Annotated in this window: 48 protein-coding genes and 1 pseudogene (2 of these 49 only partly in view); 28 read left to right on the top strand and 21 right to left on the bottom strand. The window is 54.7% G+C overall.

Going from position 1 to position 57,671, the window contains the following annotated elements; all coding sequences use genetic code 11:
• The 4 genes from GGR95_RS12900 to GGR95_RS12885 form a co-directional block, all read left to right on the top strand.
• Positions 1 to 176, top strand: partial view of a transporter substrate-binding domain-containing protein gene (locus GGR95_RS12900; protein WP_184566475.1) — the 3' end only. 607 nt of this gene lie to the left of the window's left edge; 176 of the gene's 783 nt are visible here — the last part of the coding sequence; its start codon lies beyond the left edge, outside the window; it ends in the stop codon at positions 174 to 176.
• A 125-nt stretch (positions 177 to 301) separates the two neighbouring features.
• Positions 302 to 949, top strand: a complete 648-nt coding sequence (locus tag GGR95_RS12895; RefSeq protein WP_184566472.1) for an ABC transporter permease subunit — start codon at positions 302 to 304, stop codon at positions 947 to 949.
• Positions 950 to 965: 16 nt separating this feature from the next.
• Positions 966 to 1,622 carry an amino acid ABC transporter permease gene (locus GGR95_RS12890; protein ID WP_184566470.1) on the top strand — a complete coding sequence of 219 codons (657 nt, stop codon included), beginning with the start codon at positions 966 to 968 and terminating at the stop codon, positions 1,620 to 1,622.
• A 17-nt stretch (positions 1,623 to 1,639) separates the two neighbouring features.
• Positions 1,640 to 2,413, top strand: a complete 774-nt coding sequence (locus GGR95_RS12885) for an amino acid ABC transporter ATP-binding protein (RefSeq protein ID WP_184566468.1) — start codon at positions 1,640 to 1,642, stop codon at positions 2,411 to 2,413.
• Positions 2,414 to 2,430: 17 nt separating this feature from the next.
• On the opposite strand, the gene GGR95_RS12880 is transcribed toward GGR95_RS12885, so the two are convergent.
• Positions 2,431 to 3,396: a LysR family transcriptional regulator gene (locus GGR95_RS12880; RefSeq protein WP_184566466.1), complete on the bottom strand. Its 966-nt coding sequence runs from the start codon at positions 3,394 to 3,396 to the stop codon at positions 2,431 to 2,433.
• A 125-nt stretch (positions 3,397 to 3,521) separates the two neighbouring features.
• Here GGR95_RS12880 and GGR95_RS12875 point away from each other — a divergent pair, with 125 nt between their 5' ends.
• The 8 genes and pseudogenes from GGR95_RS12875 to GGR95_RS12835 all read left to right on the top strand — a co-directional run bounded on the left by GGR95_RS12875 (position 3,522) and on the right by GGR95_RS12835 (position 17,614).
• Positions 3,522 to 4,859, top strand: coding sequence for an aminotransferase family protein (locus tag GGR95_RS12875; protein ID WP_184566464.1), 1,338 nt, complete (start codon positions 3,522 to 3,524; stop codon positions 4,857 to 4,859).
• 56 nt (positions 4,860 to 4,915) lie between these two features.
• A complete protein-coding gene (locus GGR95_RS12870; RefSeq protein ID WP_184566462.1) occupies positions 4,916 to 6,067 on the top strand; it encodes an amidohydrolase in 1,152 nt (383 codons plus the stop codon).
• Positions 6,057 to 7,193, top strand: coding sequence for an alanine racemase (alr, locus tag GGR95_RS12865; protein WP_184566460.1), 1,137 nt, complete (start codon positions 6,057 to 6,059; stop codon positions 7,191 to 7,193). Before GGR95_RS12870 ends, alr begins: the two co-directional genes overlap by 11 nt.
• A 171-nt stretch (positions 7,194 to 7,364) precedes the next feature.
• Positions 7,365 to 11,099, top strand: coding sequence for a DUF4132 domain-containing protein (locus tag GGR95_RS12860; protein WP_184566459.1), 3,735 nt, complete (start codon positions 7,365 to 7,367; stop codon positions 11,097 to 11,099).
• Complete coding sequence (locus GGR95_RS12855) at positions 11,099 to 12,202, top strand: ATP-binding protein (RefSeq protein ID WP_184566458.1); 1,104 nt, start codon at positions 11,099 to 11,101, stop codon at positions 12,200 to 12,202. Before GGR95_RS12860 ends, GGR95_RS12855 begins: the two co-directional genes overlap by 1 nt.
• A gap of 23 nt (positions 12,203 to 12,225) precedes the next feature.
• Positions 12,226 to 14,568, top strand: a pseudogene (locus GGR95_RS18925) (DUF5682 family protein).
• Positions 14,565 to 15,683, top strand: a complete 1,119-nt coding sequence (locus tag GGR95_RS12840) for a VWA domain-containing protein (protein WP_184566455.1) — start codon at positions 14,565 to 14,567, stop codon at positions 15,681 to 15,683. Before GGR95_RS18925 ends, GGR95_RS12840 begins: the two are co-directional and overlap by 4 nt.
• The gene (locus GGR95_RS12835) at positions 15,680 to 17,614 is read left to right on the top strand and encodes an SWIM zinc finger family protein (RefSeq protein ID WP_184566454.1); all 1,935 of its coding nucleotides are present in this window, start codon (positions 15,680 to 15,682) and stop codon (positions 17,612 to 17,614) included. Before GGR95_RS12840 ends, GGR95_RS12835 begins: the two co-directional genes overlap by 4 nt.
• Positions 17,615 to 17,637: 23 nt before the next feature.
• Here the strand turns inward: GGR95_RS12835 and GGR95_RS12830 are convergent, their stop codons facing one another.
• The 6 genes from GGR95_RS12830 to GGR95_RS12805 form a co-directional block, all read right to left on the bottom strand.
• Positions 17,638 to 18,384, bottom strand: coding sequence for an SDR family NAD(P)-dependent oxidoreductase (locus GGR95_RS12830; RefSeq protein WP_184566452.1), 747 nt, complete (start codon positions 18,382 to 18,384; stop codon positions 17,638 to 17,640).
• A 3-nt stretch (positions 18,385 to 18,387) separates the two neighbouring features.
• Positions 18,388 to 20,019, bottom strand: a complete 1,632-nt coding sequence (locus GGR95_RS12825; protein WP_184566449.1) for an ABC transporter ATP-binding protein — start codon at positions 20,017 to 20,019, stop codon at positions 18,388 to 18,390.
• The gene (locus GGR95_RS12820; protein ID WP_184566448.1) at positions 20,016 to 20,855 is read right to left on the bottom strand and encodes an ABC transporter permease; all 840 of its coding nucleotides are present in this window, start codon (positions 20,853 to 20,855) and stop codon (positions 20,016 to 20,018) included. The genes GGR95_RS12825 and GGR95_RS12820 overlap by 4 nt, the downstream gene beginning before the upstream one ends.
• The gene (locus tag GGR95_RS12815; RefSeq protein WP_184566446.1) at positions 20,852 to 21,823 is read right to left on the bottom strand and encodes an ABC transporter permease subunit; all 972 of its coding nucleotides are present in this window, start codon (positions 21,821 to 21,823) and stop codon (positions 20,852 to 20,854) included. Before GGR95_RS12815 ends, GGR95_RS12820 begins: the two co-directional genes overlap by 4 nt.
• A 77-nt stretch (positions 21,824 to 21,900) precedes the next feature.
• Positions 21,901 to 23,469, bottom strand: a complete 1,569-nt coding sequence (locus GGR95_RS12810) for an ABC transporter substrate-binding protein (protein WP_184566444.1) — start codon at positions 23,467 to 23,469, stop codon at positions 21,901 to 21,903.
• Between the two features lie 115 nt (positions 23,470 to 23,584).
• Entirely contained in the window at positions 23,585 to 24,244 is a 660-nt protein-coding gene (locus GGR95_RS12805) for a GntR family transcriptional regulator (RefSeq protein ID WP_184566442.1), read from the bottom strand.
• 124 nt (positions 24,245 to 24,368) lie between these two features.
• Here GGR95_RS12805 and GGR95_RS12800 point away from each other — a divergent pair, with 124 nt between their 5' ends.
• Genes GGR95_RS12800 through GGR95_RS12770 form a run of 7 tightly spaced genes read left to right on the top strand, consistent with a single transcriptional unit; the run spans position 24,369 to position 32,118 of the window.
• Positions 24,369 to 25,397: a histone deacetylase family protein gene (locus GGR95_RS12800; protein WP_184566440.1), complete on the top strand. Its 1,029-nt coding sequence runs from the start codon at positions 24,369 to 24,371 to the stop codon at positions 25,395 to 25,397.
• Positions 25,394 to 26,956, top strand: a complete 1,563-nt coding sequence (locus GGR95_RS12795; RefSeq protein WP_184566438.1) for an acetolactate synthase large subunit — start codon at positions 25,394 to 25,396, stop codon at positions 26,954 to 26,956. Before GGR95_RS12800 ends, GGR95_RS12795 begins: the two co-directional genes overlap by 4 nt.
• A gap of 18 nt (positions 26,957 to 26,974) precedes the next feature.
• Complete coding sequence (locus GGR95_RS12790; RefSeq protein ID WP_184566436.1) at positions 26,975 to 28,264, top strand: ArgE/DapE family deacylase; 1,290 nt, start codon at positions 26,975 to 26,977, stop codon at positions 28,262 to 28,264.
• A 41-nt stretch (positions 28,265 to 28,305) separates the two neighbouring features.
• Positions 28,306 to 29,373, top strand: a complete 1,068-nt coding sequence (locus GGR95_RS12785) for a phosphotransferase (RefSeq protein ID WP_246423372.1) — start codon at positions 28,306 to 28,308, stop codon at positions 29,371 to 29,373.
• A gap of 6 nt (positions 29,374 to 29,379) precedes the next feature.
• Positions 29,380 to 30,696, top strand: a complete 1,317-nt coding sequence (locus tag GGR95_RS12780) for an aspartate aminotransferase family protein (RefSeq protein ID WP_184566432.1) — start codon at positions 29,380 to 29,382, stop codon at positions 30,694 to 30,696.
• Between the two features lie 4 nt (positions 30,697 to 30,700).
• Positions 30,701 to 31,594, top strand: coding sequence for a DMT family transporter (locus GGR95_RS12775; protein ID WP_184566430.1), 894 nt, complete (start codon positions 30,701 to 30,703; stop codon positions 31,592 to 31,594).
• Positions 31,595 to 31,605: 11 nt separating this feature from the next.
• Complete coding sequence (locus GGR95_RS12770; RefSeq protein WP_184566428.1) at positions 31,606 to 32,118, top strand: GNAT family N-acetyltransferase; 513 nt, start codon at positions 31,606 to 31,608, stop codon at positions 32,116 to 32,118.
• Positions 32,119 to 32,136: 18 nt separating this feature from the next.
• Here GGR95_RS12770 and GGR95_RS12765 read toward each other — a convergent pair whose 3' ends face one another.
• Positions 32,137 to 32,805 carry a TetR/AcrR family transcriptional regulator gene (locus tag GGR95_RS12765; RefSeq protein WP_184566426.1) on the bottom strand — a complete coding sequence of 223 codons (669 nt, stop codon included), beginning with the start codon at positions 32,803 to 32,805 and terminating at the stop codon, positions 32,137 to 32,139.
• 187 nt (positions 32,806 to 32,992) lie between these two features.
• Between GGR95_RS12765 and GGR95_RS12760 the strand changes: the two genes are divergently transcribed.
• A complete protein-coding gene (locus GGR95_RS12760; protein ID WP_184566423.1) occupies positions 32,993 to 34,147 on the top strand; it encodes an efflux RND transporter periplasmic adaptor subunit in 1,155 nt (384 codons plus the stop codon).
• Positions 34,148 to 34,168: 21 nt separating this feature from the next.
• Entirely contained in the window at positions 34,169 to 37,273 is a 3,105-nt protein-coding gene (locus GGR95_RS12755; RefSeq protein ID WP_184566421.1) for an efflux RND transporter permease subunit, read from the top strand.
• A 72-nt stretch (positions 37,274 to 37,345) separates the two neighbouring features.
• Here GGR95_RS12755 and GGR95_RS12750 read toward each other — a convergent pair whose 3' ends face one another.
• Complete coding sequence (locus tag GGR95_RS12750; RefSeq protein ID WP_184566419.1) at positions 37,346 to 38,035, bottom strand: histidine utilization transcriptional repressor HutC; 690 nt, start codon at positions 38,033 to 38,035, stop codon at positions 37,346 to 37,348.
• Between the two features lie 456 nt (positions 38,036 to 38,491).
• Between GGR95_RS12750 and GGR95_RS12745 the strand changes: the two genes are divergently transcribed.
• The 7 genes from GGR95_RS12745 to GGR95_RS12715 all read left to right on the top strand — a co-directional run bounded on the left by GGR95_RS12745 (position 38,492) and on the right by GGR95_RS12715 (position 45,530).
• Positions 38,492 to 40,195 carry a class I adenylate-forming enzyme family protein gene (locus tag GGR95_RS12745; RefSeq protein WP_184566417.1) on the top strand — a complete coding sequence of 568 codons (1,704 nt, stop codon included), beginning with the start codon at positions 38,492 to 38,494 and terminating at the stop codon, positions 40,193 to 40,195.
• Positions 40,192 to 41,481, top strand: a complete 1,290-nt coding sequence (locus tag GGR95_RS12740) for a 3-hydroxyacyl-CoA dehydrogenase (protein ID WP_184566415.1) — start codon at positions 40,192 to 40,194, stop codon at positions 41,479 to 41,481. The genes GGR95_RS12745 and GGR95_RS12740 overlap by 4 nt, the downstream gene beginning before the upstream one ends.
• A complete protein-coding gene (locus GGR95_RS12735; protein ID WP_184566414.1) occupies positions 41,478 to 42,257 on the top strand; it encodes an enoyl-CoA hydratase-related protein in 780 nt (259 codons plus the stop codon). The genes GGR95_RS12740 and GGR95_RS12735 overlap by 4 nt, the downstream gene beginning before the upstream one ends.
• 61 nt (positions 42,258 to 42,318) lie before the next feature.
• The gene (locus tag GGR95_RS12730; protein WP_184566494.1) at positions 42,319 to 43,605 is read left to right on the top strand and encodes an acyl-CoA dehydrogenase family protein; all 1,287 of its coding nucleotides are present in this window, start codon (positions 42,319 to 42,321) and stop codon (positions 43,603 to 43,605) included.
• Positions 43,602 to 44,372, top strand: coding sequence for an SDR family NAD(P)-dependent oxidoreductase (locus GGR95_RS12725; protein ID WP_184566411.1), 771 nt, complete (start codon positions 43,602 to 43,604; stop codon positions 44,370 to 44,372). The genes GGR95_RS12730 and GGR95_RS12725 overlap by 4 nt, the downstream gene beginning before the upstream one ends.
• A 3-nt stretch (positions 44,373 to 44,375) precedes the next feature.
• Complete coding sequence (locus GGR95_RS12720; protein ID WP_184566409.1) at positions 44,376 to 45,149, top strand: SDR family oxidoreductase; 774 nt, start codon at positions 44,376 to 44,378, stop codon at positions 45,147 to 45,149.
• A 9-nt stretch (positions 45,150 to 45,158) separates the two neighbouring features.
• The gene (locus GGR95_RS12715; RefSeq protein ID WP_184566407.1) at positions 45,159 to 45,530 is read left to right on the top strand and encodes a VOC family protein; all 372 of its coding nucleotides are present in this window, start codon (positions 45,159 to 45,161) and stop codon (positions 45,528 to 45,530) included.
• A gap of 51 nt (positions 45,531 to 45,581) precedes the next feature.
• Here GGR95_RS12715 and GGR95_RS12710 read toward each other — a convergent pair whose 3' ends face one another.
• The 12 genes from GGR95_RS12710 to GGR95_RS12655 all read right to left on the bottom strand — a co-directional run.
• Positions 45,582 to 46,448, bottom strand: coding sequence for an acyl-CoA thioesterase (locus GGR95_RS12710; protein ID WP_184566405.1), 867 nt, complete (start codon positions 46,446 to 46,448; stop codon positions 45,582 to 45,584).
• A gap of 10 nt (positions 46,449 to 46,458) precedes the next feature.
• Complete coding sequence (locus GGR95_RS12705; RefSeq protein WP_184566403.1) at positions 46,459 to 48,411, bottom strand: acetoacetate--CoA ligase; 1,953 nt, start codon at positions 48,409 to 48,411, stop codon at positions 46,459 to 46,461.
• Complete coding sequence (locus GGR95_RS12700; RefSeq protein WP_246423371.1) at positions 48,408 to 49,613, bottom strand: serine hydrolase domain-containing protein; 1,206 nt, start codon at positions 49,611 to 49,613, stop codon at positions 48,408 to 48,410. The genes GGR95_RS12705 and GGR95_RS12700 overlap by 4 nt, the downstream gene beginning before the upstream one ends.
• On the bottom strand, positions 49,613 to 50,296 hold the full coding sequence (locus GGR95_RS12695) for an ABC transporter ATP-binding protein (RefSeq protein ID WP_221384902.1): 684 nt from the start codon (positions 50,294 to 50,296) through the stop codon (positions 49,613 to 49,615). Before GGR95_RS12695 ends, GGR95_RS12700 begins: the two co-directional genes overlap by 1 nt.
• 14 nt (positions 50,297 to 50,310) lie before the next feature.
• Positions 50,311 to 51,072: an ABC transporter ATP-binding protein gene (locus GGR95_RS12690; protein ID WP_184566399.1), complete on the bottom strand. Its 762-nt coding sequence runs from the start codon at positions 51,070 to 51,072 to the stop codon at positions 50,311 to 50,313.
• Positions 51,069 to 52,364 (bottom strand): branched-chain amino acid ABC transporter permease, encoded by a 1,296-nt coding sequence (locus GGR95_RS12685; RefSeq protein WP_184566397.1) that lies wholly within the window; start codon positions 52,362 to 52,364, stop codon positions 51,069 to 51,071. The genes GGR95_RS12690 and GGR95_RS12685 overlap by 4 nt, the downstream gene beginning before the upstream one ends.
• Positions 52,361 to 53,317 carry a branched-chain amino acid ABC transporter permease gene (locus tag GGR95_RS12680; RefSeq protein ID WP_184566395.1) on the bottom strand — a complete coding sequence of 319 codons (957 nt, stop codon included), beginning with the start codon at positions 53,315 to 53,317 and terminating at the stop codon, positions 52,361 to 52,363. Before GGR95_RS12680 ends, GGR95_RS12685 begins: the two co-directional genes overlap by 4 nt.
• 78 nt (positions 53,318 to 53,395) lie before the next feature.
• Positions 53,396 to 54,640, bottom strand: a complete 1,245-nt coding sequence (locus GGR95_RS12675; RefSeq protein WP_184566393.1) for a branched-chain amino acid ABC transporter substrate-binding protein — start codon at positions 54,638 to 54,640, stop codon at positions 53,396 to 53,398.
• A 431-nt stretch (positions 54,641 to 55,071) separates the two neighbouring features.
• The gene (locus tag GGR95_RS12670; protein ID WP_184566391.1) at positions 55,072 to 55,866 is read right to left on the bottom strand and encodes an IclR family transcriptional regulator; all 795 of its coding nucleotides are present in this window, start codon (positions 55,864 to 55,866) and stop codon (positions 55,072 to 55,074) included.
• A gap of 2 nt (positions 55,867 to 55,868) precedes the next feature.
• Positions 55,869 to 56,897 (bottom strand): phosphotransferase family protein, encoded by a 1,029-nt coding sequence (locus GGR95_RS12665; protein WP_184566390.1) that lies wholly within the window; start codon positions 56,895 to 56,897, stop codon positions 55,869 to 55,871.
• A gap of 10 nt (positions 56,898 to 56,907) precedes the next feature.
• Entirely contained in the window at positions 56,908 to 57,558 is a 651-nt protein-coding gene (locus tag GGR95_RS12660; RefSeq protein WP_184566389.1) for a histidine phosphatase family protein, read from the bottom strand.
• A 1-nt stretch (position 57,559) separates the two neighbouring features.
• Positions 57,560 to 57,671: the 3' portion of an NAD(P)H-dependent flavin oxidoreductase gene (locus GGR95_RS12655; RefSeq protein WP_184566388.1), read on the bottom strand. It continues 881 nt past the right edge of the window; 112 of the gene's 993 nt are visible here — the last part of the coding sequence; its start codon lies beyond the right edge, outside the window; the stop codon is at positions 57,560 to 57,562.

The following is a 57,671-nucleotide window of genomic DNA, read 5'->3' as shown; positions in this document are numbered from 1 at the left end:
GTCAGGAATACACTATTCTCGACGATATCGAGACCGAAGAATTCGGCGCAGGCATCGCGATCCGCGAAGGTAATCCGGAATTGGCAGCTGCGATGCAAACCGCGCTGGACGAGATGATGGCCGATGGCACTTACCTAGCGATCGCAAACGAATGGGTCGGCGGCGACATCCGCTAACACTTTATATAATTGCCCCGCCGCTCGCCTGAGTTTAGTCAGGTAGGCGGGGCAGTTTCTGCTTTTTAGGCAGATGGCTATGCGCACCACAGACGACCCCCTCACATGCAGGAGCAGACCCGAACGTGGATTTTGAATTGATGCAGAAGGTCTTTCCATTTTTCTTGGAAGCGGCCTGGATTACGGTTTTACTCTCGGTTCTCACAACGATCCTCGGTTTGATATTAGGCATTATTGGTGCATCAGCGCGCCTGTCTCGCTTTGCCCTTCTGCGGTTTTTGGGTGCGGCCTATGTCAGCGTATTTCGCGGCACACCTGCATTGATCCAACTTTTCATCCTCTATTTTGGCGGCCCTCAAATCGGCATTCAGTTGGACGCGTTTGAGGCGGGTGTCATCGGGCTTGGCATCAACGCGGGTGCCTATATGACCGAAACCATGCGTGGTGCCATTATTGCCATCGACAAAGGCCAAATCGAGGCCGCCCGCACCGTCGGTATGAGCCGAGGTTTAACCATGCGCTATGTGGTTTTGCCGCAAGCGATGCGTTTGATGATCCGGCCTTTGGGGGTCAACATCAACGCAATGATCAAGGCGACCGCCCTTGTGGCGGCGATTTCTGTGGTAGAGTTGACCTATACCGCGCAGCGTTTCATTGGATCGACTTACAAGCCGTTCGAGATGTTTTTGATCGCGGGCCTTCTTTACATGATCATCATTTATATCACCGGCCAAGCGGTTGCTTGGCTCGACCGCAAAGCGCGCATTACTTAACCCAAGGGAGGTTTCTATGGGACTGGATTTCACAGTTATTCCACAATACATGGATATCATACTCTGGGGCGCGCTCTGGACGATACTGATCACACTTGGCGCAGCAGTGGTCAGCTTTGTTGGCGGTATTGTTCTGGCGGTCATCGCGCTTTATGGCCCTACCCCCGTACGCCTTCCGTTTCGGATATTCTCATTTCTGTTCATGGGCACACCCCTGCTGTTGCAACTGTTCTTGATCTATTTCGGGCTGGTTCAGATTGGCATCGACGTGCCCGCTTTTATGGCTGGCATCATCGGCCTTGGCCTACACTTCGCCGTCTATAATTCCGAATTATTCCAGACGGGTATACTTGCCGTGGACACAGGCCAGATCGAAGCGGCCCGCACGCTGGGCCTCAGCCGGATGCAAGCACTGCGCAAAGTTGTTGTGCCGCAGGCCATCCGCGATGTGATCCCCCCCATCGGCAATAACATGATCGCCCTGCTCAAAGACAGCGCTTTGGTGTCGGTCATCGGGGTGTCCGAACTGACGCTATCGGCGCAACGCGCAATCGGCAGTACCTATCGGCCCTTTGAATTCTACGTCCTCGTGGCAGTCATTTATTATATTATCAACATCTTCATGGAAGCCGCCCAGCGACGTATCGAGCGCCGCGTGCAGGCGTCCCGATGAAAGACGGAGGCGATCACATGACCGATCAGAAACCATTTGTAGACATCCGGCACGCCAAGAAAAGCTATGGCACGCTAGAGGTTCTGAAAGATATCAATCTTCAGGTTCAAAAGGGCCAGATCGTCGCAATCATCGGCCCTTCCGGCTCTGGTAAAAGCACGCTTTTACGCGCAATCAATGATCTTGATCCGCTGACAGGCGGCGAAGTCTGGTTGGAAGACAAGCAGATCAACAAAAAATTACCACACCGCCAGTATGAGGCGCATATCAATCAAGTGCGCCAAGAAATCGGCATGGTATTTCAACACTTCAATCTGTTTCCGCATTTGAGGGTTCGTGAAAACGTGACACTGGCCCCCAAAATGCTCAAAGGGATCACAGACGCCGAAGCCGACAAACTGGCTGAAGAGCAGCTGGATAAAGTGGGTATGCTAGAGCGGATCGATCATTACCCATCGCAACTCTCTGGCGGGCAAAAGCAACGTGTCGCTATTGCGCGTGCGCTGGCGATGAACCCCAAAGTGATGTTGTTTGACGAGGCGACATCCGCCCTCGACCCCGAGTTGGTCGAAGAGGTAAACCTCGTTATGAAAAAGCTGGCCGAAGAACATATGACGATGATCATCGTCACCCATGAGATGAGCTTTGCAGAAAGTGTCTGCGACAGGGTTTTGTTTATGGATCAAGGTGTTGTTGTTGAGGAAGGCCCGCCAGAAGTGATCTTTCGCAATCCCACAAGCGACCGAACAAAAGAATTTCTGCGCAAACACTTGGCGGGCCAGCACCCTTAACAACAGCCCTGCCCGCATCACCGATAGGTGCGGGCCGCCATTGGAGTTGTCTCGATTGCGTCGAGTAAAGCTTTGAGCAAGAATTCTTCGGCGCGGTTTTTGTTTGCACGGTCATTCCACACCAAGAAAACATCAATCTCTGGCAAGCCGTCAAAAGGTGGCACCTGCCACAGCAGACCGCCTTTTACGTCACGCGACGCGACATGCATGGGCAACGGACCAATACCCAACCCAGCAACAACCATGCGGCGTACTTCCTCCAGATGACTGGACATGCCTGTCACCTTTTGCTCCAAAGCAGCTTGGGCACGCATCAAGGTCACGGGCTTCAACACATCTTCCAGATGATCCGTCTCAAAGCTGACTGATCCATGCCCCGCCACATCCTCCAGCTTCAGGTCATCACGCCCGAATAGCGGATGAGGCGGGCCGCAAAAAAGGCCAAAGAATTCGCGGTACACACGGCGGTACTCGATGCTGGGTATTTGTGTTCCCACAAGGCAGATCGCAAAAGAGGCGCGTTTTGCCACAACCGAGGCAATGGCCTTGCTGCTGGATTCAACCTCGATAGACATTGTCACTTTGGGATGGGCCGCATGGAAATCCGCAAGCACCCGATCAATCAACTTGCACGACACATGGCTGGCCACCGAAATTTGCACATGACCGCGCACATCATCGGTCATTTCTCGCATCAAAGTTGACAGGCGCAGCACAGAACCATGAATTTCCAGCGCCTCGTGATACAAAATGCGCCCCGCGTCAGTCAGAGTGAACTGCCCCGGGGACCGTATGATCAGTTTGCGCCCTATACTACTTTCCAGCCGCTTTAATGCTGTTGAAACAGTAGGTTGCTTCAACCTGAGCTTGCTGGCGGCGTCCGTCACTGATCGGCTTTCTGCCAGTACAACAAACGTCCGTAGTAGGTTCCAATCCAATTCCCGTGCAATGCGTTCGGGTTCGTGCAGTGGAGCTTCGCGCATTATTGAAAATTCCTATATTTGGAATTGAGGGTATTTATTTGAATAATACTAGCGGTTCTTTCATAGTTTTAACAAGGCGTAGCAACGCATTCTACATGTCGCACGCTTCCCGTTCAGGAGCGCAGATGAGCAATCTTTTCTATCAGTCAGGCGCCAAAAGGCCCGTATTGGACCACGCGCAGGGCGTCTACATGTGGGATCAGCAAGGCAACCGATATCTGGACGGATCGTCAGGTGCGATGGTCTGCAACATCGGCCACTCCAACCCGAATGTACTGGCCGCGATGCGACGTCAAATGGAGAAATCCACATTCGGGTACCGCCTGCATTTTGAGACAGAAGCGTCAGAGGCGCTCGCGAACAAGCTGGCGGAGTTAACACCCGAAGGTCTGAACAAAGTATTTTTTGTCTCTGGCGGATCGGAAGCGGTGGAAAGCGCCATGAAGCTGGCCCGCCAATATGCGATTGCCACGGATAAACCCACCCGTTGGAAGGTCATCTCACGCAGTCCCAGTTATCATGGTTGCACATTAGGGGCCTTGGCGGTCACGGGCTATTCCAGCCTGACGGCACCCTTTGCGCCGATGATGCAAGAGATGCCTAAAATTCCGGCACCCCGCGCCTATCTGGACGGGCTTGATCCGAATGATCCTAAAACCGGCATCCATTATGCAGATATGCTAGAGGCGCAAATTCTACGCGAAGGCCCTGAAACAGTGCTGGCATTTATCATAGAGCCCATCGGCGGGGCTTCAACCGGCGCGCTGGTGCCCCCCGTGGGCTATATGGACCGTATCCGCCAGATTTGTGATCAATACGGCGTGGTGTTGATCGCTGATGAGGTGATGACTGGTGCGGGACGTACGGGCACGTTTCTAGGGTGTGAGCATTGGGGCTTGCGTCCAGACATTGTGGTAATGTCCAAAGGGCTTGGCGCGGGATATGTGCCGCTGGGCGCAGTAATTGCCGATGATAAAATCGTGGATGCGGTGATGGACAAAGGCGGGTTTGCGCATGGTTTCACCTATGCAGGCAATCCGTTGGCCTGCGCCGCAGGTTTGGCAGTGTTAGACGAGATCGCATCGCAAAACCTATGTGCCAATGCGACGTCTACTGGCGACAAACTTATCGCGCGGTTGCACGGCCTTATGCAAAAGCACGACGTCATCGGTGATGTGCGCGGCAAGGGTTTGCTAACAGCATTTGAATTCATGGCGGATCGCAGCACCAAAGCCCCCCTGCCCCCGCACCTGAATGCGCATCAGCTCTTTGTCGATCTGGCCTATGCCCGTGGGCTGATCGTCTATTCGCGTCGCACCCGTGACGGCATTGCCGGAGATCACATTCTGGTCTGTCCGCCGCTCATCATCGATGACACACATATTGATGAAATCATTACCGGGCTGGATGCAACGCTGACCGAATTCATGACCCATATTCACCCCAAAATCAATGCGGGCTAATCCCCGAAAACCCGCCCGCCTTTACCTTTGCGACCCTTACAAAAAGAACAAACCACATGCGCCCTTTGTCCAATGAACACATCAGCTATCTGCAAAACCTACGGCACGATCTGCACCGCCAGCCTGAAATTTCGGGACAAGAAGAGCAAACTGCCGCGCGGATTGTGCGCGAGCTTGTCCTAGCGGGTGCGGATCAGATTTGGGAAAATTTGGGCGGGCACGGCGTTGCTGCGGCGTTTCAGGGCGCAAGTGCCGGACCAACTGTATTGATCAGGTGCGAGTTGGACGGTCTGCCCATCGCCGAGGACTCCACCTTGCCCTACCGATCACAGATTGGCGGCACAGGACATCTATGTGGCCATGACGGGCATATGTGCATGGTGATGGGGGTGGCGCTGGCAAAACGGCCTGCCTCTGGTCGCGTCATCTTGCTGTTTCAACCTGCCGAGGAAACCGGATTTGGCGCGCAGGCGGTCATCGATGATCCACGCTGGCCGGAAATCCGCCCAGATTACGCCTTTGCTTACCATAACGTGCCGGGCCGCCCCATGGGCGAGATCGGGTTGCGTGACGGGCCTGCCAATTGTGCGTCACGGGGTATGCAAATTCTGCTGCATGGCAAAAGCTCACACGCCGCAGCACCAGAAGACGGCCTATCGCCAGCCACTGCCATGGCCCAGCTGATGCAGCGCCTGCCCGCGCTGGGATCAGGTACGATATCCGATGTAGATTTCGGCCTAAGCACCCTGACGCATGCGCGGCTTGGTGAGGCAACTTTTGGCATTGCGCCCGGTGAAGGAGAGCTTCGCGTTACGCTGCGCAGCATGACGGATGCACGAATGATGCACCTTATCAACGAGGCGCAAAAATTGATCGAGACCGTTGCCGGGCCCCTAAAAGTTGATGTGCAATGGCATGATGTATTCACAACAGTAATGAATGATCCTCAAGCAACCGATATCGCCCGCAAAGCGGCCCATACGGATGGGATGCCTGTCTTTGAAATGGATCACCCCATGCGTTGGTCTGAGGATTTTGGCCGCTTCGGCCAAGACGGCGCACAAGCAACCATGCTGTTTTTGGGGTCGGGCGAAAATCAACCCCAATTGCACAACCCCGATTACGATTTCCCCGATGAATTGCTGCCTATTGGCACGGTGCTATTCCTGACCATCATTGACCAAATCCTCTCTGCCGATGCTGGATAATTTCCTGACAAACGACATTGTGCATGCGTCTTGGTGTGAGGTTTTCCCAGAACGTATTGCGCAGAACCTGCGTCTTGCACGTGGCCTGTTGCCAGAGGGTGCGCAGTTTTTGGCTGTGTTAAAGGCGGATGCCTACGGGCATGGCATAAGCCGCGTTGTTCCTATCATCATGGAACAAGGGGTCAACTATGTTGGCATCACTTCTAATTCCGAAGCCAAGGCTGTGCGTGCTGCGGGTTTCACTGGAACGGTGATGCGGGTCCGCACGGCCACAAGCCAAGAAATAGAAGGCGCGATGCCCGAGCAAGTGCAAGAGCAAGTGAGCACGCTTTTTACAGCGCAAATGATCGCGGGGGCTGCGCGCAGCGGTGCCAAAATCGCGGGGGTGCATTTATCGCTGAACGCACGGGGTATGTCGCGGGACGGGCTAGAGATCGCGACGCAGGAGGGTCGTGAAACCTGCATGGAAATACTTGATCTGATCGGACCACACATCGTGGGTATTACCTCTCACTTTCCATCAAATACTCCGGTTGATCTGCTTGAAAGTGACCGACAGTTCCAAGACGATGTGGATTGGGTTTTTGCCCATAGCAGATTGCAGCGCACCGATATCCAAGTACATGCAGGCAGCTCGCTGAGCCTTGTGTCCGACCACAAGGTAACCACGGATATCTTTCGCTGCGGTGCAATTCTATACGGTATTTTAAAGCAGGAATTGGGATTTCGATCTACGATGGAGTTGAAGTCACGTGTCACCAACATAACATCTTATCCCAAGGGCAGCACCACAGGGTATGACCGTGCGATAATACTGCAAAGCGATAGACAATTGGCCAATGTGTCTATTGGCTATTCAAACGGGATCAGTCGCGTTTTTTTTGGCGATAGTACCGTTTTGATCCATGGGCAGAGGGTGCCGATCTTGGGTAAAATTTCCATGAACACGATCACCGTTGATGTCACCGAGATACCTGACATCGCAGTGGGGGATGAGGCCGTTATTTTTGGCCGACAGGGCGGCGCGTGCATTGATGGACCGATCATGGAACGTCAGGCAGATACCATAATGGCTGACCTATTTGCCGACTGGGGACTGCGCAATCAGCGCATCTACATTGAATAGGGAATGTTGGCCCAGAAAACACTGCTCTCAGACACCTGAAATTCTAGGTTGCTGAGAACATAACTCAACCCAGACGTGAAGCTTCAGGTCAACAGCCCCAATTGCTTGACTAGGGGTAATCATATTCTCAAACTATGTGATGAGGTCACATAAGCGCGAGGAACGCAGACAATGACGGACAGCGGAAAATCGGGCGGCTGGATCAAGCGGTTAATGGGCAAAGCAAGCTCGGTAATGGGCTCCCCAGCTCATCCAGAACTAACAAAGCACTTCTCTTGGCTGGACCAAGTAGAAAAGGGACTAACCGCCAAAGTTGTGAGCTTTATCCTGACCCAAGAAAACGCAACGGTGATTGCCTCTCTTGAAGCGCTCAGCGCCCAAATCAGTCAGGCACGGCCCGAGCTGGGTTACGACTCCCGAAAAATCGAAAGCTGGAGTTACTTTAAACCCAATTTCATCATCAATCAGGCCAACGACTTGGGGCAAAGGGAACGCTTTATCCGCATCATAACGTTGACTGATTTTGCACATACAAGTTTTCACGAAATATCCAGCGACGCTGTGGGAAATGATGTGCAAAGTTTGCTGCATTGCTTCAGTGATTTCTCATACGGCATAAACAACACATCTGCGCGATTTTCACTGGACGACCTAGTTGCGCTCATTTGCAAATTAGGCGGCCGCCCCGCTGATCTTATAGATCATATTACTCTGGGCAATTATTCAAATCTCCCCAAGCATTTTGGCACGGGGGATGCGCTGGAGAAAGTCCACGAGTATGTTTACAATCTGGATGCACCCGAGGTCATAGAGGGCATCAAACGCCAATCCAATAACGATCGCGTGGCAGCCGTAAAAGCCCTGACATGGCGCAAGATCGCCTCGCGGCCCGCCTATCTGGATTTTCTGCTCGAGATTTTCACCACTGGCGCGACCAGCCTGCGCGACGCTTCCCGCGCAGCGCTGCTGACTCATGATCATGATATTGTCACGCAAAAGGTCATCCCACTTGTCTCGGCTGGCAAAATTGCAGTACGGACTGCCGCCATCCAAATCTTGGGCGACATCGGCACAAAACCTGCCCTTGATGCCCTGCAAGAGCGCCGCGAAGTTGAAAAAACGCAAAACCTGCAAATGCTCTTGGACCAAATTATTGGCAGCGACGGTAACTCTGAAGAAGCCAAAGTCGATGGTGGATATAAAGCCGTAAACGACACCGTCATTACTCTGCCCGATCGGATCATCCTATCACAGGAAGCAGGCGCGCCTTTCGACAAAGATGATCTGGCAACCTTGCAAGAAATCGACGCCCGCCTAGAGAAATCCGCCTTAGAGCGCTTTGAAATAGGAAAAGCCAACGGCTACAAACCCAAGCGCCCTCAAAAGGTCACTACCGGAGCCGATATTTTTGCGCTGTTCACGGGCAAGAAAGAGTTACGCACCCGTCACAATCGTTCGGAGCATGACCAAACGAAGTTTGTCACGTTAGCATATATCCCGCAATCGTATCACGCGTGGATCATACAGGCCTTCGGGCGACTGCCAGTCGCGCAAGCTTTGGATCTGTCAGTTGCGGCAACAGGCTCCCTTTATTTCCTGACCTCTCAGTGGTACAGAGACGATCCTACTTCAGAATGGATATTGGAAGCGCTACGCGCTGGGAAATTCGACTTGCGGGACGTGCTGGAGACCGCTGAAAAGCACAAACTGAGCATCCGACATACTTTCCACGACAATGAATCCGAAAACGCGTCACCGGGTGATTTCACCCGCAGCTGGATGGTTTCAACAACCCAACATGGCATCAGCGCTGCGGCCAGTTTGTCAGAATCCTATGAACCAGAAACATATTGGCCCCTGATTGCCGAACATCTGGATGTCATCGCAGATGCTCTGCCCCCAACCACATTGGCGGCACAGCAAAACTCTGGCGCTTTGGCCCTGATCGGGCTGCTGCCTGCCCTGCCCGCACATCTCGTGCCTCAAATCCTCTTTGTCGCCATCGGAGAAAGCCGCACAGCACGCGAACGGGCCAGAGCGTTGCTGGCTGATGTGCCTGACCTTGACGATACAATCGCGACGACTCTCACGGATAAACGTCAGGCCGTCCGCGCGAATGCGGCTGCGTTTTTAGCCCAGCGAGGCGCAAAAGCCACCCTGCCCCAGCTGATCAAACGCTTGAAAGTCGAAAAGTCCGAAACTGCTCGTGCGGCTATGATTTCTGCAGTGGCTGATCTGGGTGGAGATACCGGCCCCTACCTCAGCCAAAAAGCTCTTGTGGCCGAGGCGGAAAAGCTGGTTGCGAAACTATCCGCAGACAAAATCGATTGGCTGCCAGTGGATCAGGCCCCTGCCCTACATTGGAAAGATGGGAAAAAGGTAGAACCCGTGATCCTTGACGCGTGGTTGCGTCTGGCGGTGAAAATCAAATCCCTCGAAGACGGCGCGTTGTTTGATCTGTACTTGTCGCAGATAAAACCGGAAGACGCAGAAAAGCTGGCTGTATGGGTGCTGACCTCGTGGATCGGATATGACACCCAGCGCCCCTCGAAAAGTGAGTTGATCGCAGAGGTCACCCCAACCGCGCAGCAGTATAAATCCCAATACACCCACTACAAAGACACCCCTTTGGATGAGATCGTCGCGATGCTCATCCGCTACCGGATGCAAAGCTATCCCAATTCAGGCAGCGCTTCCAAAGGCATTTTGGCGCTGACCTACTCCGCTACGCCCAGCCTGATGGCCCGCGTCATTGCAGCCTATCTCAAGGAACACGGCAAACGGGTGGCACAGGCAAAAACATTGGTTGAGGTGTTGGCAGGGGCTGGCACGCCCGAGGCCATTCAGGTGCTTGTGGCCACTTCCACACGTTTTAAACAACGCAGTGTGCGCGAATTCGCTGAAACCTGCGTCACCCGTCTGGCCGAAGAACGCGGCTGGACAGCAGATGAACTGGCCGATCGCTCGATCCCCTCTGGCGGGTTGGAAGAAGGCGGCGTGATGGAGTTGGAGGTTGGAGAAGAGCTGAAAACCTACACGGTACGGCTTGCTCCTGATATGACCGTGCGGATCGTCAGCCCGACGGGCAAAGAGGTAAAATCCCTCCCCGCTGGCACAGACGCCGCCACCAAAGAGGCAAAAGCCTTGCTCTCCGCGCTGAAGAAAACTGTCAAAACCGTCACCGCGCAACAGCAAACGCGCCTTTATGAGGCAATGATGGCGGAGCGCATTTGGAAACGGGATGACTGGCAATCAGACCTGAACGCCCATCCCATCATGTCCCGCCTGACCGACCGTGTCGTCTGGCGTGCGCTGGCCGAAGATCACACGACTCTTACCACTTTCCGCCCAACCCCCGAAGGGGACCTGTTTGACGTTGAAGGCGATGATGCGGACATTTCTGCCGCCAAATATATCGATATTGCCCATTCTGCCACAATGCCTGCTGCGCAGCGCGAAAGCTGGCAAACCCATATGACCGATTTTGAAATTACCCCGCTGTTCGCGCAATTCAGCCGTCCGGTTCTTGAACTCACCGCCACTCAACGCGGCGAGACAAAAATAACAGACCGCGAAGGTTGGTTGATGGAGGCGCTCAAGCTGCGGTCCGCCACATCCAAACTGGGCTATGATCGCGGGCCCGTTGAAGATGGGGCTGGTTTTTCCGAGTATTCAAAAACCTTCCGCAGTGCAGGCCTCAACGCCACGCTACATTTCACAGGCAGTTATGTGCCAGAAGACAACATTCCCGTCGCTATCATGCACATGACGTTTAACAAAGGTCACCGCAGCCTCAAACTGGGTGATGTGCCGCCTCTGTTGCTGTCCGAATGTTGGAACGACATGCATGATATTGCTAAATCAGGTGCCTTCGACCCTGAGTGGCAGAAGAAAGGCCTCTATTAATGACCTCCCCTCCCCAAGACATGCTGCGCCGTACCGCCGAGGCAGATTTTGCCGATCAACTGACCCTATTGGCGCAAGACAGCGGCCCGCGCCCTGCGGGCTGGCAGCTGACGCCCCAAGCTGTGCGCCGCTTTATCATCGGGGATGAAGCTTTGGGCATCGCGCCCAAATTTGTCGGGGACGATCCGCTGGTAGATCGCTGTATCGTGTCATTGATGGGGCGACAGGGTTTGATGCTGGTCGGGGAACCGGGCACCGCGAAATCCCTGCTGTCCGAATTGCTGGCCGCCGCCATTTCAGGGCGCTCCACCAACGTCGTGCAAGGCAGCGCAGGTATCATCGAAGACCACCTGCGTTACGGATGGAATTATGCGCTATTACTGGCCGAAGGCCCCTCGCCACGGGCAATGGTGCCATCGCCCGTTTTGCAAGGGATGCAAGCGGGGCAGATTGTCCGCATCGAAGAACTGACCCGCTGTGCCCCCGAAGTACAAGACGTGCTGATATCGCTCATGTCCGAAAAAACCATCACCGTGCCTGAACTGGGCAGCGATGTTGAATACCGCGCCAGACCCGGTTTCAACGTAATCGCCACCGCGAACCTGCGTGATCGCGGCGTGCATGATATGTCCTCTGCCCTCAAACGCCGGTTTAACTTTGAAACCGTGCATCCCATTGCCGACCCCGCGTTCGAAAAGGCGTTGGTTGGGCGGCAGTTGGCCGAACGCATGGCTGAACACCCCAACGCGCCAAGCGCCGACATTGATGTTCTGGAGCTGCTTGTCACAGTATTTCGCGATCTGCGACGTGGGCGATTGGACGATGGCACCACAGTTGCCGCGCCCAAGGCGGTGATGTCCACGGCGGAATCCGTGAACGTCATTCATGCTGCGATGCTGGATGCCACCTATCTTGATCAAGGTGCCATTGCGGGCCGCCACCTTGCGCGGCAGTTGCAAGGTGTGGTCTTCAAGGATGACCCCGAAGACGCCCGTAAATTCCGCAGCTACATCGACATTGTCGCCCGTGATAGAGCCGCTAAGTCACCCGTTTGGCGTGACTTTTTCAAAGCAGCACAGGCCGCGATGAAAACCGGTGACTGATTGTGTCTGACCCATCACACGACATGGAAACCAGTTTGACGCGCCAACAGGCGGAGGCGCAGCTTTTTGGCACGCGGGGCGGCACCTGTCTTTTTGCCCCGATCCGCCACCATTCACCTGCCTGTGCATGGATGTTGCGTGCCATGATCCACGATCACAAACCCGAAGTGATCCTGATCGAGGCCCCCGCCGATCTGGCGAAGCACATTCCCCATCTCACCGATCCGGATACTATTTTGCCGGTGGCCATCGCCACAATGGGTTCCGAGACCGATGGGGCACGCAGTGTCGGCTATTACCCGTTTTCCCAAACCTCACCCGAAACCATAGCCATCCATGAGGCCGCAGGAATAGGGGCCGAAGTCCGTTTCATAGACTTGCCCGCAGGGGCCCGCAGCGGCACAGGTCCTGTGTATCAGCCCGAAGACGCTTTTGGCAGCGCCGCCTTCATCGCCAGCGCTTGCGCCAAATTGGGCCTGCGCGACGGGGCCGAGCTGTGGGATCATCTGTTTGAAACCCGCCTAGGTCAGGACGATTGGCGTGGCTTTTTCGCGGATGTGCACGCCTATTGCTGGTCGCTACGTCAAACCACCCCCGATGCGCAGATCGCAAGCGATGATACCCTGCCCCGTGAAGCCGCCATGCGGGCCCATATTGCCGATGCAAAAGGCCGCAGAATGGTTGTGGTTACTGGCGGATTTCATACCCCTGCATTGATTGATGAAGCAGAGAAAACGCCCCTTCCTGCCAGCACTCCCGTTGAATCCTATCTGATTGCCTACGGCGAAGAAGCGCTTGATGCTTTGTCGGGGTATGCGGCGGGGTTGCGCTATCCTGGGTGGTATGCCCGCGCCATGCAAGCGGCTGAAGCCGCAGCGGGACCGCCCGATTGGGATGCGCTGCTACTGGAAACAGGTACGGGGTTTGCTGCCACTATGGCCGCATCCAAGCGCCGGATTGCGCAGCCGCAGTTGGTCGAAATGCTGGCAATGGCGCAGGGTTTGGCCCGTATGAAAGGTCGTGAGGCGGCAATGTTGCCCGATCTGTTTGATGGTGCGCGCAGTGCGCTGATCAAAGGTCAATCTGGCGTCGGAGAACCATGAACCGAAGGGTTACAGACCTATTTACGCGGTACAAAATTGGGACGTGCCCCCGCCAGCGCGGGTCAACCCCCGATTGTCGCAGATGCCCGCACCCGCGCTGCGCGTTTCCGCTTTGATATCACCGACAGTACTCGCAAGCCGCGCAAGCTCGACATTCGTCGCAAGCCAACTCACAATGCTGCCTCACAGTTTTTGCACCAAATGGCGCTGCTGGATTCAGGGTTTGGGACGGTTGTGACGGGTCCTGATTTTGTCATAGGCAGCAGAATTGACCTGTTGTTCGAGGAATGGGAAATCGGGTGGTCCCCCTTTGTGGAGGGTCGTTTGATTGATGCCGCCCGTCTGGGTGCCACTGTTCCTCAGGCTGCCGTCAGTCAGTTGCTAGAACGCCGCGCCGCGTTGTTCGAGGCAGGGCGCGGAAGTGACATTGCAGCGCTTTTGGATTTGGTCCTGACGGGGTTGCGTGCAGGGCTAGGGCCATACCTCACTGTGATCATTGCAGAGTTGGCGCAAGCAGTGTCTGATGCCGCCGATTTTTCAGGGTTGGCCGCATTAATGCGCCGTTTGCAATCCGCCGCCGCCGTTGGCGACCCTCTCTATGATCCCCAAGCGCCCGATCTTTTGACGCTGGCCAGACAAGCCTATGACCGATTGATCTATCTCTGTGAGGATCTGCCCGACCGTCCCGACGAGGCATTAGACAGCGCCATTGACGGCTTGCGCATGATTGCAGGTGTCCTACGCGGGCCGCAGGCTGCACGGTTTGATGGCACGCGGTTTGACGCGGCGATGGAAGCGATATTGCAGGCCGAGGATGTGCCGCCGCGTTTATCAGGGGCAGTGATGGGAATGGTGGTTCGCGCTGGCCGTCGACCAGAAACCGATTTGGCTGAGCTTCTGGCTGGCACCCTACGCGGTGTGGGCAAAACACCAGACGCACGGGCTGCAACCTTGGAAGGATTGCTGCAAACCGCCCCAATGCTGTTGTGGCAAGCACCGCAGGTGTTAAGCGCAGCAAATGATGTTTTACTGGCGCTGGAGGAAGACGCTTTCCTTGCCATGTTACCCGCATTGCGGCGCAGCCTGACAGGGTTAAACCCCCATGAGACCGACAGACTAGCCGAAGAGTTAACGCAACTGCTAGGCAATGACGCCAGAACGCTTACCGCTCCCAACAGCTTTTCCGAGGCGGATTTACACCATGGGCTGGCCCTTGACCGTGCAATAGCACAGGCGCTGATTGACGATGGGTTAACGCCATGAGCCGCTCTGCAACCGAACGCTGGCGGCTTTTACTAGGCCGCTACGCCGATAAACAAATGGGCAATTGTCTGGGCCCAGAGGACCAGCGGCGCGATGCGGCACTTGATTACCTTTACAGTCGCGAATACGGGCGGCGTGGCATACAAACGGGGCCGCGTGGGGCGGGGCTTGACCCGACCCGTATGAAGGCGCTGGATTGGCTGGGTGAGGCACAAAACCTGTTTCCCGACCCTGTTTTTGAGCGCCTGAAGGCAGATGCGCTTGACCGCTATCAAATGACCGATCTGCTCAAAGACCCCAAGGTTTGGGAAAACCTAGAGGCATCGCCAGCGACCTTGCGGACATTGCTGTCCTTTCAGGATCGCGCAGACCCCGCAATGCAAGCCGAGCTACGCCGCATCGCACAGCAGGTCATAGACGAGATTTTGCAAAAACTGCGCAGTCAGGTCATGCGGTCCCTGACGGGGCGTCGCAACCGCCACCAAAGATCACCCATGAAATCCGCCAACAACTTTGACGCACGTGCCACGATCCGCGCCAACCTTGGGAATTGGGACACTGAGCGCCAGCGTATCGTGGCGGATCGCCTGCGGTTCATGGCCCGTCAAAAGCGTCACCTTGACTGGACAATCATCCTTTGTGTCGACCAATCGGGATCGATGACCGAAAGCCTGATTTTCGCGGCGCTTATGGCCTCGGTTCTGGCGGGTTTGCCGGGAGTACGGGTCAAGATGGTGCTGTTTGATACCTCGGTTGTGGATGTCACAGACCAACTTGATGATCCGCTTGCCTTGCTGCTGTCTGTGCAACTGGGCGGCGGAACTGATATCGGCAAGGCAATGACCTATTGTGAAGGGCTGGTTGAACAACCCAGCCGCACAGTCATCGCGCTCATTTCGGATTTCATGGAGGGCGCAGGGCCGCGTAGGTTGCTGGCAACTGTGGCGCGCCTGCACGAAGCACGGGTGAAGATGCTGGGCATTGCCGCATTGGATAATAGCGGACGTGCCGATTTCGACCGGGACATGGCGACCAAACTCGCGGGGCTGGGTATGGCTTGCGCCGCTTTGACGCCTTCTGCCTTTGCCGATTGGCTGGCGGAGGTTTTGAATTGAGCGCGGTCCTGCAAATGGTGAACATGTGGGATGAAGCCGCCCTGACTGGGCTGGTGTCCAAAGGTATCGTGATACGCGCTGGAAAAGACGCGACTAAAGCAACGGTCGAACTGACGGACAGCACCGCGACCGTCACCATGGACGAGATCACAGTCACCCTCACGCCTCCTGATTTAACATCAGCCCGCTGTAGCTGTGGCCTGCCGTTTCCGTGCCGCCACGTGATCGCTGCCGTTCTGGCGCTGCGGCTTGCGGCCCCTTCTACGCTGTCTGACACGGCTGCGTCCCCAGCCCTTCCAGCGGCTGAGACGGAAATAAAACAACCAGCTAAACCCGTAATTGATATCGCTGCCTTACCCTTTGCCACAGTTGAAAAATATGCAGGTAAGGACTGGGCGCGCGCCCTTGCGCTGACAGCAGAGCCTGCCCAAATCAGCGACGCGGCTGATGGCATTGGCACAAGCAGCGTGATCTTTGTTGATACAGCGGAAACCGTGACGTTTCCCCAAGGGTTACCCTTGAAGCAGGCCCTATTTAAAGGTTCCAAACCCAGTCGCGCACGTATGGTGATCTGTGCTGCGGCCTTGCTGCTTGCGCACAATTCAGGGCGCGAGCTGCCTGAAACGCTCACCACCGCCGCCGATATCAGTGTTGATTTTCAATCTCTTGATAGAATTGAGACGGTTATTTTTGACGCAGTACAAGCGCTTTCATCGGGCGCACTCAGTCAGGCTGCGGACCGCTTGTTCACCTTGGCGATTTCCACCCGCGCCGAAGCTGTCCCCCGTTTGGCAGCAGAGCTACGCGGCCTTTCGCGGCGGATGACTGAAGAGGCATTGCGCCGCGCCGAAGAAACACCAGAAACCCTTTTACTATCCCTTAGCCGCAGCCATGCGTTGATCCGTGCTTTGCGCAAAGCGCCCGATGATCCCGCTTTGGTCGGAAGGCTGGCCCGCAGCTTTGATCCCTCTGGTCCCATGGTTGTTACCTTTTTGGGCGCGGAAACTTGGCAAACTCCGGCAGGTGCACGCGGGATGACCATGGCGTTTCTTGACCTGAAAACCCAGCGCATTCACCGCGCAACCGAGGCCCGCGCGGTAGGGACAGACCTGAATTATCACGCCGGCATGACGTGGCACAAAATGTTATGGTCTGTGGCCCAGCCGCAAAACATGCATGGGCGGGTGTTGCATCTGGCAGACGCTGCAATAGCCCATGATGGCGGGCTTGGCCTGACCCAAACAGCCTCTGATATCGGGCCTGCACCTGACATTGTAAAAGGGTTGGGAGATTGGTCTGAACTGGGGGCTGCTTTTGACCTGCAAATGGGGCGTGGATTGCGCCGCCTTGCTGGCGAAGCGCTGCTGGTCTTGCAGCCTAAAACAACCCAGCCGCCAGAATTTGATCCCTATTCCCAGAAATGGATTTGGACTTGGTTTGACGTTGACGATGCGCCCATTGCTCTGGAGCTTCCCGAACAAATGGCGACCAGCACAGAACGGTTAGCGGCCTTTTCCCGCCGCGTTACATCGGGGCTGGTTGCGCTGTCGCCCACTGGTAAAGCCCGTTTGCTTAGTATTTGGATTAGCGGGAGCCGTGCAGGGCAATATGTATTGCAATTTAATGCCTTGCCCAAGCCGCAAGGCTGGACAGCCCTCGTTGACAAGGTCCGCAAACAGATAGCCCCCTCGCAGGTGACAGCTTATCGCCCCATAAGCCCTGTGCATTTGTGTTTGGAACGCGCCGCCGAGGCCGCGCTTTTTAGTTTAAGCCGCCCTATCCCTGATAATTTGGGCCAACGGTGTCAGGCACTGGGCCTTAGCCAAATTGCTACAGCAGTTGCGGCCCTAGACGGGTCTGCGCAGGCCGCCTTGAACTTGGGGTATTTACTGGCACTGGCGCATGACACATTGGGCGAAGGGCCTCTTTGATTTCCCTGCCCGAAACAGTCACACTAGACGTGTTGTGCGCCGTTTACCTCAATCTCTGTGCCCGACACATATGAGCTTTGCTCGGAACATAGGAAATAGATTGTATTGGCCACTTCAGCAGGCTGACCCAGCCGCCGCATCGGCAAGTTGGCAACGATCTTATCGGTGCCTTCGCTTAGGATGCTGGTCTCCACCTCACCCGGTGCCACGGCATTGACGCGTACACCCAAGGGGCCAAAGTCATGCGCCATCTCGCGGGTCAACGCCGCAAGGGCGGCTTTGGAAGTGGCATAGGCCGCGCCCGCGAAGGGATGCACACGTGAACCCGCAATAGAGGTTACGTTCACAATCGAGCCTTTGCCCAGCGAGAGTTCTTCCTGAAGTCCACGCGCCAACACAACCGAGGCGAAGAAATTAACATGAAACACCTCCCCCCATGAGCGCAGATCCGTGTCTAATGTACTAAGACGCGCCCCATCTGGGCCTTTGGGCGAAATGCCTGCATTATTCACCAGCGCGTTTAAAGGCGCACCGTTCAATAGTGTTTTAATCCGGCTCACTGCTTCCATCGTCAGCTTGGGGTCGCTCAAATCAACCTGCACATGATCATCCGCTCCACCGGGCCATGGGCAGTCAGGTGAAAACGCCTGCCGTGAACAGCCGATCACCCGCCAGCCTTCAGCCCCGAACTTTCGGGCGGTGGCATGCCCAATACCGCGGCTTGCGCCTGTCAGCAAAAGTGTTTTTCGCCCTGTGTTGGAGACGTCCATTTATCAAACTTCCGCTTCTGCAAGTGCCAATGCGCGTTCATATTCCTGACCAGGGATCGCATCTAGAAGACTACGCGTATAGGCGCTATCGGGGTCATGCAATACTTTGCTGACGGGTCCTGCCTCTACAATCTTGCCCTTTTGCATCACGATGATGCGGTCACAAATACGTGCGGCTACACGCAGATCATGGGTGATGAACAACATCGACAGGTTCAGGCGGGTTTTCAGCTCGGCCAAGAGGTCCAGCACTTGGGCCTGTATCGACACATCCAACGCCGATACCGCCTCATCCGCGATGATGATTGAGGGGTCCAGAGCCAAAGCACGCGCAATGCCGATGCGCTGGCGTTGCCCCCCCGAGAACTCATGCGGAAAACGTTTCATTGCCGAGGCATCCAAACCCACCATTTCCAGTAATTCACAAGCTTTGGCATGTGCTGCGTCCTTTGACGTGCCAAAGGCAATCAAACCCTCTGTCAAAATACGCGACACACGCGCACGCGGATTGAGGGACGAATAAGGGTCTTGGAAAATCATCTGAAGCTTGCGCCGCTGGTCGCGCAGCTCAGCCCCAGCCAAATGCGAGATATCTACGCCATCCATCAACACGCGGCCCGCGTCGGGATCAAGCAGCCGCACAATACAGCGGCCTACAGTTGATTTCCCCGAACCGGATTCACCCACGATGCCAATGGTTTCCCCCGCAAAGAGTTCAAAGCTGACGTTTTGCACAGCCTTTACTACACGGCGTTTGCCAAACAGGCTCCCTGCGCCTGTCGAAAATGTCTTTTCCAGATTCTCAACTGTCAGCAATGGCTTGCCCTGATCTGCCTCGGTATCAACCCGCTGCACCAGACGCGGGATCGCATCGATCAAGGCGCGGGTGTAGGCGTGTTGCGGCTTCAACAGCACTTCGTCAGCGGTGCCGGTCTCAACGATCTCGCCTTTTTGCATCACGATCACACGGTCGGCGATATCGGCCACCACGCCGAAATCATGGGTGATAAAGATCACCGCCATGCCACGCGATTTGCGCAAGTCTTCGATCAGCTTTAGGATTTGCGCCTGTGTGGTCACATCCAGTGCCGTTGTGGGTTCATCCGCAATCAGGATGTCAGGCTCTAGCGCCAAAGCCATTGCAATCATGACACGCTGTCGTTGGCCACCAGACAACTGGAAAGGATAGGCGCGGATAGCGGCCTGAGGATCGGGGATGCCAACCTCTTCCAACAGTTTCAACGCACGGTCACGGCGCTCGGATTTGCTCAGCGCGCCGTGTGCTTCAAACACTTCTGCAATCTGCGCCCCCACACGCATCAGGGGGTTTAGTGCGCTCAGCGGTTCTTGGAAGATCATCGAAATACGGCCGCCCCGCAACGGCAACATTTCAGCCTCGGATAGGCCCAGTATCTCACGCCCGTCAAAGGTGATGTTGCCCTTCACAGGCTTCACGCCTTCAGGCAGCAACCCCATGACCGCATTGGCAGACATGGATTTACCCGATCCGCTTTCACCCACAATGCAGAGGATTTCACCCGCTGCGAGGTCAAAGTTGATATTTTGCGCGGCATAGATGCGGTCAGCCCCAACCGGCAGGGCGATGGCAAGGTCGCGGATACTCAGCAAGGTCATTGGGTTTTCCTCGTCAAACGTGGATTAAGCGCATCGTTCAGGCCTTCGCCAATCAAGTTCAGTGAAAGAACCGTCAACAAGATCGCCATGCCCGGCAGAAAGGATAGCCACCAAGCAGTCCGGATCACTGTGCGCGCCGCGCCAATCATATACCCCCAAGACATGATGTTTGGATCACCCAGCCCAAGGAAGGACAGCGAACTTTCCAGCAAGATCGCCTGCGCCACCATAAGTGACGCCAGTACAATGATCGGCGGCAAGGCGTTGGGCAGGATGTGACGCATGATGATTTGCGTGTTGCCAAGGCCAGATAGTGTTGCCGCCTCGACAAATTCACGGGTGCGCAGGGATAGGACTTCACCCCGCACCAGACGCGCCACAGGAGGCCATGACACAATGGAGATCGCGATGATCACAAACATCAAACTGGGCTGGAAGATGGCCAGCAACACAATCGCCAAAGCAAAGCTGGGGATCGTCTGGAAGAACTCGGTAAAGCGCATCAACGCATCATCCGTGCGCCCTGCGAAATACCCTGCCAATGCGCCAATGGGTACCCCAATCGCGAGTGCCACGATGGTGGACACAAGCCCAACCAACAGGCTCACATAGGCGCCGTGGGCCAGCCCCGATATCACATTGCGCCCAAGCGCATCCGTACCCAGAAGCAGCGCATTATCGGTAAACGGCGGCAAGAAGGGCCGCTGCACCATTTTCCACGGGCTTTGCGGGAAGACAAAGGGGGCCAAAATGGCGGTTAGAATGACCAGCGTCAGAATGAACAAGCCAATAACGGCACCGCGATTATAGCTGAAGCGTCTCCAAAAATTCTTCATGTTGTCAGCCTTATCCGTGGGTCTACAATGACATAGACTACATCTGTAATCAGGTTGAACAGCAGCACCATTGCCGCCGAAATGTAAAATACGCCAAGGATCACGTTGTAATCACGTTGGTTGATCGCCTCAAACATCAGCCGTCCGATGCCGGGCCATGCAAAGACAGTTTCGGTCAGGATCGCCCCGCCAAAAATCTGTCCCGCCTGAAGCCCCGCCAGAGTGATAACAGGGAGCAAGGCGTTGCGCAGGATGTGACGGCGCTGGATCACGCCGCGCTTGAGCCCTTTGGCACGGGCGGTTTTCACAAAATCCAGCCGCGACACCTCCAACATGGAGGCTCGCGTCATGCGCATATAGATTGCCATGAAAAACAGCCCCAGCGTGGAGGCAGGCAAAACCAGATGTTTCGCCACATCCAGCACATGCGCCATGCCAGTATAATTGGCACCAATCGTCGAATAGCCAAATCCGGGCAACCAGCCCAACCAAACCGAAAATACCAATGTCGCCATCAGCGCGACCCAGAACAGCGGCGTTGCATAGAACAGCAAGGCGAATGTCGAGATGATCGTATCGCCCCAACGGCCCTGACGCGCAGAGGCTGCAACGCCTGCCGCAACCCCCAGAACCAGCGACAGCACAAAGGCCACTCCCGTCAGCAACAGCGTGGCTGGCAAACGATCCCCGATCATTTCCGCCACCGACATTTGCTGGCGGAAGGAATAGCCAAGATCAAATTGCACCGCCCCTTTGATATAGATGAACAGCTGCACATACAGCGGCTGATCAAGGCCAAAGCGCGTGCGCAAATCTGCAAGAAACTTCTCATCCGCGGCACCTGCCTCGCCTGCCATAACGGCGGCGGGATCACCCGGTGCGGCGTGGATCAATAGAAAGTTGAAGACGAGGATCGCCAACAAAATAAAAACTGCTTTGACCAACCGGCCCAATATAAAACGTATCACGCTGTCCGCCCCCGTTCTTGTGTTCAGATCGGTCCGAGCCACACAGGCAGCTCGGACCTCTAGGCATTCGCCTTTGCTTAGTCGCGGTCAATCCAGACATCACGGAAACCATCGTTCACACCGAAGGCCGTGTTCACAGGGTTTTTGATGTCACAGCGATAGATCGTCGGAAAGCCCAGTTCCAGCATCCAGATGTTTGGCACATCCGCCACAATCAGATCCTGAACCGCCTTATAAGCCGCTTTGCGATCCTCAGGGTTGGCCATCAATGCCGCCTCGTCGAACAGTTTATCCGTTTCGGGGTTTTGATAGTTGGATACGTTGTTCCAAGGCGAACCAGGGGCGGCATTGCTGCCCATATAGGTGCGGGATACGCCCAAGGCAGGATCGCCGTACTGATAGAGATAGGTGAAGGCCAGATCAAAGTCGCGGTCCGAAATCTTCTGGTTCCAACCCGCCACATCAGAGGGGACAATCTCGGCATCCATGCCAATTTCGCTCAAGTTTTGTTTGACCGCTTCGGCCCACCGCTGCCATGTCTCGCCGTAGGGCAGACCCAGAATGCGGATTTTCTCACCGTTATAGCTGCTCTCGGCTAACAGGGCTTTGGCCTTTTCTGGGTCAAAGGTAATGTCCGGCGTGTCGCCATCCCAGAAACGGGTCGAGGAAGAAAACGGGCCAGTCGCAACTTTGCCCAGACCGTTCCACAGCGCGTTTTTGGCAAATTCTCGATCTACAGCATGCATGATGGCGCTGCGCACTTTGACATCATCCAACGGTTTGTTGTCGCTGTTCACCCACATCCAAGACAGCGGGCCAAAGTATTCCCAGCCTTTATCGGTGATGCAGGTATTTTCCATGGCTTGCATACGCGGCACATCGAAATTCTCAACCGACCCACCGGGCAAGACATCTACTTTACCTGTCTCATAGGCCACCGCGCGCGATGCGGCGTCAGGGATGACATGGTAGTAAACGTCATCAATGTAAGGCTTGCCTTCCATGTAATAGTCTTCGTTCTTGACCAGGTGGATAAAGCTGCCCTTTTCCCATTTGTCGAACTTGAAGGGGCCAGTCCCAATGGGCGTGTTATTCGCCGGATTGCTGGCAAAGTCTGTGCCTTCATAGATATGCTTGGGGATCATCGGCGCCGTGCCCGGCTCAAAAATACCGATGAACGGGCCAAACGGCTGCTTGAGCTTGAAGATCACGGTCAGATCATCGGGCGTTTCGATGCTCTCGACATGTTCCATATAGGTCCGCATGCGCGAGTGGCTTTCGCGCAGGAATTTATCCATCGAGAATTCAACATCCGCCGATGTGAACGGCGTGCCGTCATGGAATTTCACACCTTCACGTAGCTTGAACGTATAGGTGATACCATCTTCGGATATCTCCCATGATTCCGCCAACTGCCCTTCGGGCTGAAGCTCGGAATCGTAGCGAAGAAGACTTTCGTAGATATCGCCGCCCACCATCTGGGTCGGCCCATTTTGCACAAGCCCCAGCATCAAGCTGGGCGGCTCAGGCTGAATAACGACGTTAAGCGTGCCGCCTGATTTCGGCGTGCCGTCTTGCGCGGCCAGTGGGCTGGCGAGTGCCAGCGCCAGCATCGCAGAGGCGATAAGGTTGATAGGTTTTAACATTCAATTTCCCCATTGGTTATTGTTGTTGGCGATATCCAAAAGCCTAGCTGAGCTAAATCAGACTTCAACCTTTGGCAGTGAACAAGCGCCCCAGTTCGGAGCACCTGCCTAGTTTTCATTCATCTAGCGTGAATGTTTCTATATATCTCAACAGCCCCTCACGGGCGCTCTCAATATCCGTGCGCATCGCCAATGCGGCAGCCGCTGGATCGCGGGCCTCGCAGGCGGCAATGATACTATAGTGGCAACGCACCATTTCGACTTTTTCTTGGGCATAATACCCTGCAATCAACGGCCCCATGCGCAGCCAAAGACGGCTTAGAATATCCAGCAAGGTTGGCATGCCCGCGATCTCGGCCAATGCAAAATGGAACTGCTGATTATACTCAATCGCCTTGGGCCAGCGGCCACTGTCGGACGCGGCCTCGTTTAAGGCGACGTTGCGTTTCAGGCGCGCGATCCCTTTGGCGTCCACCAGTTCCGCCGCACGTGAGGCTGCTAGCCCCTCCAGCTCACAACGGATGGCGATGATCTCAAGATATTCTGCCACAGACAAAACCGGCACACGGACATCGCGCACCGAGCGCTGTACCAGTACCCCGTCGCGCAAAAGGCGCTGCACTGCGTCACGTACAGGCGTGGTGCCTGTCCCCAATTCATCGGCAAGCCCCCTGATTGTCACCTTCTGATCAGGGCGCATTTTGCCCAGCATCAGATCCTGACTGACCTTGGCATAGATGCTGTCACCTAACGAAGATTGATTGATCTGGCTCATTGCATCCTAACAGTTTGATGTGTGTTGCTTGACGTAATATTGATGCATCATGCATCAAAGATATTGCCCCTGCAAATAAAAACTGCAATGCTTTGCGCAACCACATCAAAGGACAGAACACGCCATGAAAGTCTTTTTCGACGAACGCCAACTGAACCACGCCCCAACATATTATTTCCGCCGTGGCGCTGCCATGCCGCACCAAGAGCAGCCACAGCGCGCTGAAATTCTGCGTGATATGCTGATCGGTGAAGGCTTTGAGATCAGCAAGCCCCGCGATCATGGACTGGCCCCGATCAAAGCTGTTCATAACCCTGATTACGTTGACTTTTTACCCGACGCCCATGCCCGTTTCGTCGAGAGCGCGGGCACAGAAGCGCTGGCAATTCCCACGATGCATCCCGGCCGCCGCCGTGGCAAAGAGCCCAAAGACATCCATGGTCAGTTGGGCTGGTGGATGACAGACACCTCAACCCCGCTCACTGAAGGCACATGGGAGGCTGTCTATTGGTCTGCCCAAACCGCAATTGAAGCAGCTGAAGAAATCATTGCTGGCACCCGTGCGGCCTATGCGCTGTGCCGTCCACCTGGCCACCACGCGATGCGCGATTGTTCTAACGGGTTTTGCTTTTTCAACAACGCGTCCATCGTGGCAAACCACCTGACGCAAAAGTTCAAGAAGGTCGCGTTGATCGACATTGATGTGCATACGGGCAATGGCTCTCTCGATATTCTGTATGAACGCGGCGACATCTTCTTTTGCTCGCTCCACCCCGATCCCACGACCTACCCCACCTTCTATCTGGGCCATGCGGATGAAACCGGCGAAGGTGAGGGCGAAGGCAAATCCATGAACATCCTGCTGCAACAAGGTGCCAGCCAAGATGACGTTCTGGCCGCGTTGGACAAAGGCATTGCCGCAATCCGTGACTTCGGTGCCGAGGCGTTGGTGATCTCACTTGGTTTCGACATGGCGGCTGACGATCCGCTGGCGGCTGTCAACGTCTATCCCGATGGGTTTGCCGAAATGGCCCGTCGCCTTGCCGCACTGAACCTACCCAGCACTTTGGTGCAAGAGGGTGGATACCTCGGCCCGTCATTGGCGGATAACGCAAAATCATTTCTCACCACTTTTCGCGAGGCCACAGCATGAACACCACTCCCAAGGAAATGAACGGCGCTGAAAGCGTTGTGCGCAGCCTGCATGCCGGCGGCGTGGATGTGTGTTTCGCCAATCCGGGCACCTCTGAAATGCAATTTGTCGATGCGCTGGATCGCACCAAGCTGATGCGCTGTGTTCTGGGCTTGTTTGAAGGCGTGGTGACAGGAGCCGCCGATGGCTATGCGCGAATGGCGGGCAAACCTGCTGTGACCTTGCTGCATCTAGCCCCCGGTTTTGCCAATGCCGCCGCCAATCTGCACAACGCCCGCAAAGCACGTGTGCCGATGTTGAACCTTGTGGGGGATCATGCCCTGCGCCACCAACAATATGACGCGCCATTGTCAGCGGATGTTGAAGGGGCTTGTGCGCCGTTCAGCGATTGGGTGCGTTCCGGCCGTGACGCGGGCAGCTTTGCGGCGGATGCCATGGCTGGGCTGGCCGTTGCCAAAGGCAAACCGAACCGCATTGCGTCCCTGATTGCCCCAGCCGATATCGGCTGGGATGCAGGGGGTAAAATGGCGGGTGTTGTGGCCGCAGACGTCCCTGCCCCGCTGGACGAAGATGCGCTGAACGCTGCCCTAAAAGCGCTGGAAAGCGACGGCAAAACCGTCATCCTCGCGGGAGACTCGGTTTTGGAAAGCCCTGAGGCGCTGGCGATTTTGCAAGGCATTGCTGAAAAATCCGGCGCGGATATCCTTGCCCCCACCTCAAACCGCCGCATGGAACGCGGGCACGGGCGTCTTGCCGTCACCAAAGTGCCCTACCCCATCAACGACGCAATCGCCTGCCTCGCGCCCTATGCCTCGGCCATTCTGGTTGAGGCCGCGGCGCCAGTGACGTTTTTTGCCTATCCGGGCAAACCAAGCCTGTTGTTGCCCGAAGAGTGCGCAACCATCACGCTTGCGGGTTTAGGCGGCGACGGACCCGCCGCATTGGCAGCGCTGGCGGATCGCGTCGGCGCGAAAGCGGCCAAACCGATTGATACCGCCCTGCCGCCTGTGCCGCAGACAGGTGCCATTACCTTGAAAAACATCGCAGCCGCCTTGGCCAATGCTCTACCTGAAGATGCAATCATCATTGATGAAGCAGTTTCAGCAGGCGGAGCCTTATTCGAAGCGGGCGATTGCGCTGCGCCAAATTCTTGGCTGGCCCTCACCGGTGGGTCCATCGGTATCGGCATTCCGCTTGCTGCCGGAGCGGCGATTGCCTGCCCTGACCGCCCTGTGATCACCCTTCAGGCGGACGGATCAGCCATGTACACGCTGCAAGGGCTGTGGACGCAAGCGCGTGAAGGCTCCAATGTGACCACGATCATCCTTGCCAACCGCGCCTATGAAATCCTGAAAGGTGAGCTGCACAATGTCGGTGCCCAGCCGGGTCCAGATGCGCTTAGCATGTTGAACCTAGACCGCCCTGATCTTGATTTTGTCTCTCTTGCCAAAGGAATGGGGGTGCCGGGCCGCCGTGTTGAGGACGTCACCGAGTTGATGCAAGCGATCAAGGATGCCGCTAAAGAACCCGGTCCCTATCTAATCGAAGCCGCCCTTTAATCCTCGGAAGGATATGATGTGACCCTCGATCCAGAACTTTCAAAACGCATTATTCAGGCTGTCGAAGACGGGTTTGACGCACAAATCGCCTTTACCCAACAGTTGGTGCAAAACCCGTCTTTGCGCGGCCATGAACACGCGATCCAAGACCTACTGTTTCGGTCGTTGCAATCCCGTGGCTATGACATGGACCGTTTCAAAATGGACCGCGTCGCGATTGAAGCACACCCCGGCGGGGCAAAATACTCGGACGATCATTCGGACGCGCCTATTGTTGTGGGTATTCACCGCCCGCGTGATGAAACGGGCCACTCATTGATCTTGCAATCACATCTGGACGTGGTCCCTGAGGGTCCGCATGACATGTGGGATGATCCGCCGTTTTCAGGCAAGATCGAGGGCGATTGGATGTTCGGGCGCGGCGCGGGCGATATGAAAGCGGGGGCTGCCGCGAATATCTTTGCGCTAGATGCGCTGCGCCGCATCGGCCTGCAACCCGCGGCGACGGTTTATGTGCAATCCGTTGTTGAGGAAGAATCCACCGGAAACGGCGCGCTGCAAACCTATCTGCAAGGCTATACCGCTGATGCCGTTCTGATCCCCGAACCCATGGATGAAACGCTGGTGCGCGCCAACATCGGCGTGTTGTGGTTTCAAGTGCAAGTGCGCGGTGTCCCTGTCCATGTGCGCGACATGGGCGAAGGTGCAAATGCCATTGACGCCGCCACCCGTATCATGGACGCGCTGCGCGAATTAGAAGCCGATTGGAACGCCGAGAAAGCCGACCACCCGTATTTTGAGGATGACCCCCATCCCATCAACATGAACATCGGTAAAATCGAAGGCGGCGATTGGGCCTCTTCTGTGCCCTCTTGGTGTACCATCGATTGCCGTGTCTCGCTCTACCCTGGTCGCAGTGCTGAGGATGCCGCACGCGAAGTCACCGAACGGATCGCCGCCTTTGCACGGTCGGACGGTTTCTTGTCCAACAATCCACCGCAGGTCGTTTTCAATGGCTTCCATGCCGAAGGCTATGTGCTGGAAGAAGGCAGCGACGCGGAAACCGTATTGGGGCGCGCGCATGAAGCAGCCCTTGGTGCCCCCCTGCAATCGGTGATGATGGCCTGCTACCTCGATACCCGCGTTTACGCGCTGTACAATAAAATTCCCGCTTTATGTTACGGGCCAAAGTCACGGAGCATTCACGGCATCAATGAATCCGTCAGCCTGAGTTCGGTCAAGAAAATCACGCAGGCCATGGCCTTGTTCATTGCTGAATGGTGCGGCACCGAGGACATCAAAAAGTGAGGGCGCACCCATCTACACCGACAGGCAGCCTACCCCCGCTGATGACCCAAGTTGTAATCCATACCGAGGAAGGAAAGCCTGATCTTTTGGCCCATGATCCACCCGCGATCACTCAGGTCATGGCCGCTGAGATTGCGCAGCGCCTGTACGGAATTTCGGGCGATGTGCGCGGATTGACGGCTGAAAAAGACGCGAACTTTCTGATCACTCTGCCCTGCGGTGAACAGGCATTGCTGAAAATCACCAACGCAGTCGAAGACAGCGCCGTGACCGATATGCAAACTGCCGCGCTGATGCATCTGGCCTCTGCCGATCCCACCCTGCCAGTGCAGCGCATCTGTGCCAGTCTAAAGGGCAACCCAAGCGAGATCATCACCGCTGCCGATGGCCAAACCCATGTGGTGCGGTTGATGACCTATCTGCGCGGCACCATCCTCAGTAGCGCCACTGCGGGTCCGCAGCTGCACCATGAATTAGGGGCCTTTTTGGCGCGGGTCACACGGGGGCTTCGCGGTTTTTTCCACCCTGCGGCAGGCCATGTGTTGCAATGGGATATCAAACAGGCAGCACGGCTTCGCCCCATGTTGGAGACTGTTCAAGACCCGGATTTGCGCAAACGCCTGACCGTAACCTTGGACCGTTTTGACGCAGAGATTGCGCCGCGCCTGTCAATGTTGCGCGCCCAAGTGGTGCATAATGATTTCAACCCTCATAACGTTTTGGTGGATGGGCAAGTCGGGACACATCCCATCGGGCTGATTGATTTTGGCGATATTGTGCATACGCCCATCATCTGCGATCTGGCCGTGGCATGTTCGTACCAGATTGGCGAGGGAACAGACCCGTTGCGCCAGATGTGTGATATGATCCGCGGCTATGCCAGCCTGCTACCGCTGGAGCCTGAAGAGATCACCCTTTTGCCTGATCTCATCCGCCTGCGCCATGCCACAACATTGGCGATCGGAGCCTCTCGGGCCCAACGCTATCCTGAAAATGCCGATTACATCCTGCGCAACACAGCCGCCTCTTTGCGCGGTATGAATGCGTTGGATCAGATCGGGGATGACGCCGCGCTTAGGGCGCTGCACACCGCCGCCGGAACGGAGTAACCTGCCATGACCATGATCAACGCCTATGACACAACCAAGGCCGCAGGTCTTGATCCCGATGACAAAGCGCTGATCGCACGGCGCACAGCCGCGATGGGCCCTGCCTATCGCTTGTTTTACGAAGAACCCCTGCACATCGTACGCGGTGACGGTGTCTGGCTTTGGGATAAACACGGTAAAAAGTATCTGGATGCGTATAACAACGTCGCTTCCGTGGGTCATTCGCACCCCAAAGTGGTGGAAGCCATCACAGGCCAGATTGGCGTTTTGAACACGCATACACGTTATCTGCATGACGGTGTGGTGAACTATGCGGAACGTCTGCTGGCCACGATGCCCGATGCCTTGGGGCATATGATGTTCACCTGCACCGGATCAGAAGCGAATGACATCGCCCTGCGCATCGCCCGTAACTTCACACGGCGCCAAGGCATTATCGTCACCCGCCTCGCCTATCACGGTGTGACCGAAGCGGTGAGTGAGCTGTCGCCCTCGCTGGGTGAATTCGGGCGCAGCAGTGCACGGATACGGATGATGGATGCTCCTGATCCCCATCATGTCGCCCCCCAAGACCAAGCCGCGCGTTTCGCTGCCGATCTGGCCCAAGCCATTGCTGAAATGCGCGCCGACGGGATCGAACCCGCAGCTTTGATCGTCGATACCGTATTTTCCAGTGACGGTCTTTACCCCGACCCCGCAGGGTTTCTGAAACCTGCCGTGGATCTGATCCGCGCTGAGGGCGGCATTTTCATTGCAGACGAAGTACAGGCAGGTTTTGCACGCACGGGTGATGCCTTTTGGGGGTTTCAACGCCATGGGTTGGTGCCTGACATGGCTACAATGGGCAAACCGATGGGCAATGGATTTCCGGTGGCTGGGGTCGCGATGCGGCCCGAACTTATCAAAGAATTCGGTGAAAAGGCACGGTATTTCAACACTTTTGGCGGCAATCCTGTTGCTGCTGCCGCTGGCATGTCCGTGCTGGATGTGATCGAGGAAGAAGCCCTTCAAAGCAATTCTTTACAGCTTGGAGCCATGTTAAAAGATGGGTTGAACGACATCGCACATCGCCATGATGTCATTGGCGATGTGCGCGGTGCAGGCCTATTTCTGGCGGTCGATTGTATAGACGGAAACGACAGCAATGCGGCGTTGGCGGGGGCGGTTGTGAACCATCTGCGCCAAAATGGAGTATTGATCAGCGCTACAGGGCCGCATGGCAACATCCTCAAAATCCGCCCGCCATTGGTGTTACAGCCGAGTGAAGCCGAGTTGTTTTTGGATGCAGTGGACGCCGCCTTCACCGCAACCAAGGCTGTCTGATGTGATGGTCAAAATGCCTCGTTCGCTTACTGGGCTCATGATTGTGCTGGTGGGGGTTATGTGGGGCCTCAACTGGCCTTCGGTGAAATTCATGCTCGCCGAAGTGCCCCCCCTTACCTTGCGCGCAGGCGGGTTCAGCGCCGCCGCCCTTCTCCTCAGCGCTATCGCCTTAGCCGTTGGTCAATCGATGCGACCCGCAAAAGGTGAGGCCGTGTCCCTTGTCCTGACCTCCCTATTCGTCTTGTTCGGTTTCAACATGCTGACGGCTATGGGCCAGTTGTTTACACCCGCCTCCAACGCCGCTCTTATCGCCTATACGATGCCTTCCCTCACGGCAGTTCTTTCTGTCGTCTTTCTGGGGGAAGTTCTGCACAGACGGCTGGTATTGGCGATTGGGATTGGCTTGGCGGGGCTGATGGTCTTGGCCTCGGCCAATCTGCCCGCCCTCTTGGCCCAACCGCTTGGGCCTGCGATCATGCTCGGGGCTGCATTGTCTTGGTCTATTGGCAATATCCTGATGCAATTACGTAAGTGGACATTGCACCCCTTGGCCCGCACCGCATGGTTTTTCATCATCGCCGCCATCCTCACATGGCCTTTGGTCTTTGTATTCGAACCGCTCAACGGCTTTTCCATGCCAAGCGCGGCAAGCCTGTGGGTATTTGCCTTTCACGTCTGCGGCCCGCTGGTGGCCTGTTATGTGCTTTGGACGGTCCTTCTAAGCCGATTAAGCGCCACGGTCGCAGCAATTTCAACACTGATTGCGCCCGTTGTTGGGGTCTTGTCGTCGGTCATACTGCTGGGCGACGAGTTGTCGTGGCAAAAGGGGCTCGCCCTTGTGCTGATCGTGGCCTCCATCGTGATGACATTGCTAAAGCCCACACAAAAACGCACCTGAAGGAGCCGGACATGCACGACGTAACAACACCCAACCCAGAATTCAAAATTCGCCACGCTACACCCGAGGACGCGGAATTGGTTGTTACCTACATGAAAAAGCTGGGCGTCTATCAAAAGATGGCGGATAAAATCACGGCAACTGCGCCGCAGATCAAACGCCTGCTGGAGCAAAACCTAGGCGAGGCAATTTTCGGGACGTATAAAGGCGAAATTACAGGTTTTGCCTATTTTTGTGACAAATCCTCGGCCTTTACGGGGCGTTCGGGCCTGTACATTGATGGGTTTCTTATTGATTCAGATTTGCGTCATCAGGGCTTTGGCAAGATCATGATGGGGTATCTGTGCACATTGGCAACTGCGCGGCGGTGCGAGTTTCTAGAATGGGGTGTTCTGGATTGGAACGCACCAACTATTGAATTTTACCGCTCTCTTGGGGCCTATAGCGTCGATGAGATGACCATTTTCAGGTTCACCCCGCAGGCTTTAGTGACAAATGCCCGCGCTTTTGAACAAGGGCGCTAAGCACATCCAATGTTGAGTTCAGGGCGCATGTGCGCGCAAAAACATTGCGATCGCAAATTCACGGCGGCGGTCTTGCTCAGCAAGAGGTGGGGGCGGCGCCAAAGGGTGCAACAATCGCGCCAGCGTATTTTCGAAAGCCATACTCAGCAGCATTTCCGACGCAAGTTCGACATCGGCCAAGGCCAACGCAATTTCATTGTCCTCAATAGCACGCGTGATTTCAGTGCATACAAAACCGATCAAGGCGCCATACCCGTTTGAATACAGGTTCTGTGCCAAGGTGGGATAGCTTTGTGCCTTGGCCACGATAGAGCGCAAACACTCCAGCTTGTTTTCTTCGCTGCCGGGCGGAGTATTGACCCGCATCAGAATGGACAATCGCTCTGGCAGAGGCAGCTTGCTGTCTTTGCTGCTCAGCGGGATAAAAATGCTTCGGGAGAGATCGGCCACTGCACGGATCAGCAAATCTTCACGGTTGGAGAAGTACTGGTAGAGCGTACGTTTGGACATTGCGGTTTTCGCGGATACCGCAGCCATTGTGACGTCATCAAAGGGAACTTCCAAAAGCAATTGAGCAGTTGCCCGCAAAATTGCGGCCTCTCTGGCAGGTGTATCCATTTGCAAAGGGCGTCCACGACGCGACCCGTTACAGCAATTCGCCTCGTCTTTTGATGTTTCTGTGGTCATCTTGGCATACTTTTTTGTGAACTACGCATCCGACCTTTATTGTCAAATACACTTTACAAAACTATCGGGTTTCCTTAAGAGATGCGCAATAAGGTTTTTGCTTATCGTTAAAATAACTTTACGTGTTACCATCTCTCATCGCCTTGCGACCCGTCTTGATGATCGCTTAATCACTGGAGCCACTCCCATGCCTCGCGCACTTCTTTCCCCACTGGGTCGCATGGCGGCACCACTGATACTAGCCCTCAGCCTGCCGTTAAGCGCATTGGCGCAAGATGGCCCGCCGCCTGCTGCGGTAACGGTTGTGACATTGGAATCTGGCGATATCACCCTGACAGCGCCGCTGCCCGGTCGCGTTGCCGCCTCATCCGAAGCAGAAGTGCGCCCCCAAGTAAGCGGCCTGATCCGTGAACGCCTATTTCAAGAAGGCCGCCCCGTTTCAAAAGGCGATCTGCTTTACCGCATTGATGCTGCTTCCTATGAGGCGCTAAAAGCCGCCGCCGAAGCGCAGGTTGCACAGGCAAGCGCAACACTCGCCTCTGCGCAGCGCGAATTGACGCGGCAACAAGAGTTGAAAACACGCAACGTTGTCTCACAGCAAAACCTTGATACCGCAATTTCCACCCGTGAGATTGCAGCCGCGAGTCTTAAAGTCGCCGAGGCACAGTTGCTGGCAACTGACATTGATCTGGAGCGCACAGAAATCCGCGCCCCGATCTCTGGCGTTGCCGGGCTGAGCGAAATCAGCGCAGGGGCACTTGTGACATCTGGTCAAGCGACACCCTTAACCGTGATCCGCACGCTTGACCCCGTACATGTCGATGTAACCCAAGCGGCAGCTGATATTTTGCGGTGGCGCCGTGCCGATGGCGCGGCCGAATTTGCCGAAGAATTGGGGCAAACCGTCCAACTCAAGCTGGCGGATGGCTCAATCTATGAGCACCAAGGCCAGCTTTCTGCCGCCGAGCCGCATGTGAATGAAAACACAGGGACAATCCTGCTCAGGCTGTCCTTTCCCAACCCTGAGGGATTCCTTTTGCCGGGTATGTATGTGCAAGCTGATATGCCGCAAGGTGTCGTGCAAAACGCAGTATTGGTCCCCCAAGAGGCGGTTACCCGTGACCGCCGTGGCGAACCAACGGCATTGGTCGTAAATGCCGAGAATGTTGTTGAACAACGTCAGATTACAGTCATGCGGGACCAAGGTAACCAATGGGTTGTGACTGCAGGCCTTGACGCTGGTGATCGTGTGATTGTGGCTGGCCTTCAAAAGACCGCCCCGGGCGCAACCGTATTTCCCCAAGAACAAGAGGCCCCCGACGCCTCCACCGAAAACAACTAAGCTCAAATCTGAGAGACCCCCATGGCCCGTTTTTTCATTGACCGCCCGATTTTTGCTTGGGTGATTTCGATCCTGATTATGGGTCTTGGCGTGTTGTCGATCAACACATTGCCGGTTGCCCAATACCCGCAGATTGCCCCGCCTTCGGTCACGATCAACGCGGTGTATCCCGGTGCCTCGGCGGATACGGTCGCCAACACGGTGACCCAGATCATCGAACAACAGATGACCGGCCTTGACGGAATGCGTTATGTGTCGTCCTCTTCGTCTTCGTCAGGCGCGGCCTCTATCGCGCTGACATTCGAGACAGGCACAGACCCAGATATCGCCCAAGTCCAAGTGCAAAATAAACTGTCTCAGGCCACAGCGCTTTTGCCCGAGGCCGTGCAACGACAAGGGGTGACGGTTCAGAAATCCTCGGCAGGTTTCCTGATGGTGATCGGTCTGATCTCCAAAGATGGCAGCATGGATCAGGCTGACCTGTCTGACTATCTGAACTCCAACCTTGTCGATGCGTTCAGCCGCATTGAAGGCGTTGGTGGAACACAGGTGTTTGGCGCAAAATATGCCATGCGCATCTGGCTAGATCCTTCCAAACTTGCCGCGTTTGACATGACCCCCTCCGACGTAGTGGCGTCTGTGTCGTCCCATAACGCGCAGATTTCTGCGGGATCTTTTGGCGCTTTGCCGTCTGTTGAGGGCCAAGCATTCACCGCAACCATCACAGCGCAATCACTGCTGGAGACCCCCGAAGATTTCCGCAACATCATCTTGCGCTCTGAGGCAGATGGCGGGCTGGTGTTGCTAGAAGATGTGGCACGTGTCGAGATTGGTGCCGAAAACTATACGGCTATTGCCAAATATAACGGCAACCCTGCATCAGGCATGGCGGTGCAACTTGCGCCAGGCGCCAACGCGCTGGACACATCAGAACTGGTACGCGCAAAGATCGAGGAATACGCCGAGTTTTTCCCCGACGGGATGGATTACGTCATTCCCTATGACACCACACCCTTTGTAGAAGTCTCGATCCACGAGGTCCAAAAGACACTGGTTGAAGCGATCATTCTTGTGTTCTTTGTGATGCTATTGTTCTTGCAAAACCTGCGTGCAACATTGATCCCGACATTGGCGGTTCCAGTTGTTATTTTGGGCACCTTTGCCATTCTTGGGGCGTTTGGATTTACCATCAACGTATTGACCATGCTCGCGCTTGTGCTTGCCATTGGTCTGCTGGTGGATGACGCGATTGTTGTAGTCGAAAACGTCGAACGCATCATGGAAGAAGAAGGGTTGTCACCCCGCGAAGCGACACGCAAATCGATGGACCAGATCACTGGGGCATTAATTGGTGTTGGTCTTGTGATCTCGGCGGTGTTTATCCCGATGGCATTTTTTGGCGGCTCTACGGGTGTCATTTATCGGCAGTTCTCGATCACCATTGTCTCTGCAATGATGCTTTCGGTTTTTGTTGCGCTCACCCTGACGCCTGCACTCTGTGCGACGATGCTGAAAGCCAAAGACACAGATCATACAGCACGGGGCTTTTTCGGCCTGTTCAACAAGGCCTTTGGGAAATTGGCAGGCGGCTATGGCTGGACCGTCAATTTCGTCATCCGCCGTCCCCTGCGCATGATATTGATCTACGGGATGATGGGCGCGGGCATTGTTTGGCTGTTCCTTCAAACGCCCACGGGCTTTCTGCCTGACGAAGACCAAGGGATAATGTTTACGCTGGTTCAAGGCCCTTCTGGTACAACTTCGGGCAATACGTTGAAGGCGATGGAGCAGGTTCAGGACCACTTTTTGAAGACCGAAGGCGAAATCGTCGAATCTGTCTTTAGCGTTGTCGGCTTCTCCTTTGCAGGTGTGGGGCAAAACAACGGGTTGGCTTTTGTGCGGCTCAAAGATTGGGCCGACCGCCCTAGCCCCAGCCAGTCTATTCAAGCGCTTGCGGGACGTGCGTTTCCTAAGATGATGGGCATCAAAGAGGCAATGGTATTTCCCATTGTCCCGCCTGCCGTGACGGAATTGGGCAACGTGTCTGGCTTTGATTTTTACCTACAAGCACAAGCAGGCCAGACGCATGAACAGCTCCTCGAAGCCCGCAATGCGGTTTTGGGTATGGCGGCGCAAAGCCCACTGATCGCTTCTGCCCGCCCTTCGGGATCGGAAGACGCAACGCAGTTCAAGTTGGATATCGACTGGCGTGCCGCAGGCGCGATGGGTGTATCGCCCGCCAATGTCGGGACCACACTGGCGATTGCCATGGCTGGCACTTACGTGAATGATTTTAATGATAATGGCCGTACCAAACGCGTCTATGTGCAAGGCGAAGCCAGCGCACGGGCCACACCCTCCGACTTGCAAAGATGGAGAGTGCGGAACACGGCCGGTGAATTGGTGCCTTTCTCTAACTTCTCGAGCGAGCGTTGGGTTTATGGCCCCCAAGGATTGACCCGCTATAACGGCACGCCTGCGATGCAAATCCAAGGTTCCCCCGCACCTGACGTTGCCACAGGCGAAGCCATGTTAGAGATTGAGCGCATCGTCGATCAATTGCCCGGTTTCTCGGTCGCATGGACGGGTTTGTCGCTCGAGGAACGCGAGTCAGGATCGCAAGCGCCAATGCTCTATATGCTGTCGCTTGCTGCGATTTTCTTCTGTCTTGCCGCACTATACGAGAGCTGGGCCATTCCGTTTTCCGTAATGCTGGTCATGCCCGTTGGCGTCTTGGGGACGTTGTTTACCGCATGGTATTTCGGTTTTCAGAACGGGGTGTTTTTCCAAGTTGGTCTTTTGACTGTGATCGGTCTGACAGGCAAAAACGCAATTCTGATTGTTGAATTTGCACGTGAGCAGGTCGAGGAAGGCAAAGAGCTTTATGACGCAATCCTTAACGCGGCCAAATTGCGGTTCCGTCCGATTGTCATGACGTCACTGGCCTTCTCGCTTGGTGTTGTGCCGCTTGTCTTGTCCTCTGGCGCTGGATCTGGCGGGCGACGCTCTGTCGGGGCTGCGGTTTTGGGCGGCACCATCACAGGTACGATCTTTGGGATCATCTTTGTGCCTTTGTTCTTTTTGCTGGTGAGTAAATATCTCAGCCGCCCAAAGAAAGCGGAATAGTCAGGCGCGCCTTTTCAGCAATTATGCAACCACGCGTGGCCTGATCCAGATATAGGCATGATATTGCTTGGCTCAGTACCGTGTCGTCAGGCGATGCCCTGGCCGATAAGAGAGACGTACATATGTCACCGCATCCCCTTGCCACCAGGTTGAGCGTTCCACAGTAAAAATCGGATCACCGACTGCACATGCCAAATAGTCAGCGGTCTTTTGATCTGCCAGCTCAGCTGAGAGATTGATTTCGACCTGCGAAAAGGGAATGGTCGACAGTAGCCATTCGGTAGGGCAGTTTTGGGTAAAATCTGCCTGCTCTGCGCTCGGTAGCGCCGACAGATTGATCCAGCGGTCTTCGTGTTCATATGGGATGCCGTCCGCATAATGCATGCAAATCAGATGCACTGCCTTGCCCCCTTCGGGCAATTGAAGCAGCGCCCGCAACCAATCTGGCGCGTTTTCCACGGATCGACTGACCAGCGAATAGCGGTATGACGCCCCTTTTTGTTCGATTGCGTCACGTACCACGGGAATGTTAAAACGTGCTTGGCGTACAGGCGACATCCGCACCCTTGTTCCGGCCTTGCGTCGACGCTCTACAATGCCATCGTCAGCAAGTTCACGCACCGCCCGATTGACTGTCGCACGCGCGCATCCATAACTTGCCGCAAGATCAACTTCATTTGGAATAAGATCACCCGGCCCCCATTCCCCCTTGATGATCTTTGATAAGATATCGGACTTAACATCTTTATACGTGGATTTCATGCGCTGTTGAGTCCTTAGACGAAATGGTTATCTTAGGGCGTATACATTAGAGTTAGGTATATCCCAAGCCAACGCTAAAAGGGACCTACAAGAGCTAGATTGATAACCAATGTGTGGTTACTGGCCCGAGCGGGTGGATCACGCAGCTTGCAGTCGAACGTGGCCCATCCCGAAGTTCTTTTAGCCGCAAATATCGGTGAGCCAGCCCTAAAATGTCATCTATGTCCTCCAAAAAATCAGGACCAAAGATGTGTGTTTTCAACGGCGGCGGCTGCAATCTGCGCAAGTTTTTGCTTTTGCGAAACGAAGTTCCGTACTGCGGTATTGGCACTCGGTAAATTTCCACCTAGAGTATCGGTTAGATAGAGTCGCACACCCTTGGGAGGATGAGGGTGTCGGTCTTGGATTTGGGAGGATCCGCATGATGTATGCTTACTACCTAAATGGCGCCGCAAGATGAGCGCAATGACACCTGAAGAAGCCGTAGCACATGTCGTTGCTACCAATCCGGTTTTTGCCGTTGCCCCCACTATCGTACGCGGTGTTACATATAAGGCCTTTCAAAACATTCCGGGCACTGTGCATGCGTTGCTGGATGCTGGCATGGCACAGCATGATAATGGCGCGGCAAATTACATTCTATATGAAGGCGAACGCTGGACTTATGGCGAGTTCGCTGCGGAAGTGCGGCGCATTGCGCAAGTCATGCAGGGAACCTTTAACATTGGCAAAGGCGACCGTGTTGCGATTGCAATGCGCAATTACCCCGAACTTATGGCGTTGGTACTGGCGATTTCGGCCACTGGCGCAACCGTCGTTTTTGTAAACGCATGGTGGACCACCCAAGAACTTGAATATGCGTTGGGCGACAGTTCAGCCAAGCTGGTCTTTGCGGACGGCCCACGGATTGAACGCCTGTTGCCGCTGGTTGGCCCTATGGGGTTGACGCTGGTTGGGGTGCGTGACGGTGAAGCGATGGTTGAGCACGCTTATTCCGCGTTGCAACTGGCCGCCTCCAATGCGCCCTTAGAGGTTGATATCGACACGGACGACGATTTTGCCGTGATGTATTCCTCAGGTACTACAGGGAATCCCAAAGGTGTGGTTCAAACCCACCGCAGTGCGGTGAACGCTGTCTTTAGCTGGTTGATGCAGGGTGTAGTGGCCCCCTTGGTCACGCCCCCAGCGCCAGACGCGCCAGAGCCATTGCGCCCTTCGGTTCTTGTGGTCACACCACTTTTCCATGTCACCGCAACACATCCGACGTTTTTGCTCAGCCTCGTTGCCGGCGCGCACATCACCTTGATGCGTAAGTGGAACGGCGACGAGGCTGCCCGCCTTATCGATGCAGAGAAAGTAACGCGCTTTTTGGGTGTCCCAACACAATCCGCAGAACTGATGTTGGCAGCACGCGAAACGGGCCTAAAATTGGAAACGCTGGACTATATCGGGTCAGGCGGGGCAAAACGCCCCGGCGCTCAGGTGTCACAATTGGCTGAAACCTTCCCGAATGCCGATGTGGCAACGGGTTGGGGTATGACCGAAACCAACGCGCTTGGGATCGGGATGACAGGTGACGACTATGTGAAACGCCCCGAAAGCGCGGGCAAATTGCATCCCCCTGTCCAAGAGCTGCGTCTGTTGGACGATGCAGGCAACGACGTACCGCTGGGCGAGTTGGGTGAAATCACCGTCAAAAGCCCCGCGAACATGCGCTGTTATCTGAACAAACCCGAAGCAACGGCCGAAACCATCCAAGACGGATGGCTTCGTACCGGTGATCTGGCGGTGATGGATGCCGAAGGCTATGTCACCATTCTGGATCGCAAGAAAAACATCATCATTCGTGGCGGCGAAAACATCGCCTGCTTGGATGTGGAAGGTGCCCTGCACCGTCTCCCTGATGTGGTCGAAGCATGTGCCTTCTCCGTTCCTGATGAACGGCTCGGAGAGGTCGTAGGCGCTTGTGTGCAGTTGCGCAAAGGTGCCACCTTGACCAAAGAAGATATGGCGACGGCATTGGCCAGCTATATCGCCCCATTCAAAACCCCGCAGCATCTTTGGACCCAGACAGGGCCCTTGTTGCGCGGCGCTACGGATAAAATTGACAGGCGTGCATTACGTTTGGCCTGTCTCGACAACGAAAAGGCAAAAACATGACACCAACAACCGAAGAAATCGGCGCATACATCGCCGCCGCTGGCAAAGCCGCATGGGAAGTACCGGGCCTTGAGGCCAATGCGCCCCAGCGTGAGATCAAGACCGTTGGCATCATTGGTGCAGGCACCATGGGTGGCGGCATCGCAATGAACTTTGCTACTGCTGGCTATAACGTCAAAATCGTTGAGACCACGCAAGAAGCGCTTGACCGTGGCCTGAAGGTTGTACGCGGCAACTACCAACGCTCCTCCGACAAGGGCCGTTTTCCACAAGAAGAAGTAGAAGCGCGCATGGGCCGCTTTGAAGGCTGCCTTGAGATTGCGGCGCTTGCGGAATGTGATCTGGTGATTGAAGCTGTGTTCGAAAACATGGACCTCAAGCGCACCATTTTCACCGAGTTGGACCGCGTGATGAAAAAGGGGGCCATTCTGGCAACCAACACATCCGCGCTGAACATTGATGAAATCGCAGGCATGACAAATCGTCCCGAAGACGTGATTGGCTTGCATTTCTTCTCGCCTGCCAATGTTATGAAACTGCTTGAAATCGTGCGTGCGAAACACACCGCCGATGATGTCGTCGCCACCTCTATGGCGCTGGCCGCCAAGATCAACAAAGTCGCCGCGCTGGTTGGCGTTTGCCCCGGATTTGTTGGTAACCGGATCTTGTTTACTCGCCAAATTCAGGCAAATAAACTGCTCGCCAAAGGCTTGATGCCTTGGGATGTGGATGCCGCGCTGAACAGCTTTGGCTTTAAAATGGGCCCATTCCAGATGAGCGATCTTGCCGGTCTGGATATCGGTTGGTCCAAAGGCGCAACCACAGACAACCCGATCCGCGACATGTTATGCGAAATGGATCGTCGCGGGCAAAAGACCCAAGCGGGTTTTTATGACTATGACGAAAACCGCCGTCCGATCCCGTCCAAGGTCACTGCGGGTATCATCAAAAACGTGACGGGTGCCGAAGAATCCACCATGAGCCCCGATGAAATCATCGAGATTTGCATCTATCCGATGATCAACGAAGCGGTGAAAATCCTCGAAGAGAACAAAGCACAACGTCCTTCTGACATCGATGTGGTTTGGCTGAACGGCTATGGCTGGCCTGCCGACAAAGGCGGACCGATGTTCTATGGCGATATGGTCGGCGCACAAGCCGTACTGGACCGTATGGAAGTTCTGGGCGCGGAAGATCCTGACTTTGCACCCGCAGAAACATTGCGCAAACTGGCTGCGTCAGGCGGCAAGTTCACTGACATTGATACCGGAGGCCTGAAAGTATGAGCTACGAATTTATTACCACCGAAAAGAAGGGCCACATCCTTCTAGTGACCATGAACCGTCCCGAGGCCTATAACGCTGTGCATGTGGATATGCACAATGAGATGGCCGCATGCTGGGATGATTTCGCAGCAGACCCCGACCTTTGGGTCGCGGTTCTGACGGGTGCTGGCGACAAAGCCTTCTCAGCAGGGAATGATTTGAAAGCAACTGCTGCGGGTGGCTCCAAAGCGACCATGACGCCAACGGGCTTTGCGGGTCTTTCCTCGCGATTTGATTTGGAAAAGCCGATCATCGCAGCCGTAAACGGCTTTGCCATGGGCGGTGGCTTTGAGACGGCCCTGTCTTGTGACATCCTGATTGCTTCTGAAAATGCAAAGTTCGCCTTGCCAGAAGTGAAAGTCGGCTTCTTTGCAGCCGCCTCAGGCGTCCAACGCCTGTCGCGCTATATTGGTCGTTTGGCCGCGCAAGAAATGATGTTCACGGGGCGCACCATTATGGCGGATGAAGCACTAGCGATGGGCTGCGTGAATGAAGTTGTGCCGCATGATCAACTGATGGCCCGCGCAATGGCCAAAGCAGAAGAGCTGTGCTCCGTTTCACCCTCTGCGGTCAAGGCAACCAAACGCGTTTTGAACGACATGTATGCCCGCGATGGCATGCAAGAAAGCATTGCTTATTCGCGCGAAGTCATCGCCGATCTGTCCAAGACGGAAGACTTCAAAGAAGGCGTGAACGCCTTTGTCGAAAAACGCAAACCCAACTGGGTCAACAAATAACACCGCCTTAGGGCACCCGAAATTCAAAAGGAGACACTGAATGTCTGAGACACCAATGGAAATGAACAACCTCGCTATGTCTGAAAAGGCAAAGCCGCTGCTCGCAGCTGTGATCAAGCACATCCGCGAAAACGTAGACCCGATGACAGAAGAATTTTTCCGCCTTGGCGAAGGCCGTGCAGACCGTTGGTCATATGCACCTGGCCAGTTGGAACTGCTGGAAGAAGCCAAGCAAAAAGCCCGCGATGCAGGCCTATGGAACTTCTTTTTGCCCAACGCTGAAACAGGCGAAGGTCTGAGCAACCTTGACTATGCTTATATTGCTGCCGAATTGGGCAAAAGCCCGCTGGCACCAGAAACGCTGAACTGTAACGCGCCTGACACCGGCAACATGGAAGTGTTGGAGCGTATCGGCACACCGGCGCAAAAAGAAGAGTGGCTCAAGCCGCTGTTGGCTGGCAAAATCCGCTCTGCCTTTGCGATGACCGAACCAGATATGGCCTCCTCCGATGCCAAAAACATCTCAACATCCGCTGTTCTTGAAAACGGCGAATGGGTGATCAACGGCGAGAAATACTACATCTCGGGTGCGGGTGATCCACGTTGTAAGATCATGATCACAATGGTGAAAACATCACCAGACGCAGAACCGTTCCGCCAGCAGTCACAAATCCTTGTACCTATCGACACTCCCGGTGTTGAAATCGTTGGTCCGATGCACGTGTTTGGCCATGATGACGCGCCACACGGGCACATGCACATCAAATTCACCAACGTACGTGTACCAGAAGAAAACATCCTCTGGGGTGAAGGCCGTGGCTTTGAAATCTCCCAAGTCCGTCTTGGACCTGGCCGTATCCACCACTGCATGCGTTCCATCGGTTCGGCAGAAAAAGCGCTTGATCTGATGATCGAACGTGGCCTGTCCCGTGAAGCCTTTGGCAAAAAGATCATTGATCTGGGCAAAAACATGGAAACCATTTCGCGCGCGAAGATCGAGATCGAAGCGATGCGTTTGATGGTTCTCAAAGCAGCCAAAGCAATGGACACATTGGGCAACAAAGAAGCACGTATCTGGGTCTCCATGATCAAAGCAATGGTGCCAGAAAAAGTATGTAACATCATCGACGAAGCCATGCAGGTACACGGCGCCACAGGTATTTCCCAATGGTCCCCCCTGTCTGGCATGTACACAGCACAACGTACTTTGCGTTACGCAGATGGCCCAGATGAAGTACACCACCACGTTATCGCACGTGCCGAAGTTAAGGACTATCAATCGTCCAATTCGCGCACTGACCGTGCCCGTAACGAAATTGCTACAGGCCGCACACGGAGCGGCGTATGAGCATGTTTGACCTGACCGGAAAGGTGGCGCTGTTAACGGGCGCCTCCAAAGGCATGGGTTTTGAGATGGCCAAAGGTCTCGCCGAAAACGGCGCGACTGTCATCATCTCTTCGCGGACTCAGGAAGATCTGGATGTTGCGGCGAAAGCCATCAACGATGCAGTGGGCGCTCAGCGCGCCCACGGAGTCGCGGCCAACATCGTGCACGAAGACTCCCTGCAAGCGCTGGTGGATAAAACCCATGAAATCGCAGGCCCTATCGACATCGTTGTGGGGAATGCGGGCGTAAACCCTTACTATGGGCCAATCGCCGAGATCACCAACAAAGCCTATGAGCGCACGATGAACGCCAACGTTCAGTCCAATCTATGGCTGGCACGTATGGTTGCGCCTGATATGGCCGCCAAAGGCGGTGGTTCGATGATGTTTACCTCTTCGATTGGGGCGTTCAAGCCATCGGACACTTTGGGCACTTATGGTGTATCCAAGCTGGCTTTGATCGGCCTCGTGCGCAACCTCGCGATGGAGCTGGGCCCCCAGGGCATCCGCTTTAACGCGATTTGTCCGGGCCTGATCAAAACCGATTTCGCACGCGAGTTGTGGGACAAGCCGGGTATCGAAGAAAAATACTCCAAATCCATCCCGCTGCGCCGTTTGGGTAATCCGGACGATTTCGCTGGCTTGGCTGTCTTCCTTGCGTCGGATGCCAGTAAATACATGACCGGACAAGCGTTGACCGTTTGTGGCGGTTCCAGCATGTGGTCGTAAGATATGGAACTCAAAGATAAAATCATCGTTGTAACAGGGGCCGCGTCCGGTATCGGGCGCGCCATGTGCCTGCGTTATGCACAAGAAGGCGCCAAGCACATCGCTTGCGTTGATCGTGACATCGCAGGCGCAGAAGAAACAGCCAAAATGATCAGCGGCAAAGCCTATCAGGTGGATGTTTCCGTAAAAGACCAGATCACAGGCATGATTGACGCGGTTGAAGCAGACGCAGGGCCAATTGACCTGTTCTGCTCTAACGCAGGTATCTCAATCGCTGGTGGTGTTGAGGTAGATGACGACGGCTGGCAAAAGATTTGGGAAATCAACGTGATGTCCCATGTCTGGGCCGCACGTCATCTTGTCCCTCTGATGGCTGCGCGCGGTGGGGGCTATTTGCTCAACACTTCTTCGGCTGCGGGTTTGCTCAACCAAATCGGATCAGCCCCTTACGGCGTTACAAAACACGCTGCTGTAGGTTTGGCCGAATGGCTGGCGCTGACCTATGGCGATCAAGGCATCAAGGTTTCGGTTTTGTGCCCACAGGCTGTGCGCACGGAAATGACACGCGGACACGAAGACCACGTGGCTGCGATCAACGGCATGATGGAACCCGGCCCCGTTGCAGACGCATGTGTGCAAACGATCCGGGACGAAAATTTCCTAGTGCTGCCGCACCAAGAAGTTGTGCAATATATGCGCAATAAAACCGACAACTACGACAAGTGGATCGGTGGCATGCGTAAACTCAACCGCCAATTTGGCAATTTTGACACTTAGGATGAGCAAATGATCGGCTATACCACCATCGGCGTAAGCGACATGGAGCGCGCCAAGAAGTTCTATTGTGACCTGTTTGAACACCAAGGCGCAAAAGTGGTCATCGATGCAGGGCGGATTGCCTTCATCGGGACCAAAAAAGGCGAGCCGATGTTGGCTGTTTGTGAACCCTACGACAAACAAGCACCAACGCCGGGTAATGGTGTGATGATCGCGTTTCCAATTGCTGAAAAGCAAGAGGCCGACATGCTGCATGCGCGGGCGCTGGAACTGGGCGCTACCTGTGACGGTGCGCCCGGTCAGCGGATACCAGACCGTTTTTACGGCTCCTACGTCCGCGATCCCGACGGCAACAAGCTGTGCTTTTTCATGTTTGGCTAAAGTCAGTCGTCCATGTCAGAACGTTTCTACGGGCCAGTTAGGAAGAAAAAATTACTTCTTTTTAATTGGCCGGACCAGACCTTCTTGGGCGACACTTGCAACCAATGTGCCATCGGCACTGTAGATTGAGCCGCGGTTAAAGCCGCGGCCTTTTCCCGTCCAAGGGGCATCCAAATCATAGAGATGCCAATCGCTGAATTCGATTGGCGCGTGGAACCACATTGTATGATCGAGGCTTGCGCTCATCACGTTCCCTTGGAACCAAGTCAACCCATGGGGGCGCAGCGATGAACCCAGCAGATTCATGTCCGATGCATAGGCCAGCAGGCAATGCTGCATCTGCGGCCCCTGCCCTTTAGCGGCTTCCATGCGGAACCATGTGTGGTTGATATCGGATGCTTTTTCAGGTGTGAAAAAATCTCGCGGTGCAACTTCACGCAGCTCAATCGGGCGTTCACGTAAAAAATCGGCATGAAATTTTTCAGGCACTTGCGCAACATGGGCCTCGCGCAATTCGTCTCGGTTAGGCCAGTCATCAGGGCTGCCTACTTCTGGCATCTTGTGCTGATAATCCCAACCCTCTTCATCGATGTGAAAGGACGCCAATAAGTTAAAGATTTCTTTTCCGTGCTGGATCGCCACGACGCGGCGTGTGGAAAAGCTGCCGCCATCGCGCGCGCGGTCGACTTGGTAGATCACAGGGACTTTGGGATCACCCGGGCGGATGAAATAAGCGTGCAGCGAATGGCACAGACGGTCAGGCACAGTACGATAAGCGGCCATCAACGCTTGCGCGATCACATGGCCGCCAAAGATACGGGTTGTCGTTTCCCCCCCCGAACCGATGCCGCGGAACAGATCGACTTCCAGTTGTTCGATATCCAGAAGTTCGAGCAGTTGTTCAGCTACGGTTTGCATAAGAGAGGCCTCAAGCGTTGGCCCGTGCGTCAGCATAGGCGATAAAGAAATCAAAACTCGCGGGGTTTGCCATGCTGTCACGGTTCACCACGCTGGCGGGATCACCCCCCAACAACAGCTTTTTAACAGGAACCTCAAGCTTTTTACCCGACAAAGTACGTGGAATTTCTGCAACTTCGACAATTTCGTTGGGGATAAACCGTGCCGAAACACCTTTTCGGATGGCTTGGTTGATCTTGTCTTTCAGTGCATCGTCAAAGGGAACACCAGCGGCAGGCACCACAAACAGTGGCATGAAACTCTCACGGCCAAGGAATTCCAAATCGACCACCAGACTGTCTAGGACATCATCAATTCCTTCAACCGCTTGATAGATTTCAGCAGAGCCGAGGCGCAGGCCTTTGCGGTTAATGGTGGCATCGGAGCGGCCATAAATAACGCTGGCCCCCGCTTCATCAATGCTGATCCAGTCACCGTGACGCCAGACACCGGGGTAGGTGTCGTAATAGCTCTCAAACAATCGGCTACCGTCGTCATCCCCCCAGAAGAACAATGGCATAGAGGGCAATGGTTCTGTACAGACCAACTCGCCAACTTCACCGATTAGTTCTTTTCCGTTGATGTCAAAGGCCCGCACCGCATTGCCTAGGGCGCGGCACTGCATTTCACCTGCGCGCACAGGCATGCCCGGATGACCCAGCACAAAAGCACCTGCCAGATCGGTGCCGCCTGAAATTGGCGCAAGCCAGACATCTTGCTTCACTTCGCGGTAGATCCAGTCATAGGCATCAGAGCTGAGCGGCGACCCCGTTGAACCAAGCGACCGCAGCGTGCTGAGATCAACAGCCTCACGTGGGGTGATGCCCGCTTTGAGGCAACCTGCGAAAAACGCAGCCCCTGCACCGAAATACGTCAATTTTTCATCCGCAACAAAACGCCAAAGCGCCATCATGTCCGGGTGGTTCGGCGCCCCTTCATAAAGGCAAACCGTCGCCCCTTGTCCCAATGCCATCCACTGTGCGTTCCACATGATCCAACCCGAAGAGGTCAGCCAGCAGAAGCGGTCATCTTTGCTAATATCGTGATGTAGAGACTGTTTCGCCGCCTCTAGGATGATACCACCATGGCCGTGAACGATGGGCTTGGGATTGCCCGTGGTGCCAGAGGAATAGACGATCCAAAGTGGCTGATCAAAGGGCACTTGCGTGGCCTCAAAAGGTACGTCTTCGTTCAGCAGGCTGTCCCATGCCACGTGGCCTTCGGGCACATCACCGACAATCGGTAGCGTCACAAATTGCGACACGCTTGGCAGTTGAGATGAGATTTCGGCCAGCACTTCGCGACGGTCGATGGTTTTACCGGCGTGAACATAACCGTCTTGGGAAATGAACACTTTGGGTTCAATCTGTTTGAAACGGTCTACAATCGCCACATGGCCCATGTCAGGCGCGCAAAGTGACCACGCAGCACCAAGGCTGGCTGTGGCAAGCAGCGCAATCAATGCAGCTTCGGTATTGGGTAACACAGCGACCACGCGGTCGCCCTGCTCAACGCCCATGCCCCGCAAATGACTGGCAAGCGAGGCAACCTGACGGCGTAACTCTCCCCATGACAGTTCGATCCGACCAGAGGTTTCCGAGAAGCTGACGATGGCAGGATGGTTTTCGCGCCCTTCGGCGTGGCACAAAATGTTGTCGGCATAATTCAGCATGGCACCGGGGCACCATTCAGCACCAGGCATGGTGCGCTTGCCAATTATCTGGGTATAGGGTTCCGAGGCGCGGACATTGAAAAAATCCCAGATCGCCGCCCAAAACGCATCCAGATCCGAAACGCTCCACTCCCACATGGCATTGTAATCGTCGAAATTCAGTCCGCGTGTATCTGCTACAAACCGCTCAAATGCGGCCATAGTTGAGGCATCAGCGCGCTCTTGTGTTGGGGTCCAGAGGATGCGGCTCATGTTAAGGCTCCGTGAATGAGTGCTTTGAGTTGTGGACGCGCTGGATAGGCGCTGGAAGGGATAAGTTGTGTAAAGAAGATGACCGAAAGATCCGCAACCGGATCGATCCAGAAGAATGTAGACGCCATGCCGCCCCAGCTGAAATCACCCACATGGCCCGGCGTGCGCGCACGCCCTGCATCCAGAAGAACCGAGCCACCCAGACCAAATCCCATGCCTTCCATAGGTTGTTCTGCGAAACTGGAAGGACCCATAGAGGCGATATCGCCGCCCAGATGGTTGGCCATCATGAAGTCGAGCGTTTTGGGGCCAATGATACCAGCTCCACCTGTGCGCATCATCTCGGTGAATTTCATATAATCATCAATGGTACCGACCAGCCCCCCACCCCCTGAATGCATTTGAGCATCCAGAAAAGGTGATTTTTCCTGCTCGTCGATCATGCGCAGTGACTCTGCACCACTTTCGATTTTGCCGACTGAAAACGCGTCACCTGCTTGCGGTGTATAGCAGGCTGCAAAGCGGCCCCGCGCATTCTGGGGCACAGAAAAGCGGGTTTCATTCATCCCAAGAGGATTGAATATTTCGCCGACAAAAAATTCTTCCAACGTCTTGCCGCTGACAACTTCGATCACGCGGCCCAGAACATCAATGCTAACGGAATATTCCCAACGTTTGCCGGGCGCAAAGGCAAGGGGCAAACTGGCGAGACGGTCACACATATCGGTAAGGGAGCCTTGATTGGCGCGAAAAATCATATCTTGCTCGGCCATCTGGGCGCCCAACACACCCGGGTTGAACGGATAGCTCAGGCCCGCAGTATGGGTTAACAATTGGTGCAAAGTCGGCGTTGCACAGGGCTCTACCTGATCGATTTGCGTTGCACCTTGGACCAAGCAATGCATGTCTTTGAACGCCGGAATAAACTCCGACACGGGTGCATCCAAATGGAACAACCCGCGTTCAGCCAGCATCATCAAAGCGACGGATGTCACTGGTTTGGTCATCGAATAGATGCGTGCGATGGTGTCGCGTTCAAACGGTTGATCCCGTTCAATATCGCGTAAGCCGCATTGATGATAGTAAACTTCCTGACCGCCTTGCGCCACAAGAAGAGACGCGCCCGCAAAGCGGCGCGCGTCAATGTAGGATTGCATCCAGTCGTCGATGCGGCTCAGGCGGCCCGTGTCGAAACCTGTCATTAGACTTCTAGCCACTCCTTGCGCACATCATCACGTGCCTTGAGTTCGGTAGGAGTGCCCTCAAACACAACCTGTCCATGGCCCATCACGTAAACGCGATCAGCAATGTCCATAGCGATATCCAGCTTTTGCTCAACCAGCAATGTCGAGATGCCGCGTTTGGCAATTTCTTGCAAAACTTCGGCAACCTTCTGCACCATTTGTGGGCTAAGCCCCTCTGTAGGCTCGTCAATCATCACAAAATCAGGGTCACCCATCAGCGTGCGGCACATGGTCAACATCTGCTGTTCACCACCTGACAGGACCGATGCTTCTACATCGGCGCGTCGGTCCAGGTTTTCGAACATGTCGAACATCATCTGCATGGACCACCGCCCCGCCCCGTCTTTCTGCCCGGGTTTGAGGCCCAGTGTCAGGTTCTGACGTGTTGTGAGACCGGGGAAGATATCACGGTTTTCTGGGACATAGCCCAATCCAAGATTGGCGATTTCATAAGCTTTTTTACCTGCAATCTCCTGACCACGGAACTTGACCGAGCCCTTCGGCTCAACCTCACCCATAATCGCCTTACAAGTGGTTGAACGGCCAACGCCGTTGCGACCCAGAAGGGCGACAATTTCGCCCTCCTGTACGTTTAGATTCACACCTTGCAGGATGTGAGATTTGCCATAATAGGCGTGCATGTTGGTGACTTCGATCAATGTTCTGCCTCCAATGCAGCGCCCAGATAGGCTTCTTGAACTTTCGGATCGGCGCGCACATCGGCAGGCGCGCCTGTGGCGATGATCTCGCCGTAGACCAGCACACTGATCCGGTCGGCGAGACCAAAGACAACGCCCATGTCATGCTCGACCATGATCAACGTTTTGCCTGCTGTGACTTTCAGGATCAGATCGGTGATATAGTCTGTTTCAGTGTTGGACATCCCCGCTGTTGGCTCGTCGAGCATGATAACGTCAGCCCCGCCCGCAATAGTGATCCCGATTTCCAGCGCGCGTTGCTCGGCATAGCTCAGCGTTCCGGCGGGTAGGTCGCGACGCTCTAGCAGGTTGATCTGCTCAAGGATCGCATCAGCGCCTTCCGTCAATAGACGGCTGCGGCTTACCAAGTTCCAAAAACTGTATTTATAGCCTTGTGACCAAAGCAATGCACAACGGACGTTTTCGAACACCGACATCTTTGGAAAAATGTTGGTGATCTGGAACGAACGGCTCAAGCCTTTGCGGTTAATCTGGTAGGGTTCCAATCCCGCAAGGTTTTCGCCATGGAGTTTGACCGTGCCTGCGGTAGGTGCAAAACGTGCGGTAATCAGGTTGAACAACGTTGATTTACCAGCACCGTTTGGGCCGATGATCGCGTGCCGCTCGGCTTTGCCGATAGACAGATCAATGCCGCGGATGATTTCGGCCTTACCGAAGCTTTTCTTCAGGCCACTGAGTTCAAGGGCGGGCGTGCTCATGATGCGCCTCCTGCTGTGTTGGCTTCATCCCATGCTTCTTTCAGCGACGGCGCGGTTACGCGTGCAATCCCAAGCCCGATCAAAGTGACCGCGCCCGCGATGGCCCATGCAATCAAGCTGTGACTGTCAAAGGTGGTCCAGAAGAGTGTCATTTCATTGTCGCCCGCAGCGGCATGGCGGACATGGAATGTCATCTCTACCAATGCGGCCAGCCCCAATATACCGATCGCGGCAGGTATCAGGGTTTTTATGTAAGGCATTATCAGTAATCGTAGCTTGCCCAGTTTGAACGGCGCTACATGCATCATAATCAATCCCGCAAAACCACCCGGAAAGAACATCACTGTGGCAAGGAACAGCGACCCTGCGTAAATTGCCCAGAGTTCGGTAGAAAGGCTGAGCACGGTTTGCAAAAGGGTGAATACAATGGCGCCAATGATCGGACCAAAGAAGTAACCGACACCACCAAGGAACGTCACCAGCAAGATCACACCGGATGAGGCTGTGTTCAGGTTCTCTTCTGTCAGGATCTCATAGTTGATCGCAAACAACCCCCCTGAAACACCTGCGAAAAACCCAGACGCGACAAAGCTATAGAAGCGAACCCAACGTGCGGAATAACCAAGGAACTCGGCACGCTCGGGGTTGTCGCGCACAGCGTTCGCCATACGGCCAACGGGTGTGCGGCTCCAGAGATACATCAGTGCGGCCGAGATGATCACCCAAGCGGCTGTCAGGTAATAGACTTCGATTTGCTGCAAGAATTCGACGCCAAAGAAAGGCTGCGCATATGTGCGGTCACCCGACACCCCGCCTTCGCCCCCAAAAAACGCCACAATAATCACGGAACAGGCAGCGATCAATTCGCCAACCCCTAAAGAGATCATTGCAAAGACAGTTCCTGCCCCACGCGTTGAAAAAGAGCCGACAATCATCGCAAGGCCCATGCCGAATAGCCCTGCAAATACGGGCAAAACAACTAGTGGGATGCTAGCGAAGAAATCTGACATGTTCATGATATGCATCGCGGCAAAGCCGCCTACACCTGCATAAACAGCATGACCAAAGGACAGCATGCCCCCCTGCCCCAACAGCATATTATAGGCCAGCGCAAAGACGATTGTGATCGACATTTGGTTCATGATCGTCAGCGTCGAGTTATTGGTAAATATCTGCGGTAAGATTGCTAGAAACACTGCGGAAATAATCCACGGGGCCAGCGTCAGTGTCAATGAACCTGCCCGCATACGCTGCGCAGGTTTTGACGGGTCTGTTGTGATTTGATCGTTCATTGCGTGCGCTTTCCGAACAGACCTGCGGGGCGGAAGATCAGGATCAACACCATCAGGATATAGGGGAGAATGTCGGCGATTTGGGGGCTGGTCAGGCTCCATAGATCCCGCAGCATGCTTTCATCCATGTTTTCCGGCGTAGTAAAACCAATCGCGTTTAGGATGCTTTCCATCTTTACGTTGTAGGCTTTGGCGAATGTCGTGATCCAACCAATCAACAGCGAGGCAAACAGCGCGCCCCAGAGTGAGCCAAGCCCACCGATAACGATGGTCACAAACACAATCGACCCCAGCACAAAAGCCATCCCCGGGAAGGTGCCCAACACCGGACCCGCAATCACACCTGCAACACCAGCCAACGCCGTGCCAACACCAAACACACCCATAAAGATCAATGGGACGTTATGGCCCAAGGCCTCAACTGTGCGCGGATAGCTTAGCGCCGCCTGAATGATCATACCGACACGTGTCTTGGTCAGCACATAAAGCAGGCCGATAAAGATACTGATTGAGATGAAGATCATGAAAATTTTATAAGCTGGAATGGAATTCCCAGAGATTGCAAAAGCAGAGAAATTGAGGATTTCCGGAACTGAATATGGCATCTGGTTCTTACCCCAGACGAACTGAACCATTTCTTCGATCAACAGGGCAAGACCGAAGGTAAAGATCAATTCGGGCACGTGGCCGTATTGGTGTACGCGGCGCAAACCGTATCGTTCGACCCCTGCCCCCAGCACGCCCACAATGAGTGGTGCAATCAGTAGGCCCATCCAAAAGCCAAGTGCGATACTGATCTGATAGGCAAAGTATGCACCCAACATGTAAAAGCTGGCGTGGGCAAAGTTAAGGACTCCCATCATCGAGAAAATGAGTGTTAGACCGGCGGACAGCATAAACAATAGCAGTCCAGTAACCAGCCCGTCGATTAAATTGACGAGAATGAGGTCCATTAGGCCCCTCCGGTAGAAAAATGTTACAGGTAAAGTGGCCCATCCGCATAGGTTGCGAATAGGCCAGTGACGTCGCGCTTAAGGGCGCTTCATCTTACAGCTTGTAGCGATATCCGCAGATGCCATCTCAACCGTAGATTCTTTTACGACACCGTAATCAGAGCTATCAAATGTATATTTAACACCCTCATTTGTATGCGCAGATACGTTGATATTCTGGATCAGCTGGTGGTCATCCGGGCGCATAACAAGTTTGCTACCCCAGATGCTATCGTACTCCATGTTTTCAAGAGCGCCTGCTACAGCAACAACATCATCTGCTGTACCCGCTTCGGTAATTGCTGCTGCAAGCATACCGATTGTGTTAGAAATACGGGTCTGGTCGATGTTGGCATCAGGGTATTTCGCCAAAAAAGCATCATAATAGGCTGTGGCTTCAGGGCTTGGTGACGGATTAACCACCCCTTCACTGACAAGGCGAATGATACCTTTACCCGTTTCCCCGAATGCAGCGGTCATACCAGAGCCTGCAGCATAGTAGGTATAAATCGGACCCGTGAAGCCGTTCTCGATGACAGACTTACCAAGACCCAACATATCTGCGCCCCAGTTACCTGAGATCACAGCATCCGCGCCAGAAGCGATAATTTTACGCGAATAAGGCGTAAAGTCTTTTACTTTGCCAATTGGGTGCAGTTCGTCGCCAACAACTTCAATATCAGGCCGCTTTGCTTTCAGCATTGAATTTGCGGCATCCGAAACAGCTTTGCCGAATGAGTAATCCTGCCCGATGATATATACTTTTTTGACGTCTTCGTTTGCAGCAATGACGTCTGTCAGCGCATCCATCTTCATGTCCGAGTTGGCATCAAAGCGGAAATGCCAGAAGTTGCACTGCTCGTTTGTCAGCGCAGGATCCACCGCGGCGTAGTTCAAGAACAAAACGCGGCTGTCGGGGTTGCGGCGGTTGTGCTTGTCAATCGCTTCGGTCAGCGCCAGCGCTACAGCAGAGCCATTACCCTGTGTGACATAACGGGCGCCCTGGTCAATCGCGACCTGAAGCTGGATCAGAGATTCTTTCGGGCTGGTCTTGTTGTCGAACGCAATAATTTCGATTTCAGCACCATCCAGCAATCCGCCTTTGTCGTTGACCATATAGTCAGCCGCAAATTCAAACTGCTTTAGACCGTTTGCGCCGGTGCTGGCGAATGGACCGGACAGTGGATCAATAAAGGCAACTTTGATTGTCTCGGCAAAAGCACTGCTTGCACCGATAATCAATGACAATGCGGAGACCGCACCGAGCTTGGTAAATTTCTTCATTTGTATTCCTCCCTAGGACGGCCCGCCGCTATTTGGCGATCATTTTTATTGGGCCATATCAACAGAGTTGCATACTACCAGTTTAAGTCAAGCACTCACGTCAATTTTGATGCCTGTTTTCTGAAAGAAACATCAGGTAGCGTCTCGAAAACCTTCAATAACTAGCGGTTCTTAATTGCGTAATATACATACAACCTTTTGATATATCATACTAATACGCCGAAACATGTTTCGGAAATTCAGAGCCTACTGATGTCAAAAGGGTTGGAGGATTTGCGTGAGTCACGTTGAAAGGCAATCAACATAATCTATTAAAAATACGTATTTTTACCAAAGCTTCACACTGCGCCAAAATGGCTAAAATTCCGCAGTGCGAAACTCGGGGCCGCAATGAGCAAGCGCCCGAGTTTTGATTCTGAAACCTAGTAGATTTACTTTTGAAGGCTTAATCCTTCTGCCATTTTAAGCAGCCTTTCGGCATAGACAGACTCGAGCTGTTTTGGCTTCACGCGGTAAGATGGGCCACCCACATTCAGCCCGTAAATTCGGCCATCACTGAGGGAATGAACAGGCGTTGCGATGCCGCATACGTCAGATCGCCAGTTCCCATATCCCGTGCAATACCCGTTTGCACGGTACTCCTCCAAGGCCAGCTTATAGGTCGCCCGTGCAGCCTGTTCGACCTCGTCTCCTTCAAGGCGGGCAAAGCCGAAAATCTGTTCGACACGTTCTTCGGGTGTGACCGCAATGATTGCTTTGCCAATCGCAGAGCCAAATAACGGCAGCCTTGTCCCGACACGCACAGCCAGAGTCACTTGTTCGGTTGAGGCGTCCGTCGCAAGATAGATAACATCTGTTCTATGCTGCTCACCCAAAGCGACCGTCACAAAAGGGTTGGGGCCTTCGACACGCAACGCATGCATCTCGTTTTTCGCACGATCCCTGATATCCATTGCTGCAAGGCGGCTAAATCCGAGGCGCAGCACACCTGCGCTGAGACGGTACGTCCCCACGCGGCTATCGGCCACCAGATAATCCAATTCGCACAACGTATAAGTGAGCCGCGAAATGGTGGCTTTTGGCAAGCCGGTACGTTCTGAAAAGTCACTATTCGTCAGTGTCAGGTCACCACTGCGAAAACATCGCAATATTTCCAGACCGCGCGCAAGCGCAGTAACAAAGTTACGGTCTTTGCTTTCTTCCTGCGTTACGTCAACCGGCTCCATACTCATCCCCGCTTTAGCGCATCAAGGCCGTGTTGTGCAAAAACAGGCACGAAGGCACCCACTTTCATTGCACGTTCGGGATTAGATGCGTTCCCATCCAGCGCGCGCTTTAGCACACCTTGAATGATCGCGGCCATGCGGAAGAACGTAAAGCCAAGGTAATAGCCGAAATTGTCGATGCCGTTCAGGCCACGGCGTTCACAATATGCGGCGATGAATTCTTCGTCGCTTGGCAGACCCAATGCTGCACGGTCCAAGCCGCCCATCCCGCGGCCTTCACTGCCCGATGGCAATTGCCACTGCATGATCACCGCAGCCAAATCAGCAAATGGATGACCAATGGTTGAGAGCTCCCAATCGAGGATGGCACGACAATCAGTAGAGGTCGCATCAAAGATCATGTTATCGATCCGGTAATCCCCATGCACCAAGGTACGCTGCCCGTCATCTTCGGGCCGTTCAGCCACCAGCGCATCCATCAATTGATCCATCGCCGAAATGTTCTGTGTCTCGGAGGCACGGTACTGCTTGGACCAACGACCAACCTGACGCTCAAAATAATTACCCTCTGGGCCATAATCGCTCAACCCGACGGCATCGACATCCACGGAGTGCAGCGCGGCCAACACGCGGTTCATCTCGGACGTGATTTTACCGCGATCCTCATTGCTCAGATCAGGCATCGCAGGTTCATTGAAATTGCGGCCCTTCACATGATCCATGATGTAAAACATCGAACCGATGACACTGTCGTCTTCACACAGCAGATGCATTTTGGAAACGGGAACATCCGTTCCTTGCAGCGCCTTTTGCACGCGAAATTCGCGGTCAACAGCATGGGCGGACTTCAACAAAACACCCGGCGGCTTGCGACGCAGCACATAGGAATGGGCAGGCGTCTTGAGCATAAATGTCGGGTTCGATTGGCCACCTTGGAACTTGGTGACTTCCATCGGTCCCTCAAAGCCAGCCAAATTTTCGGACAGATAGGCGGATACCGCCGCTTCATCGAGTGTTTGTGTATCGGTCATCGGTTTATTCCTAACTGTAGCTCATCAACTTGAAGCCGTCTGGCGTGGCATATTGCGGCGTTGCATTGAACTCGTTCAAAGAGAACATGCTACCCGAAAACATAAACCGCGTCATAGCCGCATTTTTGATTTGTAAATTGAGGTTCATCATGTGTTCAGCAGGCGCTTGCAAAGATGCGGCGGCAACCTGCCCGATCACACCACCAGAGCTAACGACCAGCACCCGTTTGGCTTTGGTATCCACGGCTGCGGCGCGCGCCGCCTCTACACGGGCCACAAATGCCGCCCATGTTTCATAGGGGTTTTCGATCTCGTCCCGCTGCCACTGAAACACGGTTTCGCGCAGGGTTCTGAAATGAAGCTTGCGATCACCTGAGTGCAAATCAGGCATTTTCCCTTCAAAGCGCGACAGCAAAAGGCTACCGAAATCATATTCATCCCAGCCTGCGTGTTCTTCGCGTTCAGGGTCAAATCCCATCTCGCTTGCAGTATCAATTTGGCGGTTGAGCGCGCCTGTGATCACACGGTCTGGCACCCATCCCATATTGCGCAACCATTCCCCGGCCGCGCGCGCCTGCGCACGGCCTAGGTCTGACAAGACATCATAGTTTTCCGCCCCAAAGGACGCTTGACCATGTCGTATGATTAAAAGCTCGGCCAATTCAGTTGAACTCCGCAGCCAGTTTTTTACCTGCTGCAAAATATTCATCCGCCATACGGTCAACAATTGCACCTGCTGGCCCAACAGCTTTGATCGCGCCAATGCCTTGGCCA

This window comes from Sulfitobacter undariae (assembly GCF_014196805.1).
In the GTDB taxonomy this organism is placed as follows: domain Bacteria; phylum Pseudomonadota; class Alphaproteobacteria; order Rhodobacterales; family Rhodobacteraceae; genus Sulfitobacter; species Sulfitobacter undariae.
The sequence above is the reverse complement of the archived record's forward strand: the minus strand, read 5'-3'. Positions and strand labels throughout refer to the sequence as shown.

What these genes read in the sequence shown, in the direction of transcription:
- GGR95_RS12890 (WP_184566470.1), top strand. Translation starts at nt 966, where the DNA reads ATGGGACTGGATTTCACAGTTATTCCACAATACATGGATATCATACTC.
- GGR95_RS12885 (WP_184566468.1), top strand. Translation starts at nt 1,640, where the DNA reads ATGACCGATCAGAAACCATTTGTAGACATCCGGCACGCCAAGAAAAGC.
- GGR95_RS12880 (WP_184566466.1), bottom strand. Translation starts at nt 3,396, where the DNA reads ATGCGCGAAGCTCCACTGCACGAACCCGAACGCATTGCACGGGAATTG.
- GGR95_RS12875 (WP_184566464.1), top strand. Translation starts at nt 3,522, where the DNA reads ATGAGCAATCTTTTCTATCAGTCAGGCGCCAAAAGGCCCGTATTGGAC.
- GGR95_RS12870 (WP_184566462.1), top strand. Translation starts at nt 4,916, where the DNA reads ATGCGCCCTTTGTCCAATGAACACATCAGCTATCTGCAAAACCTACGG.
- alr (WP_184566460.1), top strand. Translation starts at nt 6,057, where the DNA reads ATGCTGGATAATTTCCTGACAAACGACATTGTGCATGCGTCTTGGTGT.
- GGR95_RS12860 (WP_184566459.1), top strand. Translation starts at nt 7,365, where the DNA reads ATGACGGACAGCGGAAAATCGGGCGGCTGGATCAAGCGGTTAATGGGC.
- GGR95_RS12855 (WP_184566458.1), top strand. Translation starts at nt 11,099, where the DNA reads ATGACCTCCCCTCCCCAAGACATGCTGCGCCGTACCGCCGAGGCAGAT.
- GGR95_RS12840 (WP_184566455.1), top strand. Translation starts at nt 14,565, where the DNA reads ATGAGCCGCTCTGCAACCGAACGCTGGCGGCTTTTACTAGGCCGCTAC.
- GGR95_RS12830 (WP_184566452.1), bottom strand. Translation starts at nt 18,384, where the DNA reads ATGGACGTCTCCAACACAGGGCGAAAAACACTTTTGCTGACAGGCGCA.
- GGR95_RS12825 (WP_184566449.1), bottom strand. Translation starts at nt 20,019, where the DNA reads ATGACCTTGCTGAGTATCCGCGACCTTGCCATCGCCCTGCCGGTTGGG.
- GGR95_RS12820 (WP_184566448.1), bottom strand. Translation starts at nt 20,855, where the DNA reads ATGAAGAATTTTTGGAGACGCTTCAGCTATAATCGCGGTGCCGTTATT.
- GGR95_RS12810 (WP_184566444.1), bottom strand. Translation starts at nt 23,469, where the DNA reads ATGTTAAAACCTATCAACCTTATCGCCTCTGCGATGCTGGCGCTGGCA.
- GGR95_RS12805 (WP_184566442.1), bottom strand. Translation starts at nt 24,244, where the DNA reads ATGAGCCAGATCAATCAATCTTCGTTAGGTGACAGCATCTATGCCAAG.
- GGR95_RS12800 (WP_184566440.1), top strand. Translation starts at nt 24,369, where the DNA reads ATGAAAGTCTTTTTCGACGAACGCCAACTGAACCACGCCCCAACATAT.
- GGR95_RS12795 (WP_184566438.1), top strand. Translation starts at nt 25,394, where the DNA reads ATGAACACCACTCCCAAGGAAATGAACGGCGCTGAAAGCGTTGTGCGC.
- GGR95_RS12785 (WP_246423372.1), top strand. Translation starts at nt 28,306, where the DNA reads ATGACCCAAGTTGTAATCCATACCGAGGAAGGAAAGCCTGATCTTTTG.
- GGR95_RS12780 (WP_184566432.1), top strand. Translation starts at nt 29,380, where the DNA reads ATGACCATGATCAACGCCTATGACACAACCAAGGCCGCAGGTCTTGAT.
- GGR95_RS12775 (WP_184566430.1), top strand. Translation starts at nt 30,701, where the DNA reads ATGGTCAAAATGCCTCGTTCGCTTACTGGGCTCATGATTGTGCTGGTG.
- GGR95_RS12770 (WP_184566428.1), top strand. Translation starts at nt 31,606, where the DNA reads ATGCACGACGTAACAACACCCAACCCAGAATTCAAAATTCGCCACGCT.
- GGR95_RS12765 (WP_184566426.1), bottom strand. Translation starts at nt 32,805, where the DNA reads ATGACCACAGAAACATCAAAAGACGAGGCGAATTGCTGTAACGGGTCG.
- GGR95_RS12760 (WP_184566423.1), top strand. Translation starts at nt 32,993, where the DNA reads ATGCCTCGCGCACTTCTTTCCCCACTGGGTCGCATGGCGGCACCACTG.
- GGR95_RS12755 (WP_184566421.1), top strand. Translation starts at nt 34,169, where the DNA reads ATGGCCCGTTTTTTCATTGACCGCCCGATTTTTGCTTGGGTGATTTCG.
- GGR95_RS12750 (WP_184566419.1), bottom strand. Translation starts at nt 38,035, where the DNA reads ATGAAATCCACGTATAAAGATGTTAAGTCCGATATCTTATCAAAGATC.
- GGR95_RS12745 (WP_184566417.1), top strand. Translation starts at nt 38,492, where the DNA reads ATGAGCGCAATGACACCTGAAGAAGCCGTAGCACATGTCGTTGCTACC.
- GGR95_RS12740 (WP_184566415.1), top strand. Translation starts at nt 40,192, where the DNA reads ATGACACCAACAACCGAAGAAATCGGCGCATACATCGCCGCCGCTGGC.
- GGR95_RS12735 (WP_184566414.1), top strand. Translation starts at nt 41,478, where the DNA reads ATGAGCTACGAATTTATTACCACCGAAAAGAAGGGCCACATCCTTCTA.
- GGR95_RS12730 (WP_184566494.1), top strand. Translation starts at nt 42,319, where the DNA reads ATGAACAACCTCGCTATGTCTGAAAAGGCAAAGCCGCTGCTCGCAGCT.
- GGR95_RS12725 (WP_184566411.1), top strand. Translation starts at nt 43,602, where the DNA reads ATGAGCATGTTTGACCTGACCGGAAAGGTGGCGCTGTTAACGGGCGCC.
- GGR95_RS12720 (WP_184566409.1), top strand. Translation starts at nt 44,376, where the DNA reads ATGGAACTCAAAGATAAAATCATCGTTGTAACAGGGGCCGCGTCCGGT.
- GGR95_RS12715 (WP_184566407.1), top strand. Translation starts at nt 45,159, where the DNA reads ATGATCGGCTATACCACCATCGGCGTAAGCGACATGGAGCGCGCCAAG.
- GGR95_RS12710 (WP_184566405.1), bottom strand. Translation starts at nt 46,448, where the DNA reads ATGCAAACCGTAGCTGAACAACTGCTCGAACTTCTGGATATCGAACAA.
- GGR95_RS12705 (WP_184566403.1), bottom strand. Translation starts at nt 48,411, where the DNA reads ATGAGCCGCATCCTCTGGACCCCAACACAAGAGCGCGCTGATGCCTCA.
- GGR95_RS12700 (WP_246423371.1), bottom strand. Translation starts at nt 49,613, where the DNA reads ATGACAGGTTTCGACACGGGCCGCCTGAGCCGCATCGACGACTGGATG.
- GGR95_RS12695 (WP_221384902.1), bottom strand. Translation starts at nt 50,296, where the DNA reads ATGCACGCCTATTATGGCAAATCTCACATCCTGCAAGGTGTGAATCTA.
- GGR95_RS12690 (WP_184566399.1), bottom strand. Translation starts at nt 51,072, where the DNA reads ATGAGCACGCCCGCCCTTGAACTCAGTGGCCTGAAGAAAAGCTTCGGT.
- GGR95_RS12685 (WP_184566397.1), bottom strand. Translation starts at nt 52,364, where the DNA reads ATGAACGATCAAATCACAACAGACCCGTCAAAACCTGCGCAGCGTATG.
- GGR95_RS12680 (WP_184566395.1), bottom strand. Translation starts at nt 53,317, where the DNA reads ATGGACCTCATTCTCGTCAATTTAATCGACGGGCTGGTTACTGGACTG.
- GGR95_RS12675 (WP_184566393.1), bottom strand. Translation starts at nt 54,640, where the DNA reads ATGAAGAAATTTACCAAGCTCGGTGCGGTCTCCGCATTGTCATTGATT.
- GGR95_RS12670 (WP_184566391.1), bottom strand. Translation starts at nt 55,866, where the DNA reads ATGGAGCCGGTTGACGTAACGCAGGAAGAAAGCAAAGACCGTAACTTT.
- GGR95_RS12665 (WP_184566390.1), bottom strand. Translation starts at nt 56,897, where the DNA reads ATGACCGATACACAAACACTCGATGAAGCGGCGGTATCCGCCTATCTG.